Raw genomic sequence first — 55,849 nt, forward strand, 5'->3', positions numbered from 1 at the left:
ATCAGAGCCTGGTCGGAGCAGCATGTGCCCGACATCAAGAATGCGCGCGCGCGGGCGGCGGAACAGCAAGAAGATCTGGGTGCCTGATGCGGGCACCGTTCGGTGCACAGCAATGGCGCTCGAGCGCGACGTGCGTTAAAGCCTTGTTTTCAGCCGATCATGGCGCTGCGGCCGCCGGCTTCCGTGTCGCGAGCCTTGGTGTCGCGCGATTCGAGCATCTCGGCCTTCGAAAGCTCGGCTTCGGCTTCGCTCAGCAGTGATTCGGCGACATTTCGTTGCTGGGCGAGGTCGCTTTGCGAATTTCTGAGGTTGTCGCGGCGCAGGCGTGCCGCCTTGGCGAAGGTCGGATAGGCAAAATGATTGATGTCGGTGATGCCGGCCTTCTTCTCTTCGGCGGCGATCTGAAGTTCCAGCTCGACGGCCATGCGCTCGAATTCGGCGATCATCATGTCGAGCTGCAGCAGCTGCCGCCGCTTCTCGCTCACCTGAAATTGCTTCAGCCGAACGAGGTTTTCACGTGACTTCATGATTCGGTACTCCCGGAAACGCACACCTGCACATATCGTCCAATTCACCCGGCAAGGCCCAGGCTTCACCCGTTTCCACCGGCTTTCCCGGAACTATGGGAAACAAACTCCTAAAGTTTTTTGCCGGCGGTAACCATTCGTTTACGGGCATTGTTAATCATACGGCTCAGGACTTAAGGGCGGGTAAAAATTCTGCGTCTCGTCGCGAAACCCGGCCAACGAGTCCGAAGAGTCACTTAGTCTGGCTTATTAATGTGCCGCATTAACGGTTTGGGTCTGTGATTCGTTATTGGATTCAACAAGGTGTAGAAAGGGGTTAAAAAATCTGATACCGTCACGGACGGGGAATTAGGTTTTATTAACCATTCGATGGCAGCCTCTGCTCAGGGCAATCACTGCTCCGGTCCTGGACGGGTCGTGAAATGGTCCGGCAGCAGAAAAGGGGAATGAAATGCGCGTTCTGCTGATAGAAGACGACAGTGCAACCGCACAAAGCATCGAGCTGATGCTGAAATCAGAAAGTTTCAATGTCTATACGACCGACCTTGGTGAAGAGGGCGTCGATCTAGGCAAGCTTTACGATTACGACATCATTCTCCTCGACCTCAATCTCCCCGACATGTCGGGCTATGAAGTTTTGAGAACACTTCGCCTTTCCAAGGTGAAGACGCCGATCCTCATCCTCTCCGGCATGGCCGGCATCGAGGACAAGGTGCGCGGCCTCGGCTTCGGCGCCGACGATTACATGACCAAGCCCTTCCACAAGGACGAACTGGTCGCCCGCATCCATGCCATCGTGCGGCGTTCCAAGGGCCATGCCCAGTCGGTCATCACCACCGGCGACCTGGTGGTCAATCTCGATGCCAAGACCGTTGAAGTCGGTGGCCAGCGCGTCCATCTGACCGGCAAGGAATATCAGATGCTGGAACTGCTCTCGCTGCGCAAGGGCACCACGCTGACCAAGGAAATGTTCCTCAACCATCTCTATGGCGGCATGGACGAGCCGGAGTTGAAGATCATCGACGTCTTCATCTGCAAGCTCCGCAAGAAGCTCGACGCCGCGTCTGGCGGGCAGAATTACATCGAGACCGTGTGGGGCCGCGGCTATGTGCTGCGTGAGCCTGAAGATATCCGCGTCAGCGCCTGAACCAAGGGCATGATCCCAAAGTGGGCGCCGATTTTTCGGAAAAGAACCTGGTAAAACAACGAGATAGAGCTCATCCGACTTTCATCGGGATGGAACAGGCTCTGATCAGGCGGCAATCTTCAAGGCGCGGAAGCACTCGAGCAGTTGCGGCCGGTTGAACGGCTTCAGCAGGTAGCCCTGGGCGCCGGCGCGCTTTGCCCGCATGATCGCCCCGACGTCGACCTCGACCAGCGAAATCAAAACTTGCGGCAATACCGGGCTTTCCATGGCGCGCACGCGGCGGATGAGATCCTGCGCCTGCATGTCCGGCAAGGCGCCGTCGACGACGATGATATCAGGCATGTCGGCCGCGCACATCTCGATCGCCTCATGGCCGCTGGCGGCTTCGATCACCATCATGCCGGATCCGCCCAGGATGCGCCTTGCAACCTTCCTGATGACGCTCGAATTGTCGACGAACATGCAGCGTTTCATTCCCGGACCCTCTTTGCCATGCGGCGAACCGGCAGCGTCGTGGCATCTGCCGGGGAAAATAGGCCGATCTGGTAAAGAAGCCGAAAAGCCGTTAGGTAAAATTTTCCTGAAGATGTTTTAAGCGAAATCTTCTTTCGCAATGCTTCACGCAATCAATCTGCAAGCCGGTCTCACAGATGTTAAGACGACACCGCAAATATGACTTGGATAAAATACTTTCGCCGCTCTTCCGGAGAACTTCAGGCTGCAGAAAGGACGATCTCGTCGGCGGTTGCATGAATCGATATCGTCATGTTGGCTTCGCGGGCCAGGAGCAGCGTGTAATAGGGCTGCACCGAATGCGCGTCGATCGGCTCTTCCGGCCTGTGGCCGGAATGCAATTCCAGGAATTTGGGCGGCACGCGCAGCATCGGGCCGCTCGCCGCGAGCGCAAAGCGCGGCTCGGTCTCGAGGTTCTCCAGCGTGACCACCAGCCTGCCGCCGCGCGGAATGGCGGCGTTGGCGACGAGGATGAGATTGAGCAGCAGCTTGACCTTGTTCTTGGGCAACAGCGCGCGGGTTCCGTTCCAGATCAGTTCCGGCTTCTCGTTCTTCAGGAAGGCGATGGCCACGGCCTCGGCGTCCCCGGTGTCGATCAGCATGCCGGCGGAACCGGCGGCGCCGAAGGCGATGCGGGCGAACTGCAGGCGGGCGGAAGCGTTTTTGGCGCTTTGGCGGATCAGCTTCATGGCGTCTTCGTCGGCGCCGCCTTCGTCGAGCAGCTCAAGCCCGTTGTTTATGGCGCCGACCGGCGAAATGATGTCGTGGCAGACCCGGCTGCACAGCAGCGCTGCCAGATCGGGTGCGGAAAGGGTGAAAAGCTCGGCCATCGGCAAAAATCCCTGCAAATTTCACAACACAATGACCGGGCGATCATGATCACGCCTGTCCACACGAATCACGCTCTCTCCCAAGCATTCTGAATACACAGCGCTTGTGCGTGCAGCAACAAATCCAAAATCATGATTGTCGAAAATGGCGTGTTCACGCAGCTGGGTGCTGCGCGGGCGATGCGAAAACAGCCTTCGAACCGCCATCTTCATGTGAGAGTTTAATGGTTGAAAAAGGATTACGGCATAGTTTGCCCCTAACAGTCATCCTTAACGGCCGCCAAAGAGCCGTACGGGTGCGAGGCGTCGGCGAAAGTGCTCCCTGACGGAGATTGGAAGCATGGTTTCCCGATTCTACGACCGGACTTTTTTCCGTGTCATCTCAATGACGATCGCCCTGATCGGCCTTGTCGCCTTTTCGGCATCGGCCGCGCGGGCCGACGAATACACCGCACAGGAGATCGTCGATTCCGGTCATAAATTCTTCGGCGCGACATCGGGCGGGCTCGCCACCGTCGTCGAGAAGATTTTCGCCACCTATGGCCTGCCGAACGGCTATCTGCTCGGCGAAGAGGGGTCCGGGGCGCTGATCGGTGGCCTGACCTATGGCGAAGGCACGCTCTACACCAAGAATGCCGGCGATCACAAAGTGTTCTGGCAAGGCCCGTCGCTCGGCTGGGATTTCGGCGGCGAGGGCTCGCGCGTCATGATGCTGGTCTACAATCTCGACGATGTGAGCAGCCTCTATAACCGTTTTGGCGGCGTCGCCGGCTCCGCCTATGTCGTCGCCGGCGTCGGTTTCAACGTGCTGAAGAACAACAATGTGCTGCTTGTGCCGATCCGTACCGGCGTCGGCGCCCGTCTCGGCGTCAATCTCGGCTACCTCAAGCTCACCCAGCGCGCGACCTGGAATCCGTTCTGACCGGCATGACCGAGCCACTGCGATTGGGCCTGTGATCCCGCGGTCCGAGCTTTGCCGCGGCATACTCTTGCCGTGGCGCCGGATTTCCGTCATGCGAAGATGGCAAAGTCGACCTTTGGCGGTTGCCATGCACAACGGATAGTCATCTTGGTCCAGTCGATCCTGTTCTTTGTCCTCGGCTTTCTCTGCGCGGGCTTTCTGGCGCTGATGATTGCCCCGGCCGTGTGGCGGCGGGCGGTGGCGCTGACGCGCAAGCGCGTCGAGGGCTCGATGCCGTTGACGCTTGCCGAGATCCAGGCGGACAAGGATCGCGTTCGCGCCGAGTTCGCCGTTTCGGTGCGCCGGCTTGAAATGACCGTCAAGTCATTGCGCGAGAAGGCCGCCGAACAGCTGGTCGAGATCGGCCGCGACCGCGAAGCTCTGAAGGAATTAGCGGCCGAGCGGCAGGACAAGAACCGGGTCGTCGCCGACCTCACAACCAGGGGCGAAGAGCTTCGCAAGCGCGATGAGCAGCTGCAGCAGCTGTCGGAGCGGCTTGCGGAGACCGAGCGCGCGCTCGAAAAGCGCGGGCTCGAACTGCGGAAACTGGAGCACATGTATGACGACGCCAGTTTTTCGTCCAGCAGCCGGCAGATCGAGCTGGTGGCGCGCGAATCCGAGCTGCAGAAGCTGGCAAGCGACATTTCGCTGCTGCGCGGCCAGCGCAAGGAGGCGGACAGGCGCAGCCAGGAATTGGCAGCCGAAAGCAAGGCTTTGCGGGACGCGCTGAAGGCGAGAAGAAAAGAACCGGCGACCTGGAAAAGAGGGTCGAACGCCTGCTCGCCACGCTGGCCGATCGCGAGGACAGGCTGGAGCGCCGCGAGAAGGAACTGGTGCGCCTTCGCGAAAGGGCGAAAGGCGCTGAAAGGCCGCCTGCGGCGGGTCTTGCCGGCGTGCCAGGCAGTCCGGTCAATGTGGCCGCCAACGGCGACATCGAAAAGACAACCGCCAAGCTCGATGCCGACCGCGAGCGGCTGGAGGCCAGGCTGACATCGCTGGCACGCGAGAACAGACGGCTGAAGACGGATCTTGCTGCCGTCGAAACATCGAGATCGCAGGCCGGAGACGATACCGGCAGCAGCGACGCGGCATTGCGCGAAGAGATGAACGATCTGGCGGCGCAAGTCGTGGCCTTGACGGCAAAGCTCGACGGGCCGGATTCGCCGATCGTCCGGGCGCTTGCAGCGCCTGAGGATACGCGGCCGGGGAGCGGCGGACGCAGCCTTGCCGATCGCGTGCGGGCGCTGCAGAAGGCCGCTTCGACCGACTGAGATTCCGCAAGCGCGAGCGCGGGACGCCCCGGCTCTAAAGCGCGCCGCGTTCGATCGGCCTCATGCGACGCTTTAGGTTCTTGTTTTGATGCATGTCGTTACCGCAAAACCGCTGCACTCTTTTGCGCGACATGCATTAGGCTCCGGAAAAATGATGCAGCGCGATGGCTGACGCGGCGGCGACGTTCAGGCTGTCGAAACCTTGCGCCATACCGATCCGCAGCGTCTGCAGGCGGGCAAGCAGGCTTTCCGGCAGGCCTTCGCCCTCGGTGCCGAGATAGAGCGCCAGCCGCTCGTTTCTCTTGGCATCGCGAATGTCGATCTGCCCGCGCGGCGACAAGGCGAATTGGCTGAAGCCTTGCCGGTCGAGCATCGCGATGCAGCCGGCGGCATAGGCAAAGCAGGCGAAAGGAATTTTCAAGGCGGCGCCGACCGAGACGCGGATAGCCTTGCGGTACAGCGGATCGCAACAGGTCGGATCGAGAAGCACGGCATCCGCGCCAAAGGCGGCGGCATTGCGGAAGATCGAACCCATATTGTCATGATTGGCGATGCCGACCAGCACCACGATCAGCGTGCGGGCGGGCAGTGCGCCAAGCAAGGCCTCAGCGGAGATGGCCGCACCTTTGCGGCCGATCGCCAATATGCCGCGATGCATGTGGAATCCGGCGATCCTGTCGATGATTTCGCCGGATGCGACATAGATCGGAAGCCCGACAGGCGCCTTGCGCAAGATTTCATCGAGGCCGGCCAGCCGGTTCTCGAGTACCAGCACCGATTCTGCCTCGAAGCGCCGAGCGGCAAGCAGCGTGTCGAGCACCACCTTGCCTTCGGCGACGAAACGGCCTTGCCGGCCGGCAAGATCTCGCTCCCGGATGTCGAGATAGGCGGCGACGCGGGGATCCTGCGGGTCGTCTATGCGGATCGGATTCATGGCTTCCTCGGCGGACCATGGCGTCGGTCGCGAATCGGGATTCGGTTTCGGAAGGCACGATGCCGGATCCGAAGCTCGGACCGTATCTCAGCGTCCAAATGGATGCACGCCGTTCGAACGGTCAAGCCCAATCAGGTGTATGCCGGGCTCAGATTGGGCCTGCCTGCCTCTTAGCGACAGGGAAATCTAGGTTCCCGCGGCACGGCTCGTCGGCCAAGCCGTTTCAATGCAGAATTTTCGATAGAGCGAAGGAACCGCACGGGGCCATGCCGCGTCATAGAAGCGGGCTCCTGCTGCAGTCCTGGGAGGACATCGATGATCAGGCTCCTCCTCGTCTTTGCCGCCACGCTTGCCCTCGCATGCGGCGTGGCTTGCGCGGCCAAGCTCGATCCAGCCACCGTCAATCAGGCCCAATTCACTGTCGGCGAACCGAAGGGTGTCGATCCGACGCTGCTGAAGGCGCAGATCCTTCTGGATCGCGCCCGCTTCTCGCCGGGCCTGATCGACGGCCGCCTTTCCCAGAACTTCGCCAAGGCCGTTGCCGCGTTTCAGGCGGCAAACGGACTTCCGCCCGATGGCAAGCTCAGTCCACAAACCTGGAGCAAACTCGTCGCAACCTCCGCCAAGCCGGTGCTGGTGACCTATGAGGTGATGCGCAAGGACGTGCGTGGACCTTTCACCAGGCGTATTCCAGCTCGCTTGGAGAGGATGGCCCGCTTGCGGCGGCTCGGCTACCGCAATGCGGTGGAGAGGTTGGCCGAGCGCTTCCATATCAGCGAACAATTGCTGAGAATGCTCAATCCTGGCACCAGCCTCAGGAAACCAGGCAGGACGTTGGTGGTGCCTGATGTCGGCAGGGGCGACCCTCCCGCCGGCGTTGCCGCCGTCGAGATCGACAAGGGCACTCGCCAGGTGCGTGTGCTCGACCGTGCCGGCAAATGGCTGGCGGTCTACCCCGCCTCGATTGGGAGCGAGAAGAAGCCGGCGCCAAGCGGCACGGCAGAGGTCAGGCGCGTGGTCCACAACCCTACCTACCACTACGATCCGGACTTCGCTTTCAAGGGGGTCAAAACCAAGCGGCCCTTCACCATCGCTGCCGGGCCGAACAATCCCGTAGGATCGGTCTGGATCGATCTCTCCATCGAAAGCTACGGCATTCACGGCACGCCCGAACCAGGCAAGATCGGCACGACCTTTTCGCATGGCTGCATCCGGTTGACCAATTGGGATGCCGAAGACCTTGCCTCCATGGTGCAGCCGGGCACGAAGGTCGAGTTCAAGGACGAGATGGCGCAGACCGCCGACGAGCGCGTTCAGTAGCAAGGTGGACTTGGCAGCAAAGCGGATTTGGCGGGGCGTTCTCCGCCCCGGCCGCTCAGGTCCCGGCGCGACGCAGCCGGTGAGCCATTTGCGACAGTTCACCTTCGCCGAAAATGCCGTCCAGCATATGCAGCAATTCGCGCACCGCCTCGGATTTGCAGGAATAATAGATCATTTGCCGATCGCGGCGGGTCTCGACGAGCTCGGAAGCCCTGAGCTTGGCCAGATGCTGTGACAGGGCGGATTGGCTGAGCGACACTTTCTCGGCTATGGCGCCGACCGACATTTCGCCCTCGGCCAGATAGCTCATGATCAACAAACGTTTTTCGTTGCCCATCAGCGTCAGAAACGCAGCCGCGGTTCCGGCGTTGGCGACTAGTTTGTTCGAGACCATAGATCCCCCATGCCTTCTTGCTCATCCGCCGCTATGGGGGCAATAGCGTCGGATTCCATAGACTTTCCCTATAGATGCACGCCAGCGATTCAGCGTCACTCGCAAAGGTAGAACATTTCGCTCAAATCTCAAGGCTTGCTTTCCATGCAAGCCGATTAACTCTGCGGCTGTGATCAATTTGCCGATCGGGCAGCCTTTGCCATGTCGACCAGGACAGGCCTGAGCTCGCGTGCCGCTCTCAGCGGCTCGGGGAAGAAAACCCGACAGACATTGTCGCCCGATACGAGATCCATCCCGTCGGCGTCGAACCCGGTGACGATCCAGCCGTCACTCTCGGTCCCGCCGAAATGACTTGCGTAGAGGGCAATCGCATCGAGATGGTCGGCGTTCATGTGGTCGAGTGCCGATTGCTCGCCGGCGGCAAGCTCTTCGACGATCGCTCCCGTCGCGACCAGATCGGTGCGGTCGAGCAGATAGGCCTTGCCGAAGCCGCCGTTCAGGCTGGCGCGCTCCGGTTCGAGCCGGAAGATCGAGAAGTCGCCGAGCCCGGCATAGAGCTTCGCCTTGGGATTGCGGTTGAGGTAGCGCCGCTCGGCGCGGGCGTGTTCGTTCGAGCCGCGTTCGAGCCGCACGGCGCGGCAGACGAGCGTCAGTCGCGGATGCGCCAGCGGATCGCCCTTGCCGGGTTCGCCGACGAGCAACGAGCAGCGCGGGTCGGCAAGGATAGCGCCGGTATGGGCGGACAGCATCGACACCAGGATCAACGGCGTGCCGTCGATGTCGGTGGCGACGCCGACCCGGCTGGCCAGCGGCGAACCGGTTCCTGGTTCGAGCACCGCCAGCGCGCCGACACGGGCGCTGCGGATCAGCGTCTTTGCCAGCCTGATCGCCTCGGCGTCGGTCGCGCGGATCACGTCTTTCCTGGGTTCGTCCAAAGCACCACCGTCGCTTTTATTTCGGCGCCATGCGGATGGCGCCATCGAGGCGAATGGTCTCGCCGTTGAGCATCTGGTTCTCGATGATGTGCAAGGCAAGTGCGGCATATTCCGAAGGCTCGCCCAAACGGGAAGGGAAGGGTACTGCGGCGCCGAGCGAATCCTGCACCTCCTGCGGCATGCCGGCCATCATCGGCGTCCTGAAGATGCCGGGCGCGATGGTGCAGACGCGAATGCCGGAGCGGGCGAGATCGCGCGCCACCGGCAGCGTCATGCCGACGACGCCGCCTTTGGACGCGGAATAGGCCGCCTGGCCGATCTGGCCGTCATAGGCCGCGACCGATGCGGTGTTGACGATGACGCCGCGCTCACCGCCCTGCAGTGGCTCGAGCCTGGCGGTTCGGTCGGCGACCAGGCGGATCATGTTGAAGGTGCCGATCAGATTGACCTCGATCACCTTACGGTATTGATCGACCGGATGCGGGCCGTCCTTGCCGATCGTCTTCATGCCGATAACGATGCCGGCGCAATTGACCAGGATGCGCGGTGCGCCGAGCTTCTCAACCACTTCCGCGACAGCAGCGGCACCGCTTTCCGCGTCGCTCACGTCGCATTGGACGGCGATGCCGCCGATGTCGGCCGCCACCTTGGCCGCCCGCTCGATGCCGAGATCGAGGACGGCAACCCTGGCGCCACCGGCGGCAAGCGCGCGCGCCGTCGCCTCGCCAAGGCCGGAGCCGCCACCGGTGACGATCGCAATCTGGCCGTTCGGGTTCATCTCGACGTCCTCCTCCGTGCCCAGACTATGCTGCCAAGCCACCGTGCGACAGCACCGGCATGGTCACGCCATCGCGGCAATGTGCGCGGCAATCCTTGCCTGGTCGGCGTGGCAAACCTCGCCCACCAGCCTTGCCACCGCGCCCGGCACGATCTCGTGCGCCAAAAGCCGGTCGGGATCGACCGGACGCGGCATCGAGATCTGCCCGCGCGCCAGCCTCTTGAAGCCGAGCGGGCCGTAGTAGGGTTCGTCGCCGACCAGCATCACGGCCGGTGCGCCGGCCTTGGCAGCGGCTTCCAGCGCGATTGCCACCAGCTTGCGGCCGATGCCGAGATTTTTGAAGACCGGCCGCACGGCGAGCGGCCCGAGCATCAGCGCGCGGCCGGCACCGGCGGCGATGCGCGTCATCCGTACCGAGGCGACGACGATTGCGCCATCGACGGCCACGAAGGACAAAGCGCGTTCGTGCGGGCCACCTTGGCGGATCTTGTAGGCGGCAAGCACGAAACGGCCCGGCCCGAAGGCCTCGTCGTTGATGGCTTCGATTTCAGGATCATGCGCCGGAGTTTCCGGCAGGTATTTCACGTCGGCAAGGCTCATGGTCTTTGCGTTCCGGTATACGAGGAAAGGTTTGCTGCAAGCGGCAGCATTCGCCAGTCAGCGCTTCATCAAGCGCGGGCGCTCTTTCGTCGTCGGTCGAACCGGATCGCGGCAAAGTCGAACATGCGGATTGTCCGCTAGCACCAATTTTCAGCCGCCGCAATCGGCAGCCGCAATCGACGACGCAGCCGTTGACGATCTGTTCAGCGTCGGGGATTTCCGCGGCGCCGCTTGGTGCCCTACATCGGGTAGGAACGCGAAAGGATATTGCATGGGATTGCTAGTCGAAGGCCAATGGCAGGACCGCTGGTACGATACCGGGGAGAGCGGCGGCAAGTTCGTGCGGGCGCAGTCGCAGTGGCGCGACTGGGTGACCCGCGACGGCACGCCGGCCGACGGGCGAAAACGCGGCTTCAGGGCCGAGCCCGGCCGCTATCACCTCTATGTCTCGCTCGCCTGCCCGTGGGCGCATCGGACGCTGATCTTTCGCGTGCTCAAAAAACTCGAGGACGTGATTTCCATCTCGGTCGTCCATCATTTCATGGGCGCCGACGGCTGGACGTTCCTGGCCGAGGACGGCGCCACGGGCGACACGCTCTACGGCCTCGATTTCCTGCACCAGATCTACACCAGGGCCGATCCGGGCTATTCGGGCCGGGTCACCGTTCCGGTACTGTGGGACAAACGCGAGCAGACCATCGTTTCCAACGAATCCTCCGAGATCATCCGCATGCTCAATTCGGCCTTCGACGAATGGGGCGATGCCAAGCTCGATTTTTATCCGCAACCGTTGCGCAGCGAGATCGATGCGATCAATGCGCTGGTCTATCCCGCGGTCAATAATGGCGTTTACCGTGCCGGCTTCGCTACCACGCAAGCAGCCTACGAGGAGGCGTTCGGCGAATTGTTCTCGGCGCTCGACATGCTGGAGGACCGTCTGTCAAGGCAGCGCTATCTCGTCGGCGGCCGCATTACCGAGGCGGATTGGCGGCTGTTCACGACACTGGTCCGCTTCGACCCGGTCTATGTCGGCCATTTCAAGTGCAATCTGCGCCGCATCGCCGACTATCCGAACCTGTCGAATTACCTGCGCGATCTCTGCCAGGTGCCGGGCGTCGCCGGCACGGTGAATTTGCACCACATCAAGTCGCACTATTACGGCAGCCACGAGACCATCAATCCGACGCGCATCGTGCCAGTCGGGCCGGAGCTCGACTATGGCGCGCCGCATGACCGGGCGCGATTCGGGAAGGCGGCGTGAGACCGGCGACCTAGCGGAAGGTTTCGGAGTCCATCTTTGCCCTTCTAACGAGTTCAGCTTTCGATATGGTATTTCCAAATCGATTGGAGTAGCCGAGCGACGTTGCCAGGAACGCCACGATGCCGCCGATCATGACGGTCTGGACCGACATCTGGAGCGGGATTGCGCGTAATGATCCCGACAGCAGAATCAGAGCCATTCCCAAAACCATTTCTATCAGGGTTGAGAAGCCGACGATTTTCCAGAATTCAGCGCGAGTAAAAAGGCGGGCATGTCGCTTTAAAAAAACGAAATATGTCCCGAATGCCGCAACAAATTGTATTACGAATTGGATGCCTCTTCCAATTCTTTCTAACCTGGATGGATCTACCCCAAGCATCACCGTCAACACTAACGCTGTTGAAAACAATATTATTACATAAATTCCAGTAAAAAGTAAGAGATATAGTACAATTCTAAATCTATCGTTTTGTTTCCATTTTTCCCAACCGATTAGTTATACCTGTCTTGGAGAGCAATGGATGCTGTCATCCTGAATCGAAGCAGCAAGGCTGTTGGAGAGGTGGTCTACCAGTAAGGCGATACCGAATTCCCCTCAAGAACTTCGGCAATCCGCCGCAGCGTCGCCGGTGTCGTGCCTTCCGGCAAGCGGTCGAGCGGGAAGAAGCCGGCTTCGGCGATCTCGCGGTCGGGCAGCTTGGGTGTTGGCTGATCGAACTCCTCGACCAGATAGAGACCGACATGATCGCGCCGGCTGGCGCGGCGGTTGAAATGCAGGGATTTCAGCACCGGCGGTCCAGTCAGCGCGATGTTGCCTTCCTCGAAGACTTCGCGTGTCAGCGCTTCGATCATCGTCTCGCCCAACTCGACGCCACCGCCGGGCAGGTGCCAGCCAGGAACATAGGTGTGGCGGATGAGGAAGACGGAATTGGAGGGGCGGTCGTGGATCAAGCCGCGCACGCCGAGCGTCATCGGCCGCCGCAGCACGAAATACAGGTGAAACAGCCTCGCCCTGAAGCCCGGCCAGCCGGTCTGGCGCAGGGCTTGCTCCGGATCCGGCGCCGTCATCGTCCGCGAAACCGTGAGTGGAAAGCGGGGCGCGCCTCGCCTATGAAGAAAAGATGTTCAGGCTCGCGCATATTTCCGATGTCCATCTGGGGCCGCTTCCCGATGTAACCTATCGCGATCTCGCCTCCAAGCGCGTGGTCGGCTATGTCAACTGGCAGCGCAACCGCCGCCGCCACATGCACGACGCCGTCATCGACACGATCGTCGCCGACATGAAGGCCAGCGGGCCGGACCATCTCGCCATCACCGGCGACCTGGTCAATCTGGCGCTCGACGGTGAGATCGAGATGGCCAAGCACTGGCTGGAGACGCTGGGCTCACCCAACGACGTATCGGTGGTGCCGGGAAACCATGATGCCTATGTGCCGGGCGCCTTCGACAAGACCTGCCGGTCGTGGGCGGCGTGGATGACCGGCGACGGCGTCAATACGCCGGTCGACCGCAACACTTTTCCCTATCTGCGGGTACGCGGCGATGTTGCGTTGATAGGCGTCTCGACGGCGCGCGCCACGGCTCCGTTCATGGCCAACGGCTTCTTTCTCGAAGGCCAGGCGGAACGGCTGCGCGACATGCTCGACGCCTCAGGCAAGCGCGGCCTGTTCCGGGTGATCCTGATCCACCACCCGCCGGTGCGCGGCGCCGTTTCGCAGAACAAGCGGCTGTTCGGCATCTCGCGTTTCCACAAGGTTCTTCACCGGCACGGCGCCGAGCTTGTGCTGCACGGCCATTCGCATGTGCCGTCGCTGTTCTTCATCGGCGCCCGCAAGACCAAAATCCCGGTGATCGGGGCCGCCGCCGCCGGGCAGGCCCCGGGCAGTTCGCATGCGCCGGCGCAATACAATCTGCTCGAAATCGACGGTGAAAAGGACAATTGGCGGATCAGGCTGACCCGCCGCGGCCTGACCGGGCCGGCATTGCCGCCCAGCGACCTGCAGACGCTGGAGCTTGGCGTCGAGGCCGAGGCGTCGATGGCTAGAGCAATTCCAGGAAAAGTGTGAAACGGTTTTCCGTCCGGAATTGCGTGAAAACAAGGAGATAAAGCGGTTCAGCGTTCCCGTGAAACGCTGAACCGCTCTAGAAGCTGATTTTCATCGCGACGATGCGGTCCCAGAACAGCACGAGCGAAATCGCCAGGCCGACCAGGGCGCCGGCGGCGATCAGGCCGAGGCCCGAGAAGAACGCCGACCAGCCATTGCTGCGCGCAGCGATCTGCAGCGGCGGCTCGGCCTCCGCCACCAGGGCGCGTTTCAGGCCGGCGACGGCCTGCTCGATGCCGCCTTCCATCATTCTCTGGCGTTCGACGACGCGCTCGGCGACATAGCGCGTCACCTGGTCGGCAACGACCTTCATGTCGGTCGATTCGGCGAGCACGACGCGGCCGATGCGCGTGTCCTTGAGAAAGCGATAGGTGCGACGGTCGCGTCCCATGGCGACATGGCTGACGGCGTCGATCCACAGCCGTGGTTGCAGGCCGGACGAGACGGCGAAGTCGAAACTGTCCATGTCGGTGGGCACGTCGGCGAAGACCGGCGCGAGTTCGGCGGCAAGCAGATCGAGCCGCATGCGATGCGCTTCGCGCATGTCGACGACGACGTCATCGCGGTCGGCGAAGGCGTTCTTGACGTCGCGAATGGCATCGGACAGTTTTCGCGACTGATCGATCTGGGTGATGTTCTCGCCTGCGTCCTTCATCGGCGTGGCCTCGCGGGGTTTGGTTAACACCGAATTAACACAGCCGCCGGCAAAATGCACTTGCGAGATCGATGGCCGGGCAAGGGTTCGCTGGAGGAGCACCAGCGGCGCCGCCGTGCCTGCGCGAGACCCGATCAGCTCGCCGCCGCGGCTAATCCCGGGCGAAGCCGCCTGCTGCGGCGCCGCATATTGCGACGGACAGCCTCGACGATCAGGCCGGGCGCTTCCTCGACCAGCATATGGCCGGCTTCCAGCACGTGGTGCAGGTGAAAATGCTTCGGCACGCCGTCCGCCTGGCTGACGGGCAGCATCGCGTCGTCGGTTCCCCAAACAACCATCACCGGCATGTTCAGCGTTTCAAGCCGCTCGCTCGGGATGACACCTTGCCGATCATCCCTGGTCATTCCGGCTGCGAGCTCGACAAGTGTCCGCAATTGGCCGGGACGCTGCCGCATCCCGTTGAGGAGATCGATCCTATGCAGCGGCGGCCGGCTTTGCGGTCCCGACATGGCGGCTAGACAGGCGCGAATTTCGTCGGTGCCGGCAGCCGCGGCGTAGCGGCGCAGCAGCGGGCCATTGATCTCAGGACCAAGACCGCCCGGTGCCAGCAGCGTCAGCGACGCCATTCTTTCGGGCTCGCTCAATGCCATCAGGGCGGCTACGGCGCCGCCCATCGAATGGCCGACGAGATGGGCCCGCTTTATTCCGCGAGCGGAAAGATCCGCAAGGACGGCACTGGCTGCGACCCTGGCCGGACCGCCGCGCGGAAAATCGAGCGACAGCCCATGCCCCGGCAGATCATAGGCCAACGTCCGCGCGCCGAGTGCCAGGGACGCGGCCACGTCGCGCCAGTCGTCGTGACAGCCACCGAAGCCATGCAGGAAGGCAATCGTTGTCGGGCCGGTGCCCCGTTCGGCAGCGTAAAGAGATGGGGTCATGCAAACTTTATGGATTGGTGCCGGGATCAGTCAGGATGCCGGGGGCGGTGTATGCGAGGATCAGTCTTTGCGGGAGGTCAGACTTGTGCGGAGATCAGTCTTATGCGGGATCAGACCTATGTGGGGATCAGATTGGCCGGTTCAAACTGTGTCTGAATTGCGCTTTGGCCGTGCGGATGGCCAGTAAAATTTTCGCGATAAGCTGATGTCGTTCACGCGCCGGGAGACGTCAGCTGGCGCCGCCAAGCCCGGCGGCACGCAAGGCCTCCACCAGCCGGTTGGTCAGATCGGCGGGATATCTTCGCTCCACGAAGGTTGCGCGCGGATCGGCTGCGAATTTCGGGAATTTGGCGGTCAGTTCCTGCAGCAGCCTGCTCGCCAGCTTCTCGCGGCCGGCAGCCTTGGCGCCGATCAGCCGCGCCGCCAGATAATGCGATTTCATTTCCGTCGTTCGCAAGCCGTCGCTGGCAAGCGTGGCCTTGTTCATGTCGCCCATCATGAACTCTCCGGCGAACAGCCCGTAATCCCACCATGTCGGATGGGCGCTGGCGATGTCCACGGCGTGAGCAAGGATCGGGGTGCCCTCGCTGTACCTGCCGGCGAAAACCAGCCCGTAGCCATAGGCGGCGGCCATTGCGAGATCGTAGGGATTGAGCTCATAGGCCTTGCGCATCCAGCGAATCGATTCCGCGGAATCGCCCATGCGCGAATTGAGATAACCAAGCGCGCGGTGCGCGTAGGGGCTGGTCGGGCCCATCTGGATGGCGCGATGGGCAAACGTCATCGCTTTGTCGATCGTCGCGTCGGCGGGATAGGGATAGTGGTCGGTGACCGCTTCGAGATGCAAGGACGCGAGTTCCGAATAGACGAGCGACGACTTCGCCTCCCGGTTGGCAAGATCTTCGAGGCAGCGGTAGGCGGCTTCGTGCGTCTGGGCGTTCTGGTCGAGATAATATTTGCCGTTGAGCACCAGACACGCCGTCAGCCCGGTCTGGATGCCGCTCTGCTCGATGTAGTTGTAGATCGTGCCCGAGGCGGGAAGAGCCGAGCTCAAAATGCCGGAGATTTGGTCCTCGATGGCGATGTTCGCGCTGTCGCCGGCGGTCAGGTTGCGTGACAGCAGCACGCGGCCGGTCGCCACGCTCTGCAGCTCGAGCATAATGTCGCCGCTGCGCGGCCCGGGCAGGACATCGAACACGAAGCTGGCGGCGTCGGTAAGTGGATCGGGCGGGCTGTCGGCATCACGGCCGATGAAGTTGATGGTATCGAAGCCGCTAAGGCCGGCGCGCAGCGATGCGGCGACACGGCGAGCCACGTCGCTGTCGGCCTTGATGGCGATGTAGACCTGGGGGAGGGTTTCAACCGGAGGCGCTGCTATGCTGCCGGTCGCCACCGCGGTCTCGACCGCCGTGTCGCCGCCGGTCAGCAATACCACGCTGCCCTGGCGAAGGATCAGCACACCCAGCATGAGGATGACCAGCGCGATCGCCAGCCAGAAGAACTGCAAATGGCGCTGCAGCGAAGGTGCAGCAGGGGCCACGGCTGGAACGCTCAGCAATGCAGCCGGATGTGCCCGGTTGCGGGCATCCTGTGGCGATCCGGGCGGGGCGGTCGCCGCCGCCTCCTCTGTCGCCGGCTGCGGCTTGCCCTCTGCCTCGGCCTCCGCCGGCAAGCGAATGGCGTTGAGTTCGTAGGATGGAACATAGCCGCCGCGCGGAATGGCGATGCGGACCGGTTCGGCAACGCCCTCGTTGGCGAAATACTGCTGCAGCAGGTCGCGCAGCCTGCCGGCCTGCACCCGCACCACCGCATCGGTCGACGGGTCGAAATCGCCGTCCTTGCCGAAGACGTCCATCGCTATGGAGAAGCCCTTGAGCCTATCGGCTTCGCCTGCCTGCTCGCGCTCGACCAGGTAGCGGAGCAGCTTGCGCGCGCGCTCGGATCGTCCGAACGTTTCGCTGGCAAGCAGTCGCTCCAACGTTTCGCGCACTGCGGGGGCGGCAGGCGTGGTATGCTGCAAGTGTCGATCCCTTCGAATTCGGCACAGGTTGAGGTACGATCATATAGCGCTGGCGCCGCCATACAAGCATCTGCTTATGGTGCGATAGCGTACCCACCGGATAAATATCCGGTGGGCTAATGGCGCGAGCCCGGTAGTCTCGGCTAGCCGTCCTTTCGGCCGACGATGCGGTTGGCGGCCGAAACGACGGCTTCGAGCGAGGCGGCGACGATGTTGGTGTTGATGCCGGCGCCGAACAGCTTGCCGCCCGGATGTTCCATCTCGACATAGGAAATGGCCGAGGCATTCGAGCCGCGCTGCATGGAATGCTCGGAATAATCGAGCACCGACATCGGCACCCCGACATGGCGCGACAGCGCATCGACGAAGCCGTCGATCGGGCCGGTGCCGGTGCCTGATATGGTCACCTCCTTGCCTTTGTCGAGGATCACCGCTTCAACCATGCGCCGGCCCTTGACCTCGGTGTCGGGGTAGGTGTGGTGGTCGAGGAACTTCAGCCGCGCGCCGGGCTGGTCGACATAGGTCTCGAGAAAGCGCTCGTAGATGCGCCTGGCCGGCACCTCCTTGCCTTCGGCGTCGGTGATCGCCTGGATGGCCTGGCTGAACTCGATCTGCAGGTTGCGCGGCAGGTTGAGGCCGTAATCCGCATGCAGCACATAAGCGATGCCGCCCTTGCCGGACTGCGAGTTGATGCGGATGATGGCTTCGTAGCTGCGGCCGACATCGGCCGGGTCGATCGGCAGATAGGGCACCTCCCAGTGGGGCGTGTTGGCCTTGCGCAGCGCCTTCATGCCCTTGTTGATGGCGTCCTGGTGCGAGCCGGAAAAGGCGGTGTAGACGAGCTCGCCGACATAGGGATGGCGCTCGGGGATCTTCAGCTGGTTGGAGTATTCGTAAACGTCCTTCATGCGGTTGATGTCGGAGCAATCGAGCCCGGGATCGACGCCTTGCGTGTACATGTTGAGCGCCAGCGTGACGATGTCGACATTGCCGGTGCGCTCGCCGTTGCCGAACAGCGTGCCTTCGACGCGGTCGGCGCCCGCCATCAGGCCGAGCTCGGTGGTGGCGATGCCGGTGCCGCGGTCATTGTGCGGATGCAGCGAGATCAACAGGTTCTCGCGATCGTCGAGATTGCGGCACATCCATTCGATGCGGTCGGCATAGATGTTGGGCGTCGACATCTCGACCGTGGAGGGCAGGTTGATGATCAGCTTGTTCTCCGCCGTCGGCTTGACGATCTCGGTGACGGCGTTGCAGATCTCCAGCGCCACTTCGAGCTCGGTGCCGGTAAAGCTCTCCGGCGAATATTCGAAACGGTAGCCGCCGCCGGCCTTCGCCGCCATGTCGGTGATCATCTTGGCCGCATCGGTGGCGATGCGCTTGATCCCGGCGACGTCCTTCTCGAAGACGACGCGGCGCTGCAGCTCGCTGGTCGAGTTATAGAAATGGACGATCGGATTGGTGGCACCCTTGAGCGCCTCGAAAGTGCGGGTGATCAGTTCCGGCCGGCACTGCACCAGCACCTGCAGCGAGACGTCGGCGGGCACGTTGCCCTGTTCGATGCACCAGCGGGCGAAATCGAAGTCGGTCTGCGAGGCCGACGGAAAGCCGATCTCGATCTCCTTGAAGCCCATCTCGAGCAGCAGGGCGAACATGCGCGCCTTGCGTTCCTGGCCCATCGGATCGATCAGCGCCTGGTTGCCGTCGCGCAGGTCGACCGAGCACCAGATCGGCGCCTTGTCGATCACTTTCGAAGGCCAGGTGCGATCGGCAAGGCCGACGGTCGGATAGGGCTGGTATTTGCGGGCGGCGTCCGGCATGCCCCTCGCGGGCTTGGCGGTTTCCTCTACATTCAGACGGATATCTTCTCGTGCGTTCATCGTCGTTTCTCCCGGCGGCTCGCGGATCCAGCTTCAGGCGGATTGGTGGCGAGCGGCGCCTTTACCAGAATTTCGTTCGCTTGATGTGACGTGCCAATTTTGTAACTGGCCAAGGAGCGTGCGCGTGAGCGGCGAATTCGACCGCCGGGCGCTCCTTCAGCGAACCCGGCGATCGCCGATAAGGCCGAGAAGCAGCAGGGTGGAGGCGAGCGCGCGGACGGTCTGGCCGGCAATGCCGGTCGGACGGGACGCAAAAGAGGTGGCGCGCGGGCTCATGGCGGTTTTCATACAGGAGCGGGCAAAGCGAGGCAAGTGGGAGCATTGGAGGTGGGTGAAGCTGCCGATCCAGCCTCAAGACCTGGGTTCCTCGCCCCCGCGAAGCGGGGGAGAGGTGGCCGCAAAGCGGCCGGAGAGGGGGCCTTCGTAGGGCGCAGTCCCCTCTCCGTCTCGGCTTCGCCGAGCCACCTCTCCTCACTTTCGTGGGGCGAGGAACCCAAGCTGGAATGAAGGCGCGGCGCCGACATGAAGCGATTTTTCCTGATTATAGCAACTTTGTTCTTGCTTTGTGCCGGCAGCTATGCTACTAATTTGGGTATGGTGCTGATTGGCGCCGAGGACCCGCCGTTGAGGCGGGTTTTTTATTTCACGGTTTTGGCGTCACCTTTCGCGGACCCAGCCGCTCACCTGATCCAGTTGCTCTTCCCCGAGCCCGGCAAATGCGCCAGAGTCGATTGTCGGCGGGGTGCGATGGCTCGCCGCCGGGAGGGATCGTCCATGAACTTCGTGTTCTTCTCGCCGCATTTTCCAGCCAACGGCGCCGATTTCTGCGACCGGCTGAAGAAGGCCGGCGCCACCGTGCTCGGCATTGGCGATGCGCCGTTCGATGCGCTGGACGGCAAATTGAAGGCAGCCCTTTCGGAATATTACCGCATCGAGGACATGGAGGAGTACGAGCCGGTGTTCCGGGCGATCGGCCATTTCATCCACAAATGGGGCCGCGTCGACCGGTTCGAATCGCTCAACGAGCATTGGCTGGAGCTGGAAGCCAATATCCGCACCGACTTCAACATCTTCGGCACCAAGCTCGACTTCGTGAAGAATTTGAAACGCAAGAGCCGCATGCGGGCGTTCTTCCGCAAGAGCGGCGTCGAAACCATCCCGCAACGCAAATGCTCCGACCGCGCCGGCGCCATGACCTTCATCCGCCGCGTCGGCTATCCCGTGGTGGTGAAACCGGATTCCGGCTCCGGCGCCTCGAACACCTTCAAAATCTCCAACGCCGGCGAACTCGACCGGTTCTTCAGGGACAAGCCGGAAGGCGTCAGCTTCGTCATGGAGCAATTCATCGAAGGGCTGGTGGTGACCTATGACGGGCTGGTCAACCGCGACGGCGAGGTGGTGCTGGCCGCCAGCCACCGCTACGACCAGAGCGTCATGGACGTGGTCAACCGCGACCGCCATATGAGCTATGTCTGTTTTCCCGAGATCAGCCCGGCGGTCGAGGAGGCCGGCAGGAAAATCCTTAAGGCGTTCGACGTGCGCGAGCGCTTCTTCCACATCGAACTGTTCGAAACCAGGGATGACCGGGTCATCGCGCTGGAGGTCAACATGCGGCCGCCCGGCGCCTGGATGACCGATGCCATCAATTACACCTTCGATATCGATGTCTATGCCGCCTGGGCCGACATGGTGGTCAAGGACGCCGCCGGCGGCCCTTACAGGGGCAAGTATTTCACCGCCTATGCCAGCCGCAAGCGGCACCTCAACTATGTGCACAGCCATGCCGACGTGCTAGCCGCCCATGGCGACATGATCGTCCATCATCACGCCATCGAGGAGGTTTTCAGCCGCGCCATGGGAAACTACGCCTATCAGCTGCGCTCCACGGACCCGAAGGCGCTGCGCCGGGCGGTCGACTACATCCATGCGGAAAAGGCGTGAGGCGATGGACGTTTCCTACCACAAGGGTTTTGGCCGCAACCTCGGCCGCGACATGGAATACAAGCGCTACGGCCATGCCGGCCGGCCCGTGGTTGTGTTCCCGACTTCGCAAGGGCGGTTCTACCAGTTCGAGGATTCCGGCGCCGTCTCGGCCCTCGCCGAGTTCGTCGACACCGGTCGCATCCAGTTGTTCACGCTGGACGGCATCGATGCGGAATCCTTCTTCGACCGCCATGCCGAGCCGGCCCATCGCATCGCCCGGCATGAAGCGTATTTCCGCTATGTGCGCGAGGAGGCACTGCCGGAACTCCTGTCTGTCGCAGCCGACGCCAATGGCGGGCGTACGCTGAAGCCGCTGTTTTGCGGCTGCTCGATGGGCGGCTACCATTCGTCGAATTTCGTCTTCCGCTTTCCGGAACTGGCCAGCGGCGTCATTGCGCTGTCGGGGGTTTACTCGACCCACGATTTCTTCGGCAGCGCGCTCGACGGACAGATTTTCTTCAACTCGCCGCTCGACTACCTGCCGGGTATCGTCGACCCGGGACTGCTTGGCCGGCTGAAGACGCTGCGGCTGATCTTCTGTTGCGGACAAGGCGCCTGGGAGGAACGGATGCTGGCCGATACGCAGGCGCTGGAACAGATCCTGCGCAACAAGTCGATCCCGGCCTGGGTCGACTATTGGGGCGGCGATGTCGCCCATGACTGGCCGTGGTGGCACAAGCAACTGGTCTATTTCTTCGCCCGCTGGCTGGACGACGACCTGATGCACCGGCTGGATTAGGCCACCTGGAGGAAGGAAATGACCACGCCCGATGCCATCCGCCGCTTTGTCGAAGCTACCAATGCCGGCGACACCAAAGCTTTCCTCGAGACGTTCACGGCCGATGCCTTTCTGAGCGACTGGGGCAGGTCGTTCCAGGGCCGCGACCAGATTGCGCGCTGGAACCAGTCGGACAATATCGGCGTGCAGTCCAGGCTCCGCATCCTCGGCATCGCAGCAGCGGACGGCACCTGCCGCGTTCGCATCGCCGTCGAAGGCAACGGTTTCAACGGCGAGGGCGATATGGTTTCACGCTGGACGGCGAGCGTATATCGAGCCTGGTGATCAGCTGACGCGCTGCCGGCTGGTCTTTACTCCCGCAGGCTTCTCGCCACCAGCCGCGCCACGCTTGGGCCGACCAGAAGCACGATCAGGAAGCGTGCCGATTGCAGCGCCATGACGAAGGATAGGTCGACATGCTGCGCGGCGGCGGCGATGATGGCGACGCTGTCCATGCCGCCGGGGCTGGTTGCCAGATAGGCGGTCAGCGGATCGATGCCGAGCAGGCGGCTGATCAGGAAGGCGAGGCCGCCGCAAAAGACGATCAGGGCAATGATCGAGCCGACGATCTGCGGCAGCGCGCGGGCCGCGTGGCGCAAAATGGCCCTGGTGAAATTCAGGCCGATGCTCCAGCCGATCATCGTATAGCTCAAGGCGAGCAGCCAGGGTGGCAACTGCATGGTCACGCCGAGCCCGAGATGGATTACGGTGCCGAAAATGAAGGTGCCGAGGAAGAACGGCGACGGCAGCCGGAAAAGCTTTCCGGCGAGGCCGCCGACCAGCGCCACGCCGAATGTTGCGGCCAAGCCTTGCGTGTCGACCGGTGGGAACCAGACGATGGCCGGCACCTCGATGCCTGAGGTGTCGACCGAAAGCTTGGCCACCAGGGCTGCCGTCATCGAGACGCAGATGACGCGCAGATATAGCATGAAGGCGACGAGGCGCTGGTCGGCGCCGAAGGCACCGGCCATCAGCACCATGGCGGTGGCGGCGCCCGGCGACGAGCCCCAGACCGCGGTGGTGCCGGGCAGGATGCGCCAGCGGCTGATTAGCCAGCCGAGCAGGCTGGATGCCGCGACCGTGGCCATCACGACGCCGAGGAACAGCGGCCATTCCTTGTAGAAGACGGGAAAGATATCGGCCGAGATCGAACTGGCGACAAGGCAGCCGACGACCGCCTGGGCTGAGCCGAACAGAACCCGCGGCACGCGCACCGTGGCGCCGTTGGTGCCGGCGGCGATGGCAGCCAGCATCGGTCCGATCAAGAGCGCGGCGGGCAGGGCGGCGAGTTCCAGCGCGCCGGCAAACAGCACCGAGACCACCACCAGGACCGGCCACTGCCAAGCCTTGTGGATCCGCGCCAGGTGCTCGATGGCCGGCGGGTTCGGGGAAGAATCCATAGATCGGCTCTTAGACCGGTCGCAGAAAAATGCGAACTTTTTTTGCGGGGGAAAGTGGCGGTGGGTGGTAATGGCACCAACCATCCGTAGCGATCCTTCGCGCCCCCCTCTGTCCTGCCGGACATCTCCCCCTCTAGTGGGGAGATTGGCAGCTTCACCGACAGCGCTCTTCTTTGGAGGTTTGGCGAAGGCCGAAATGACATTCAATCTCCCCACTTGAGGGGGAGATGGCCGGCAGGCCAGAGGGGGGCGCTGTCCCGCCGGCCTCTCCCTCTATCCCGCCTTCACCGCCGGCAAGCCGAACCCGCCAACAGGATGCGTTTCCACCTGGAACTCGAAGCCGGCGATGATCGGCCGTGCCTTGGCGATTGCCGCCTGGACTTCGGGCAGCTGCAGCGAAGCCTTGTGGCTTTCGGCGTCGGTCCACACTTCGGTCACCCAGATCGCGTCGGCATCGGCCGGGTCGGTGGCGATGATGTAGTTCAGGCAGCCGGGCATGGCGCCGGTGCTGGCGAGCAGGATATCCATCATTGCGTCACGCTGGCCGCGCATCGCCCGCATCTTGCCGATCAGTCCATACATTCGCTTTGCTCCGTTGAGATGACGCAACCAGGAGTATGCAGTTCGTCGCCTACGGCATCAACTGGCCGCCATTGACCTCGATCACCTGGCCGATGATGTAGCCGCTCAGCAGATCGGAGGAGAGGAACAGATAGGCGCCGACGCAGTCCTCGGCGGTGCCGGCGCGGCCCTGCGGGATGGTGGCGATCATGCCTTTCATCTGGTCGTCGGTCGAGTAGCGCTCGTGGAAAGGTGTCGCGATCGTGCCGGGCGCCACCGCGTTGACGCGGATGTTGAAACCGATCAGCTCCTTGGCCATGCCGCGCGTGACGTTGGAGACGAAGGCCTTGGCCGAGCCGTAAAGGCCGGCGCCGCCACCGGCGCCGTTGCGCGCGGCGATCGAGGAGGTGTTGACGATGAAGCCGCCCTGCCGCTTCAGCCATGGGATCGCCTTGCGCGAGGCTGTCAGCACGGAACGCGCGTTGAGGTCCATCACCGCGTCGTAATGCGCCTCGGTCTGCTCGGCGTAGGGCACGCGGCCGAGCATGCCACCGGCATTGTTGACGAGGCCGTCGAGCCGGCCGAAATGTTGCGCACTGTCCTCGACGACCCGCTCGACATCGGCGGGGATCGAGAAATCGCCTTGGACAAGGAATACGTCGCCGCCCCCGTTGCGAATGGTCGCGGCCAGGTTTTCGGCAGCCGCGCGGCTCGAATTGTAGTGCAGCGCGACGCGGCATTTCTGCGCGGCGTAGCCAAGTGCAAGCGCTGCGCCGATGCCGGTCGAGGCGCCGGTGACCAGCACCGCCTTTCCGGCAAGGTCGGGGATGACCAGAGAGGGGCTGACAAGGGTGGTGGTGGCTGGCACGTCTGTTCCTCCGGGGACTCTGCCTGCTCTTCGTAGGCCCTCGCAGTCCTCGCGTTCAAGTCCGTAAAAGCCTATGGCCTGAGATAGACGTAGCCCTGGCGTTGCAATTCGGCGAGCTTGACGACGCCGCCTCTGTCGGCTGCATGGAAGCCGTCGAGCAGGTCGGCCAGGCCGATATCCATCCCGTGCATGGTGTTGGCGCAAGCGTGCGGGCTGAGCCCGTCCTGGACAAGGCCGGCGAACCGCCCGGAAATGGCGGCGGATATGCCCTTCGACTTGAAGGCGGCAAGTGCTGGCCCGTGCACGACAAGCGCGATGTCGACCTTGCCATCGGTGCCTTCGAAGTGGTTCTTAATGTTGCCGAGCACGAAATTGACCTTGTCGAGGTCGCTGAGGTGATAGGCGACCTTTTGCCTTTCCTCTTCGGCAGCCACCGGCTTGACTTCATTAGCTGCGGCCTTGATGGGGCGCAGCCCGAAAAGCCCGGCGGCCCCGGCAAGACCGACGCGGAAAATATCGCGGCGTCGCATGGCTTCATCTCCCATTTATCCGGCCGGCGCAAATTGCGTGGCCTCGGCCTCGATCCTAACATAAGTTGACGCCACGTCTTGTCGGGGCAGGGGGAGCCAGCATGATATCAAGGACCGTGATGGGCGCCGGAGTTGGGGTTGCCTTGCTTGCCGCCGTCGCCGGCGCTGCTTTCGCCGATGACACGCTCAAACTCACCGAGCTCAGCCCCGACGGCAAGGACGCCTGCTTCGGCCGCGTCTACGACGCCGCGCATCTCAAGTCGCATCCGCACCAGAAGGTGGCGCGCATCTTCTTCTATTACGGCCGCGATCCGGTCAGCCGGCCAAACGAGGAGCCAAGCACCGGCATCGATTCTTTCTACAATGGCTTCATGGCGACGACGGTACGCGGCGCCAAGGCGCCGGAATGGCTCGGCGGCTGGTGCAGCCATGAATCGGAGGACGGCAAAACCGCTCCGATCCGCTGCGGCATGGACTGCGATCGCACCATGGCTTCGCTGAAGGTCGACGACAAAGGCCGGCTGATCGTCTCGGACGTGCAGCCCGATCTCTATCTCGACGCTGGATCGGAAGACGAGCTCGGCAAGGCGGAGTACGAAAGGCAGGCGCTGGGCAAGGACGACGACGGCTTCAGGCTCGACCCGATGCCGGCCGCCACCTGCAAGGCGGAGTTCGCGCGCATCGACCCGATCGACCCGGCCCTTGGCCCGCCATTGCGCGAGCGGCTGAAGCCGGACCAGGCCTTCTGCTACGGACGCGACTACGATGCCGCGCATCTCGGCTCGCATCCCGATCAGCTGACCCAGTCGATCAGGGTTTTCCGCGGACCGGTCGAGCTGGCGTCTTTCGCCAAGGAGGGCGATCCGGCCAATTGGCCAAGCGGCGCCGATATCGCCGTTTCGGTTACCACGCGGCAGAAATCGGCCAAGGTCACGCAGGTCTACAACTGCCAGGGCGAGGGCGACCAATGGCGCTGCGCGGCGAGCACGAAGACGGGTGCTGCCTCCTGCGACATCGCGCAAAAGGAGGTCTTCCTTCGCCGCGGGGCCAACGGCACGATGATGCTGGCCAACCCGAACAGCGGCCTGCCGATCGTCGATCTGTGCTCGAAGGCGGCGGAAGGCGACACCAGCTCCGACGACAAGGTCTACCGGCTGGAGCCGATGCCGCAGGCCGCCTGCGGGCTATAGCAACCGCAATGCTGGAGGGACGGCGCCCCCCTCTGTCCTGCCGGACATCTCCCCACTTGGCGGGAGATCGGCCGTCACCGCCGCGCCAATCACCATCGTCGCAGGAGTGAGCGGCGCGCTGAAGCTGCCAATCTCCCCACTTGTGGGGGAGATGTCCGGCAGGACAGAGGGGGGCGCGAAGGATCACCACTGAGCGATTTTTCTCCGCGACGCCACCTCACGCAAACGGCACGGCCGTCGTGCCCTTGGGCAGTTTCGCCTCGTCGTCGGGCTCGACATGGATGATGACGCGGACGGAAGGGATCTCTGCCTTCAGCGCGTCCTCGATGCGGTCGCAGATGACGTGGCTGGCGCCGACCGACATGTCGGCGTCGACGACCAGGTGGAACTCGATGAAGGTGGCGCGGCCGGCGATGCGCGTCTTCAGGTCGTGGACCTCGAGCGCGCCCTTGCAATTGGCCGAGATGATGTCGCGGATACGGATATGTTCCTGGGTGTCGACGGCGCGGTCCATCAGCCCGTTCATCGACGAGCCGATGACGTGCCAGCCCTGCCACAGAATGTTCAGCGCCACGATCACCGCAAGAGCCGGATCGAGAATCTGCCAGCCGGTAAGCACGGCGCCGACCAGGCCGATGAACACACCGACCGAGGTCGCCACGTCGGTCATGATGTGCCTGCCGTCGGCGACGAGAGCCGGCGATTTTTCGCTTCGGCCGGTGCGGATCAGCGTCAAGGCCCAGACGGCGTTGATGACTGTTGCGACGCCATTTACGGCAAGGCCGGTCCATGGCTGTTCGAGCGGGGCCGGATGCTGCCATGACCACCAGACCTCGTTGAGGATGAGCAGGGCGGCAAGCACGATCAGCACGCCTTCCAGGACGGCCGAGAAATACTCGGCCTTGTGGTGGCCGAACGGATGGTCCTGGTCGGCCGGCTTGTAGCTGACCTGGATCGCCCAATAGGCGGCGGCCGAGGCAATGACGTTGACGATCGATTCCAGCGCGTCCGAATAAAGCGCAACCGAACCGGTGACGTACCAGGCCACCAGCTTCAGGCCGAGCACGACGCAGGCGACAATGATCGACCAGAAGGCGAGGCTGGCGACCTTCTGCCTGGCGGCGGCCTTGATTTCTGCCGCGGTCACTGGGGAAAAGATCCCAACACTGAGCCCTCGAATTAAGCGGCCTTTTCCTTGGCCTTGCGCGGCAGGTGCGCGACGATGTTCTCGATGATGCGCATGCCGGCATTGTGGCCGAGCGTCATGATCGATTCCGGGTGGAACTGCACAGCGGCGATCGGCTCCTTGCGGTGCTCGAAGGCCATGATGATGCCGTCTTCGGTCTCGGCGGTGACGACAAAACCATCGGGCAGCCGCACCGGATCGGCGAAGATCGAATGGTAGCGGCCGACCGTCACCTCCTTGGGCAAGCCGGAGAAGATGATGCCCGGCTTCGACACGCGGATGCGCGACGGCTTACCATGCATGGGGATGTGCAGTTGGCGCAGCTCGCCGCCATAGGCTTCGGCCAGCGCCTGCAGCCCGAGGCAGACGCCGAAGATCGGCAGATCGCGCGCACGGGCCCGCTTGATGGTAGCGGCGCAGTCGAAATCCTTCGGCGTGCCGGGGCCGGGCGACAGCACGACCAGGTTTGGCTTCAGCCGGTCGAAGATCTCGTCCGGCACCGGTGTGCGAACCGTCGAGACATTGGCGCCGGTCTGGCGGAAATAGTTGGCGAGCGTATGGACGAAACTGTCCTCGTGATCGACCAGGAGGATGTTAACGCCGTCGCCGACACGCGCGGTGCTGCGTTCGGTGCTGGCGGCATTGCCTAATTTGGCGTCGCGGATGGCGGAGAGCATGGCGGAGGCCTTCAGTTCGGTTTCGGCTTCTTCTTCCTCGGGAATGCTGTCGAAGAGCAGCGTGGCGCCGGCGCGCACCTCGGCGATGCCGTCCTTGATGCGGATGGTGCGAAGCGTCAGGCCGGTGTTCATGTCACCGTTGAAGTTGACCATGCCGATCGCCCCGCCATACCAGGCGCGCGGGCTCTTCTCGTTCTGCTCGATGAAGCGCATGGCCCATAATTTCGGCGCGCCGGTAACGGTGACCGCCCAGGCATGCGACAGGAAGGCGTCGAAAGCGTCCATGCCTTCGCGCAGCCGTCCCTCAATGTGGTCGACGGTGTGGATCAGGCGCGAATACATCTCGATCTGGCGGCGGCCGATGACGCGCACCGAGCCCGGCTCGCAGACCCTCGACTTGTCGTTGCGGTCGACGTCCGAGCACATGGTGAGTTCGGATTCGTCCTTCTTCGAATTGAGCAGCTTCAGGATCTGCTCGCTGTCGGAGATGGCATCGTCGCCGCGCTTGATGGTACCGGAGATCGGGCAGGTCTCGACGCGGCGGCCGCTGACGCGCACGAACATTTCCGGCGAGGCGCCGATCAGATATTCGCCCTCGCCGAGATTGATGAAGAAGGAATAGGGCGAAGGGTTGATGCTCTTCAGCTTGCGGGAAATCTCGGAGGGCTGGGTTTCGCAGCGTTCGTAGAACATCTGCCCCGGCACCACTTCGAACAAGTCGCCGCGCTCAAAGCTCTTCATCGCCTTGCGCACCAGCTTGGCGTATTCGCCCGGCTCGTGGTCACCGCGCGGCGGGATGCGGTCGGCGGTCCTGAACGGCTCGACGATTTCGTCGCGCGGCAGGCCTTCGGTCGAGAAGCCATCGCCGGAATAGTCGTAGCGGTCGGTCCAGGCCTTGGTCGAATAATGGTCGACGACGAGGATCTCGTCGGGCAGGAACAGCACGAGGTCGCGCTGGCTCTGCTTGCGCTCGAGCTTGTAGTCGACCGGATCGAACTGGAAGGCGAGGTCGTAGCCGAAGGCGCCATAGAGGCCGAGATTGGCGTCTTCCTCGGTCTTGAACAAAGCGGTGATGGCGCGCAGCACGGTGAAGACGGAGGGAACGCGGCTGCGTTCCTCTTCGGTGAAGACACGGCCGGGCTTGGCGACCTCGAGGCGGATGAGTTTGTTGGACGTCTCGGCGATCGTGACATCGTCAAGGCCGGAAAGCACCGTGCCGATCACCGGCAAAAGCACCTCGCCGCGGCGGTTCAGCGCCTCGATGCGCATGGCGCGGCCGCGTGCCGAGATCACCAGCGGCGGATCGATAATGGCGGTGTCCCAGCGCGTATAGCGGCCGGGATATTCGTAATTCGAGGAAAACACAGCGCCGCGACGCGAATTCAGGCCATCGACATATCCGTCGATCGCCCCTTCATATGGCCGGTCATGGCGCTGGCGGGTAATCGCCACGCCACCCGCGGTGACGAAGCGCTCGGCGCCATTCTCCAGAATTTTCGTCGTCATTGCCGTCTCCATCAGCGTCTTTGGGGCAACGGACCCGGGAATGGCTTGAAAAAACAAATGGCCGCCCGGACATTCCGCTGCGGCCACCCTCTCTTGTCACGCGAACGCGTTCGAACAGGCCGCTGTCAGCGAGCCCACCACCAAATGGTCTTGATCGAACGCATATTCATGGCGATTCCCATAGCGGCGATTGGGCGGCCGCGCAACTGGATTCAAATGAAGACCCTCAGTCCTCCAGCGTCCCCGACCTTGCATCGGCGCTCTTCCTGTCGCCGACCAGCTTCAAGAGGTCTTCGCCGGCACGGATGATGCGGCGGGAACGCCGTGTCAGGATGAGGCCGGCCTGCGGCGCCAACACTTCCGTGCGGCCGTCGGGCTCGCCGGGCGCGTGGACGATGGTGGCAAGGCGCGCACCCTTGGCTACCCGGTCGCCCGGCTTCACGTCGTAGAGGATCGCGCCCGAGCGGGGCGCCGGCATCATCTCGATGTTTTCGATCGGCGCGACGAGCCCTACGAAGCTGCCAGGCGCGGGCAGCGCCTGATCCCGGATGATGCCGCGCGCCACCAGCAGCCGGTAGAGCCCTTCGGCATCGGCGCAGGCGAGGGCGCCGTCGACATCGAGTATGCCGCGATATTCGACCGTGGTGGCGACGCGCCGGTCCAGGCGCGCCACGTCGGCCGGGACATTCTGATACGGCATGATCGAGGCGCCTTCGAAGGTGCCGTCGGGATCTTCGTCCCACAGCATCACCGCAACGACGCCCATGGCCGCCGCACAGTCCGCCATGGCCGGCCACAGGCTGGTGTGGACGTAGAGATAGGCGAGGCCTTCATCGTCGCAATGCAGGTCGAGCACGATGTCGTGGCCGATCGAGAGCTGCAGCAACCGGACCTTAAGCCGCTGATCGGCCGTGCCAAGCGTGGTGTCCGGCAACAGCATCATGTCCGGCGCGGCCAGCAGCGGAAAGCCGCGGTTGAAGTTGGTGCGCGTGCCCAAGTGAAAACGGCCCTGGTGCTCGCCGAAATGATACTGGGCGCGGCCGATGGGATTGGCTTGGGGCACGACGGTGATATTGCCTTTGATGCGGCCTTCCGCTTCGGCTTTTCCGAGCATCGGCATCAGCGCGTCGATGGCGACGACACCTGGCAGTTCGCCGGCATGCAGAGCCGCCTGCAGATAGGCTGAGGGTGCTGCCTTGTCACTGCCGTCAAAGCGGAAGACCGAGAATTCGTAGGAAACGCCCTCGCTGTCGCCGGCGATGCGTTCGATGGATTTCTGCATAGGATGGCTCCGGGAGAAGAGGCGGAACACATGCCCTTTTGCCGCTGGGCTGTCGATTGGTCCAGCTTTTCACGCTATGGGCGCAAGACTCTACTCGGCCGGCTCCCGAAGGGGCGCGGTGGACACTACTGGTTCCAAACGCCTGCCCGGCCTATGCCAGCGGCTTCAATTCCTGGGCAATGGTGGGCAGAAGCTCCGAGACGTTCGGGTGGATGTGCACGGCGCGCGCCAGCGTGCTGACCGGCGCCTTGGCATACATCAGGTCGAGCACGCAGTGCACCGCTTCATCGCCGCCCGGGCCGAGCACCGAACAGCCGAGGATCTCCTTGGTGTCGGCATCGACCAGGATCTTCATGAAACCTTGCGTCTCACCTTTTTCGACGGCACGGCTGACACGGGTCATTGGCCGCTGGCCGACCAGGGCGCGGCGACCGGATTTCCTAACCGCGGCTTCGGTCATGCCGCAGCGGCCGAGTGGCGGGTCGATATAGAGAGCATAGGCCTCGATGCGGTCGCTGACCTTGCGCGGATCGTTGTCAAGCAGGTTGGCGGCGACAATCTCGTAGTCGTTGTACGAGGTGTGGGTGAAGGCGCCCTTGCCGTTGCAGTCGCCCATCGCCCAGATGCCGGGCACGCTGGTGCGCAGCTGGTCGTCGACGACGATGAAGCCGCGTTGGTCGACCTCGACGCCGGCTTTGTCGAGGTCGAGATCGTCGGTGTTTGGCGTGCGGCCCAGCGCCAGCAGCACATGCGAGCCGACCGCAGCCGCCTTGCCTGGCGAGAAGGTCACGGCGATTTCGTTGCCTCGCCTGGCGAAGCGGATGTCGTCGGCGCCGAGATGGACGGCAATGGCTTCGTTTTCGAGGATCGACAAAATGGCGTCCGCGACATCCTCGTCCTCGCGGCCGATCAGACGCGGGCTCTTTTCGATGACCGTGACTTCGGAACCGAAGCGACGGAACATCTGCGCGAATTCGAGCGAGACATAGCTGCCGCCGACAACGATGAGATGGCGCGGCAGCACGTCGAGATCCATCATCGACGAGTTGGTGAGGTAGGATACGTCGTTGACGCCGGGCAGGTCGGGCACCGAGGCGCGGCCACCGGTGTTGAGGAATATCCTTTCGGCGCTCAGCAGATCGTCGCCGACGCGCACCGTATTGGCGGTCACGAAGCGCGCATGGCCGCGATAGAGCGTGCATTTGTCCATGCCGGCAATCCAGTCTTCGAGATTGCCGCGGGCGTCGTTCGAGACCTTGTCCTTGCGCGCCTTGATCGCCTTGTAGTTGACGCCGACGGGACCGGAGAGCGTCACGCCGTAATCCGCGGCGGAGCGGGCGAGATGCGCGGCATAGGCGCTTGCCACCATCGTTTTGGTCGGCGTGCAGCCGGTGTTGACGCACGTGCCGCCGACCAGCTTTCGCTCGATCAGCGCCACGCTCATGCCGGCCGCATTCAGCCGGCCGGCGAGCGGTGGGCCGGCCTGCCCGGCACCGATGATGATGGCGTCGAATGTCTTTGCCGTCATGCCGCCGCCGCCACGATCAGAAGCCCGCCGACGATCGCCACCGCGTCCTCGATGAAGGCGGCGGGCGGGTCCTTGCCGAAGGCAGTGGCCAAGCGTTTACGCGCCTCGGCGCCGCCCAGCGTGCCGATCACCGCGCCGACGGCGCCGGCGATCAGGCCGCCGATAGTGGCGCCGCCGGTCGCTCCGATCACCGCGCCGGTGAAAGCGCCCAGGACGATGCGCGTCCCGAATTGCTGCGGCACCTTGCGGCTCGGCGCCGATGGCAGCTGGTCAGTGACCAGTTCGGCGATGGCCAGGATGGTGAAGATGCCGACGGCGATCCAGTGGCCCATGAAGCTCGCCCAGGTGCCGGCGACCGGCAACCAGCCAAGCCAGGCGCCCCAGGCGACCGCGGCGGGCGCAGTCATGGCGCGAAGCCCGGCAACGATGCCAATCAGGAGTGCAAGAGTATACAGCATGATTGATCCCCTCGATGGCCGGCCTGGGACAGGTCCGAGAGGGCAGGCTACCATAGGTCCGATATTTGACCAGAGGTGGTGTCGCCGCCGGCGCTTCCGTATTTTCACCATTTGTGCTTTGGCAAAGATTGAGACTGGAGTTGCGGCCATGACGGGGAGCGAACGCACGAAAATGGCGGCGGGCGAGTGGTATTGCTGCCTCGATCCGGAACTGGAGGCGCTGCGCATCACGGCGCGCGACGCGGTGTTCGAGCACAACAGCCTGCCACCCCGGCAGCGTGGCGATATCGGGCCTGGATTGCGGGCGCTGCTCGGCGCTGCGGGCGAGGGCGCCCGGATCGAAGCGCCGTTCCACTGTGCCTATGGCTTCAACATCTTCCTCGGCGACCGCGTTTTTCTCAATGCCGGCTGCACCATTCTCGATACGGCGCCAGTCCGCATCGGCAAGGGAACGCTGCTCGGCCCCAATGTGCAGATCTATTGCGCCGAGCACCACAAGGAGGCTGCCGGGCGGCAGGCAGGGCTGGAGATCGCCAAGCCGGTCGAGATCGGCAAACACGCCTGGATCGGCGGCAGTGCCGTCATCCTCGGCGGGGTCAGGATCGGCGATGGCGCCGTCGTCGGCGCCGGTGCCGTGGTGACGCGCTACGTCGCGGCGAACACCACGGTGGTTGGTAATCCGGCACGGATAATCAGAAACGGCTGAGCACCGTGCTTCTGTCGCCGGTCATGTCCTCGTTCTGATGGATATGGGCGGCTGTGTCACTTGGCCGGAGGTGGATGCAAGCGTGTGTCGAGCGCAAACGCCTCCTGGGTCTTCATGGCGTATGCCCCTCTGGCGAGGCTCGCGTCGAAGATCAGGTTCCAGCTGTGCTGCGATACGGCGCTCGGAATCACAACGAACCGGTGCCGTTGCAGAAGATCGTCGCCAAACGCCTGTTGTCCGGAGCTCGGAATGCCCGGGCGCAACCAGTTGGGGTTGGGCACGGCGGCGCGGTCGACGATATGCAGATCCGCGATATCGCTGACGATTGCTGCCGTCATGACATGCGCTATCGTGTCGAGCGCCCTGAAGCCCTTATGGACCGCAACTTCGAGGATCGCAGTCGACGGATCGATTGAGCAGTAGACGGCGCGCACGCCCTTGCTGTTCCAGCGTCCGCCCACCCTGTATGCGCCCTCGCCACTATCCCATGTAGGCGCAAATGCGGCTTGATCGAGGCGCCATCCGATGAGCTCGGAGCCACCCAGCGCCGCCGGCAGCGGCGTCATGCATAAACGCCATATTCAAGCCGTTCCAGATAGTCTTCTACAAGCTCGATTCCCGCCGGCGTCGCCAGAAGGTCGATTGGACGACGCTGGTCGAGCCCAATCGCCGGGCGCTCCAGCCATTGCTCTGCCTCCGCCTGCGAACCGAACACGTCGGTAGCTTTCGACAGGATCTCCGCGAACTTCCAGGTTCGTCCGCTCTGGTCCTGACTGAGAGGCTTGGAAGGAGCATCCTTGCGGCGCTGGTAGGTGCGCAGGCTCATGCCGACGGCCTTCTCCAGCGAATCGGTCTTCTGGATGAAGACGAGTTGCCCGATAAGATGGTCCAGCGCTGAAGCCGGCAGGCCGTGCAGAAGCAGCTCGTGGGCATCCAAAGCGCTGCTAAGGCGCCTTGCCAGAATGCGGCTGCCGCCTAGCAATCTCGCCACCTTCTGCAGTTCATTGTTTTTTGCTGCTGGCGCAGCCTTTTCCAATGCTATCGCCACGGCAGGCCTTCTTCGCGTCATCTGTCGCTTTAATATATGACAGATGACGCAGAGCCTTTCAAGGACGACAGGATCGAGAGCAGGCAATCGCTTCGAGAAAAAAGATAGCCTATAATTCAGGCCAGATGCCAGTTCGACGTCGGCGCCGCCCCTCATCTGCCTGCCGGCATCTTCTCCCCGTATAGTGACGGGGAGAAGGGGCTGGCCGCAACCTCCGCACCCTTTCTGTAACGCTGGTGATTGGCGAAATCCTTTGCGAATGCGACTTTCTCCCCGTCTCTATACGGGGAGAAATGCCCGGCAGGGCAATGAGGGGCGGCGCAAACCTGAAGCGATTGCCCTGGTATCGAGCGCGAGCCGAATTTCACCTCGGCATGTGCGCCACGCGCTCCTCCTGAGCACTCTTCGAGAATTCGCGCCGGTACTGCGCCGGCGAGGTCCTGAGCCGCGCCGCGAAATGCTGGCGCAGTGAGGTAGCGCTGCCGAAGCCAGCCTCGAAGGCAACCGTGTCCATTGATTTTTCCGTTGCTTCCAGCAGCCGCTGCGCCAGCTGGACGCGCTGGTCGGTCAGCCAGTCACCGAAACTGGTGCCGATCGTTTTCTGGAAACGGCGCGTGAACGTCCGGCGGGTGAGGCCGGCGTGACCGGCAACGCTGTCCAGACTGTGCGGCTCACCCAACGTTTTGCGCACCGTTTCGAGAGCCTGGGTAAAGCGGTCCGCATTGCCGGTCCTGGCGATGGGACGTTCGATGAATTGAGCCTGCCCGCCCTGCCTGTGCGGAGAAAGCACGATCTGCCTGGCAAGGCGAAGTGCCGCCTCCGCGCCGTAACGAGCCCGTACGACGTGCAAGCAGCAGTCGAGCCCAGCGGCGACGCCGGCGGATGTCACGACATCGCCATTGTCGATGTAGAGCACTTCCGGTTCGACGAGAATGTCGGGATAGAGTTCCTGCAGCTGATCCGCGTAGGCCCAGTGCGTCGCCGCTCGCCGCCCTGAAAGCAGTCCGGTCGCCGCGACAGCGAACGTTCCCAAGCACAGTCCGACGATCAGCGCGCCGCGCCGATGCGCGCCAAGCAACGCGTCGATCAAGGCCGCTGGAGGTGAGCTCCCGAGATCCTTCCAGCTTGGCACGATGACGATGTCGGCGTCATCGAGCGCGGAAAGCCCGTGCGGGACGCTGATGGTCAGCCCGGCATCGGTGCGGATCGGCCCGTTCTCAATCGCGCAGACCCGGAAGTCGAAGCGCGGCAGGCCGAGCGTCGTGCGATCCGCGCCGAACACGAGACACGGCACGGAGAGATGAAACGGGCTGATGCCATCGAAGGCGATGGCGGCAACGGCAGGATCGGTCATGGCAGCACCAGCAGGAGTAACAGCTAATTGTCCCAATTCTTTCGAATAATGTCAATCGGGACACTTTTTGCCATCCGGTGCCGAGCCTATCGTCCACCCATCAATGTCCAACGGGAAAGGAAAACCCATGTCGCAACCAGCCAAAGGCAAAACTCCACGCCGCGCCCTCATCGTCATCGACGTTCAGAATGACTATGATGGCGGCAACCTCGCCATCCAGCATCCGCCCTTCCGCGACAGCGTCGTCAATGTAGCGCGAGCGATGGACGCGGCCACCGAGGCAGGCGTCAAGGTGGTGGTCATCAAACAGTTGGCGCCGGAAACCTCACCGGTCTTCGCCAAGGGCAGCCATGGCGCCGAGTTGCACCCGGAAATCGCCGGGCGAAACCGCGACCACTACATCGAAAAGAACTTGCCCAGCGCCTTCACCGGCACAGACCTCGAGGAGTGGCTGCGCGCCAACTCTATCGATACGATCACGGTCATTGGCTACATGACGCATAATTGCGATCTGTCGACGGTCATCCACGCCGTGCATATGGGCTTTGAGGTGGAGTTCCTGTCGGACGCAACGGGGTCATTGCCGTACGCCAACAGCGCCGGTTACGCTTCGGGGGAGGAAATCCATCGCGTGGTGACGATCGTCCTGCAGTCGCGCTTCGCGGCCGTTCTCAAAACCGCCGAGTGGATCGATTGCCTGAAGACCGGCGTTGTGCCCCAGCACGACACACCCTATGCCTCCAACCAGCGCGCGCTGGCGCGAAGCGCGGCTTAGGAGACTATTGCGAACAGGCAGAAGGGCGCCGCAGCGTTGCGGCGCCCTTTGCCGTTCAAGCTTTGATTATCCCTAGAACAGGCCTTCGATCTGGCCCATTTCGTTCAGGAAAATCTTTTCCGAGGATGGCGCTTTGGGCAGGCCGGGCATGGTCATCACCTCGCCGCAGATGATGACGACGAAGCCGGCGCCGGCAGACAGCCTGACCTCGCGCACCGGCACGGTGTGGCCGGTCGGCGCGCCGCGCAGATTCGGATCGGTGGAGAAGGAATATTGCGTCTTGGCCATGCAGACCGGCAAATGACCGTAGCCGGCGTGCTCCCAGGCGTGGAGTTGGTCGCGCACCGATTTGTCGGCGATCGCTTCGGAACCGCGATAGATGCGCTGGACGATGGTGTTGATCTTCTCGAACAGCGGCATGGCGTCGGGATAGAGCGGGGCGAATTGCGACGCGCCGGATTCGGCCAACGCCACGACTCTTTTGGCCAGTTCCTCGATGCCGGCCGATCCCTGAGCCCAGTGCTTGCACAGGATCGCTTCTTCGCCCATCGAGGCGACATAGTCCTTCATCGCCTGGATCTCTGCGTCGGTGTCGGAGTAGAAATGGTTGATGGCGACCACGGCCGGCACACCGAACTGGCGGATGTTCTCGATATGACGGCCGAGATTGGCGCAGCCCTTCTTGACCGCCTCGACGTTCTCCTTGCCTAGGTCCTCCTTCTTGACGCCGCCATTCATCTTCATGGCGCGAACCGTGGCGACGATGACCGCGGCGGCGGGCCTTAGGCCGGCCTTGCGGCATTTGATGTCGAAGAACTTTTCGGCACCGAGATCGGCGCCGAAACCGGCTTCGGTGACGACGTAATCGGCAAGCTTCAGCGCCGTCGTGGTGGCAACGACGGAGTTGCAGCCATGCGCGATGTTGGCGAAGGGGCCGCCATGGACGAAAGCCGGGTTGTTCTCCAGCGTCTGTACGAGATTGGGCTGCATGGCGTCCTTCAAGAGTACGGCCATCGCGCCGTCGGCCTTGAGGTCGCGGGCATAGACGGCCGACTTGTCGCGGCGATAGGCGACGATGATGTCGCCGAGGCGCTTTTCCAGGTCCTTCAGGTCCGTCGACAGGCACAGAATGGCCATGACTTCCGAGGCGACTGTGATGTCGAAACCGGCCTCGCGCGGGAAACCGTTGGCGACGCCGCCGAGCGAACAGATGATCTCGCGCAGCGACCGGTCGTTCATGTCCATGACGCGGCGCCAGACGACGCGGCGGGTATCGATGCCGAGCTCGTTGCCCCAGTAGATGTGGTTGTCGATCAGCGCCGACAGCAGATTGTGAGCGGTGGTGATGGCATGGAAATCGCCGGTGAAGTGGAGATTCATGTCCTCCATCGGCACGACCTGCGCGTAGCCGCCGCCAGCGGCACCGCCCTTGACGCCGAAATTCGGTCCGAGCGAAGCCTCGCGGATGCAGACGATGGCCTTCTTGCCGATGCGGTTGAGGCCGTCGCCCAAGCCCACCGTCGTCGTCGTCTTGCCTTCGCCGGCCGGTGTCGGGTTGATGGCGGTAACGAGGATCAGCTTGCCGTCCTTGTTGCCCTTCACCGACTTGATGAACTCGGCCGAGATCTTCGCCTTGTCGTGGCCGTAGGGCAAAAGATGTTCGCTCGGAATGCCGATCTTCTGGCCGATCTCCTGGATCTGCTTCTTCCTGGCGCCGCGCGCGATCTCGATGTCGGACTTCACTTCGGCCATGGACGGCTTCCCTCTGAATTGGACGGATTTGACTAGTATGGTCGCAAGAACAGCCCGGCATTGCAGGCGCAGGCATGTTCTACCTCTGTCGCTGCCGCGGCGTCAACTTTCATGCAACTATGTTTCCTGCGAAGAAAATATCTCTGCGCCCGGCTGCGCTGCTACAGGTTCTTTTTGCGCCGGTTGCAGCGCCGTATAGAAGCCAGAGCAGGCGCGGTTCCGCCGTCTCAAAACAGCCGCCTAATACGCGAAAAGCGACAGAAGCAACGGCGCAAATTCACCAGCGCCGGCTGTGCGGCACGATCCGCTACTGCGTCAGCACGTTGCTGATCTCGACCATGTTCGAGCGCACCCTCAGTATGTAAAAACCCATCGTCGTCAGGTGTGTCGGCAACAGCCAGCCGTCCTCGCGGCCATTGGCGATGATGAAGGGCTGGATGCGCAGCGCCGAGACGAATTGCGCGTCCATCGTATCCCACAGGTTCTGCAGGTGCTTTTCCTTGATGACGTCCTCGAAGTCGGCCTGTGCGCCCTTCATCAGCCCGTAATAGGCATAGAGCTGGCCATAGGCGAACCAGAAGCGGTCGTCGGCGCGAGTGTCGAACCAGCCATTATTGTGGTTTTCGGCACGCTCCTTGAGGATCGCCGAGGTCGAACCGATATCGGACGAAATGCGGTCGATATACTGCTTGAGATTGTCGGCGCGGGCATCGAACGTCGCCTGGCAGGCTGCGAGGCGGGCGTTGAAGGAACGCAGCTTGCGCACCGCGTCGCGATAATAGCTCGGCGTCGGCGTCTTGGGCCCGAACGGGTTCAAGCCGAAATACCAGGTTTCCTCATCGAACTGCAGATTGCCGCGGGCGTCCTGCAGGTCGGCGTCGATCTGCGAGGTGGTGCGGACGCGGCCGAGATTATCGGCAAGCTCGGTCGCCGTGCGCCGCACCGCTTGGTTGATGCCGCGCTGGAACGAAGCCTTGTTGTCCATGAACGGCGTGTGGTCCCAGTCGATGCCGAACAGACCGAGCTTGTAGAGGATCATCGACGACACCCAGGCATTCTGGTTGACGTTGAAGTCGGTCAGGTCGGCAGCAACCTGGGCAATGGCTGAATTTCCGCAGGTCTTGGCCGTGTCGGTGCCGGCGCCGGCGGAAACCTGTTCACCGGCGGAGCTGTTGCGTTTTTCGAACGTGTATTTGTCGACGTAATTCGGGTCGAAATTGTTCCACCACTGGGTGGCGTAGAAGAAATTGACGTAGAGGCCGATCAGCATGAGGACAGCCAGGCCGAGCACCGCCTTCAGGATCCAGCCGCGTTGCGTGTACCAGCGCCCCGCCCACAGGAACGGCCACAGGATCGCACCGATGAGCAGGCCGATGCCGCGGCCAATCCACTGGAAAATCCGGGTGAAGAAATTCACAATCGGATCAAGCATGGCGATGTCACCCCCTCAGTCAGTCAAGCCGTAGAGGCGTGTGCGAAACGCCACCTTGTCCTTCAAATATGTGGTTTTCAGAACGTCCACAACATGCGATCGCCAAGCGTCGCTGAAGCCGTCATAATCCGTGTAGAAGCCCGGCTTGTTGAAGACGTAACGCGAAACGAAGTCCTGCGGCACGAAGTCCGAGATCAGCTGGTTGGTCAGCCAGGCGTCGGGATGGTCCGGCTTGGCGCGGATGACCAGGAAGCGCTGCTGCGGAAACACATCCTCGATCTTGAGATGGCCGAGTTGGGCGATCTCGCGCTTGGCGGCGTTGAGGAAGGGAAAATTGCCGTCCCTGGTGATCAGATCGGCGTGGCCGTGGATCCAGGTCTGCAGCCAGACCTTATCGACGTCGGTCAGATTGCGGTCGGGCTCGGCGTCGCGGATCAGCGCGCGCACCACCATTTCGGCGCGATGCTCGAGATAACCTGAGGTTTCGATCCATGAGGCGCGCGGCAACTCGATGCGGCCGGTCGAGGCGAGGAACTTGAATACCTTGTCGGCGTCGTGGATCGAAAGGTAGCTCACCTGCCAGGGCCGCGAACGGCGGAAACCCGGCGCTGCCGGGTCGCTGATCACCGTCGTCACGTCCGGATCGACGAACACATAGAGACCGCCGAAATGGCTGGTCCAGTAGGCGTTGTGGCGGAAGATCACCTGGTCCGGCACCAGCGCATTCTCGCGGATGTCGCCGCAGATCTTCGCTAGCTCGACCATGTGGGCCAGCATGGCGTTGTCGCGCCAGGCATCCGGCTCCTGCTTCAGCCGGTCGACCAGCTTGCCGAGTTCGGCGGCCTTGCCGAGCACATCCTCGGCCGACAGCACCTTGAATTCGACCTGGTTGATCGACAGCAGGTCCTCGATGTCGTCGACCTTGGGAACCGAATCCTCGATCTCGCCGTAGATGACGTCCTTGATCGTCAGCGCATCGATGGCGCGCTGGTTCTTGGACATGAATTCGTACATCAGCAGCGAGGTGTTGGAGAAAGCCGTGTGCACCACCGGCAGGTCGATCTGCGACGGCGTCAGGATGATAAAGCGGCGGTTGACCTCGTTAGGATCGAGGTAGCTGTAGTCGCCGCATTCCTCGGCGACCTGCGGCGAGAAGCCAGTGCGATCGATCTCGAAGCTTTTCAACTTGGTCGGCTTCAAGCCGAACGCGACCATCGCCTTGTTGTAGCGCTGGATCAGGTGCGGCTCGTCGATCGTCAGCAGCCGGCCGTAGATCAGCTCGTTGTCGCGCAGCAGATCGGGCTTCTTGGCGGGGCTCATGCGCGTAGTCCCAACGGATCTTGCGCTGGATGACCGAGCTCCAACGCTGACGCCCCCCTCTCCCCGTTCTTCACGGGGAGAGGGTAAGGGTGAGGGGCAGCGCAAACGGTCAAGGACATGTCTCTCCATAGCCTTTGGCGGCGATAAATCGAAGATCATGCGTTTCGATATGGCGTTCGAGGCGCCCTTCAATCGCAGCCACTACTGTTTCAAGGACGGCTTCCCGCTCCTTCAATACGTCTACATTCCAAAAGCGAAGGATGGACCAGCCATCGGAGACAATGAAGCGATCCCGGATTCGATCATATTGGCTGCCGACATGCTGATTGCAATCGACTTCGACGACGAGCTGGCAGTCTCTGCAGGCGAAATCGACGAAGTAAGAGCCTATCGGCAATTGCCGTACGAATTTATGGCCGTTCAGCCTGCGGTCGCGGAACTCCATCCAGAGCGCGGTTTCTGCATCGTTGTCGGATTGACGCAGGCGCCTTGCGCGCTTGGTTGTGTCTATTTCTGGCCCACGCATGCGCTGCCCCTCACCCTTACCCTCTCCCCGTGAAGAACGGGGAGAGGGGGGCGTCAGCGTTTGAGCCACGTCTTCCAGCGTTGCTGTGGGAGCTTATGCATCGCACCGGAAACAGTGTTATCCGGCGAGAAGGAAGATCACGCATTCCACAGCCCTTTCTTCTTCATCTCCTCGATCTCACGCACCGCACGCTCCCGCAGACGGGTGTCGCGGATCATCTTGGTCACCGCCGCATCGTCGGACTTGTCGGAATAGCGGAATTCGGAATCCGCGTAGCGGTTGATCTCCTGCATGACCATGTCCATCGAGAATGGCCCGCGCAGTTCCTCGATCATGGCTTTCTTGTCGTCGTAACCCTTGTGCATGAAGGCTTCCGGCTTTTCGAACCATTCGTCGGGCAATTCGATGTCCATGGCGCGCATCTTGATGGCGTCGGTGACGTTCTTGATGGCGCGGCCGGTAAAGCGCGGCTCGGCATCCTTGATCATGTGCAGATAAGTGCCGATGTCGGCCATCGTCTTCGGCGCGCCGTTTTCCTTCATGTAGCGCTCATAGACCTTCATCAACCCGTCCTCCTGCGGCTTCTCATGCTCCTCGTAAGCTTCCATCACGGCGCGCTGGATCTCTTGCGCCGCATAGAGCTTGTGGTCGCCGAGCGGGATCTTGTGGTTCTTGCCGGCGAGCAGGACGAAGATGTCGATGTAGTCGTCGCGGCTCTGCGGGCCGTCGACCAGCCAGCGGGCACCGGCGCGCTGGCGCAGCGCGTCGTCGACATTTGCGGGATAGTTGGAGAACATGCCGAAGGAGCAGTTGCCGCGCACCACGGTCGCTGCACCTCCAAAGGCGTCCATAAGCACACCGGTGATTTCCTGCTGGCCGGCCGAGGCGCGATCGTCGGAGCGACGTGCCGCCACCTGGTCGATATCGTCGATGGTGCCGAAGCCGATGACGCGCGGGTTCAGCACATTGTTGATGAACTGGCGGCAGTTCTGGCCGGACTTGCCCTGGTAGGAGGAGATCTGGTCGACGCCGAAATTCTCGTAGGCGAAGGGATAGCCGGCGACCTGGCAGTAGCCGTTGAGGAGGCCGGCGATCATCTGGATCAAGGTTGTCTTGCCGGTGCCGGGCGCGCCGTCGCCGATGAAAGTAAACAGGAAGCCGCCGAGCTCGACGAACGGGTTCAGCTCGCGTTCGAAATCGTAGGCCATCAGCATCTTGGCAAGCTTGACCGACTGGTACTTGGCGATGTGGTTGCCGACGACCTCTTCCGGTTTTTTGAAGGTCATCACCAGCGGCTTTGCCCGCTTACCCGGCGCGACGTCGAAACCGTCAAGGGTAAAATCGTCGACGTCGATGCGGATATGCGCGTTCTCGAACGGACCGATGCCGTCGAAGCGGCCCTTTCGCGCCAACAGCCCGTCGATGGCGACGCGGGCAAAGGCGCGGGCGCGGGTCATCAGGTCGGCATCGTCCTTCGAACCTGCTATCGCCCTGTCGAGCCCGGCCACGATCGACTTGACCGCATCCTGTGGCGTGTCGAACAGAAAGTCCGGCTCGGGCGTGTCGTTCGGCGCCTCGCCGTCGCTGTCGATCAGCTGGAACAAATAGGAGGCAAGGCTGAAGGCGGAGATGTAGGCAGAGGCCGACAGCAGCTTCTTGAAGGTGGCAGCTTCATCGCCTTCGAGCGGCGCGCGGGCGTTTTTCGCCTGCAGGCTTTCGAGGTCCGAGCCCTCGGCGAAGACATCCGATATGGCCAGCGCTATCGCTGTGCCGCGCCGGGTGCGAAACAACAGCGTGTGCTGCGGGATGGTCAGCAACTGGTCGTCGGAATGGACGGCGGCGACGGTTTTGGCGAGCTCGACCTCGCGCGTGCGGCGCACCGAGCCGACCGAGACGGTCGAGACGAAGCGGCGGTTGGTGCCGGCAAGCGCGGTGCCGGACTCGCGCGACGGGTCTTCCAGCACGACGATGCGGGTGATGAAGCTCTGCGCAGTGGCGCGGTGCTTTTCAATTGCCGCTTCCGGGATGGTGGTCAGGCCGGTGTCCATGGAGGATGCTCCGCGATTTGACGTCAGACGTCGCTGATGACCTGCCCTTTGGACAGGATGTGGACCTTGTAGCCCGAAAAGATCTTCTGCGCCTCGCCGGCGGCATAGAGCGCCTGATAGGCCTCGTGCGGGATCAGCGCATGGTTCTCATAGCTCGACACGCCTTGCCGCGCGGCCTCGAGATCGTCGGTATTGATGAAGAATTCCTGCGTCGTCTTTTCGCTCGAAAACAGCCCCTTGCGGCCTGGCTTTTCGGCCTTGGAAAAGACCTCCTGGATGGTCCAGGTCAGCAGCCAGGCGTTTTCCGGCTTGCGGACCTTGGCCAGCACTTCGCTCACCGTCGAATTGTTGTCGGTAATCCCTGCAGAATAGAACGGGCCGAGCACGACGCGACGCAGCTGCTTGGGATGCAGCGGCTCGAAATCCTTGTCGAGGTTGACCGCGATGGTCGCCGGCGACAGCGCGTAGGCGGAATTCTTCTCAGTAAAATCGTCAAAACGGTGGGCAAGCTCGGGATTGAGCAAGCCGTCGACCGGCAGCGGAATGTCGACCCTCTCATTAAGTTTGCCGCTGGAGTCGACAAGCTGCCGGATCATGTCGTCCGAGGAATCCTCGACCGTCACCATATAGACAAGCGGCAGGTTGGCGCTGCCGTCGAAGCAGGCCCAGTGGACCAGATAATAGGGCCGCAACGTCTTCGGATTGACCGATACCTTGACCGTCTGGGCCAGCGTGAACGGGCCGAAGGTGGTCTCGCTCTTGACATCCTCGAGGTAAAGCCGCTCGGCCATCGACTTCTGCAGCGCTTCGGGGAATTCCTTGTGGCGCAGGATGAAGTCCGCCATTTCCTCGCGCAGCTCGACGGCCAGCGGGAGATTGGCGAGGCGCGCATCGGCCTGGAGCCGGTCGTTCTCCAACTCGAGCAGGTTCTGGAAGACCGGGAAACCGCTTTCGGCGCGCGAGATGCGGAACGTCTCGGTGAAGCCCAGCCGGTTGCGCCAGCACGAGAACGACTTGTCGAGCCGCGCAATATATTCGGCGACGACCTTGGCGACGATGCCGTGCCGGTAGAGCGGCGAGCGATCGTCGCGCATGAACACTTCGAGGCCGCCAAGTGCCGCCGCGATCGCCGAGAAATAGCGCGCCGCGGCTTCGTTTTCGGGGGTCATGCTGCCAGCCCTTGGGAGCAGTGCACGTGCAGCAATTACGACTGAACGTAATTTGCCGAATTGTGCTTCTTCATCACATCGTCGAAGCGGCGGGCGAAGGCATCGTCCGCGAGCTTCTTGCGGCGCTGGATGTCGGCGGTGGCGACCATGTTCTTCTCGTGCATTTCAAGCAGATCGCCAATGTGCTTCTGCGAGGCAGCACCAATGCCGGCCATGGTCTCTTCGGCGGTGTTATCGACCTGGCTGCCCAGCGTGTTGATCTTGTGGGCGACATCCTGTTGGGCGGCGGTCTTCAGCGAATCTTCCAAGGCCTTGTAGAGCACGATGCGCTGCTCGGTATCGATGGTCAGTTTGTTGATCAGCGTCGATTGCGCCGCGATCTGGTTGTTGAGCGAATCGACGAAGGTCTGGAACATCGAGGTGTAGCGCTCCAGCGTCTGGCTTTCGGCCAGCAATTCTTGTTCCTTGGCCTGCTTCTCGTTGTATTCCGTGGCCAGTTTCGAGCGTTCGCCCTCAAGCTGCGTGCGCTCCTTCTGGCTGGTCGAGGCGGCGATCTTGTTCTCGATGTCGAGCAGCATCGGGTTGAGTTCCTCGATGCGCTTCTGCACGGTCTCGAGATTGGACATGGTGGTCTTGCGGCGCTCGATCACCTGCGACAGGCTGGCCTCGGAAGTCTTGTAACGCGTGTCGAGGACCTGCTTCTGTGCCTTGAGGATGCCGACGATGGTGTCGGATTTCGCCAGCAGCTCCTGCAAATTGCCGGCCAGCGACATGTTGCGGACGCGGTCGGTGCGCATGCGCTGCTTGCGCTGGCTGGAGAAGACGCCGACGAAACTTTCCCAGCCGGTGTAGTTCTTCATGCTCTCGAATTCGGCGCCGAAGACGTTGGTGGCGTCCTCGAGGCCGATGATCAGGTCGGCGATATTGCCTTCCATCACCTTCTGCTGCTTCAGCACATCCTCGATGCGGGCATTCTCGATATCGAAATTGGCGTCGCCGATCTTCTTGTCGGCGGTGGCGAGCGTGTCGAGCACGGTACCGGACTGCTCGATCTTGGTGCGCATGTCCTCCACGACCTGCTTGGTCTTGGCAATCTCGGCATCGAAATTCTGCAATGTCGCCATTGGGGCCTCCCGCTTCGGCATCCGTTTCGTTTCGCAAACCGCCGCGAATATATGTGCCGGGTTTGGCGAATGAAAGACGGAAGACATGGGATTACAGGAAAACAAAAGAATTTCAGGAGGCCGACCGCAGGATAGTCAGGCAATGATTACGGTGTAACTGCCGTCCGGTCAGACACCGCTTCAACCGCGGCTGGACTTTAGCTCGGGAGCGACGCTCAGGGCTTGGGATCGGCCTTGAGATAGGCGATGACGTTGGCGATGTCGTCGTCGCTGGTCAGGCCCGAGAAGGCCATTTTGTTGCCGGTGACCTTCTGCCGCGGCGCGCGCAGGTATTCGGCAAGGTTTGCTTCGTCCCAGACCAGGCCGGCGGCGCCGGCGTCCTTCATCCCCTGCGAGTAGCGGCTGAGATAACTGTCCGCGGTGCCGGCGGTGCGGCCGACGACACCCAGCAGATGCGGGCCGACCTTGTCGCGGTCGCTCGTTGCCTCGTGACAGGCCATGCATCTGTTGAAGACTTTCTTGCCGAGAGCGGCATCGCCGTCGGCATGCGCGGCAAGAGCGCCGGCGATGAGGAAAGCAGCGGCAGACGAAATGGCTCGAAGCATAAGAACTCCCCGACGGCTCTGGCTGCGGATCAAAATAGGCGGCACGCTTAACAAAGGCCGCATGATGGCGGAAACGATTGCTGTTTCAAGCTGTTCGGCGTGCGCCAAATCAAGGCCGGATGAAACAAATAGCGCTGGTCAGGTTTTGGTGAAGCCGATGAAATCGTCGGGCACGGCGCGGCCCATTTCTTCTTCCCAATGGCGGCGGCAGAGCGAGACATAGACGTCCTTGCCGATCGCCACCTGTTCGCCCTGTTTCGCCACTTTGCCGTCGGCGCCGAGGCGTACCACCATCGTCGCCTTGCGGCCGCAACGGCAGATGGTGCGCACCTCGCGCAGGTCGTCGGCGATCGCCAGCAGGGCGCGCGAGCCGGAAAACAGCTTGCCTTGGAAATCGGTGCGCAGGCCGTAGCACATGACAGGGATGTTCAGCCGGTCGGCGATGCGGGCGAGTTGCCAGACTTGCTCCTCTTCTAGGAATTGCGCCTCGTCGACGAAGACGCAATGGACCGTGGCGTGGTCGTGATGCTCGGCGACCCGGGCAAACAGATCGTCGCCGTCGCGGAACATCTCGGCTTCCGTCTCCAGGCCGATGCGCGACGAGATCAGCCCGGTATCGCCCTTGCGGTAGTGGCCGGCGATGAACAGCATCGTCGTCATGCCGCGCTCGCGGTAATTGTACGAGGCCTGCAACAGCATCGTCGTCTTGCCGGCATTCATCGTCGCATAGTGGAAGTACAGTTTGGCCATGCCGTCCTTTTAAGCCGAGTTGCAACAAAGCGGGGAGGGGGAGCGCCTACATTCCACCGGGGAAAAGGCGACTTCCATCCGGAAAGCGGCGGGCGTGTCGCTGATCGGCCAGCCTGCGCCGTTGTTCGTGATTGCCTTAGTGCTTGAAACCGCAGCAGAATGATGTTTGGCTGACGTGACAAGGCGGAGATAAAACCGTCGCTTCACTTCACCGAGAACTGAAATGGGAGAATTTTCATGTCGCGTATGAGTTCATTCGTCGCCGGCCTCGGCCTGGCGGCTTTTCTATCCACGACTGGGGCCTTCGCCGGCGATCCGGAAAGCTGCAAGACGGTGCGTCTCTCCGATGTCGGCTGGACCGACATCCAGGCGACCACCGGCGTCGCCTCGGTGCTGCTCACGGCGCTCGGCTACGAGCCGCAGGTGATCCAGCTTTCGGTGCCGGTGACCTATGCGTCCCTGAAGAACAAAGATCTCGACGTGTTCCTCGGAAACTGGATGCCGTCGATGACCAACGACATCAAGGACTATGCCGCCGAAGGCTCGGTCGAGACCGTCAGCGAAAATCTCAGCGGTGCCGGCTACGGTATCGTCGTTCCGACCTATGTCGCCGATGCCGGTGTCAAGACGCTGACCGATCTCGGCAAGTTCAAGGACAAGTTCGACGGCAAGATCTACGGTATCGAGGCCGGCAATGACGGCAACCGCATCATCCTCGACATGATCAAGGATCCGAAGACCAATCTCGAAGGCTTCGAACTGGTCGAATCTTCCGAGGCCGGCATGCTCACCCAGGCCGAGCAGTCGATGAAGAACAATGAATGGATTGCCTTCCTCGGCTGGACGCCGCATCCGGTGATGGGCGCCATGAAGATCACCTATCTCGAGGGGATGGGAGATAGCGGCTTTGGCGCTGCCACCGTGCATACCAATGTACGCAAGGGCTATATGAGCGAATGCCCCAATGCCGGCAAGTTCATCGCCAACCTGAAGTTCAACCTGGACATGGAAGGCGAGATGATGGACGCGATCCTGAAGGGCGGCGACGCCAATACGGTCGCGACCGACTGGCTGAAGAAACACCCGGACGCGGTCGCTCCCTGGATCGCCGGCGTCACCACCTTCGACGGCGGCGATGCGGCGGCTGCGGTGAAAACGGCGCTCGGAAGCTGACCCGACCATCTGGCATGACGAGACAAGGGGCAGCCACGGTGGAAATGGCTGCCCTTTTTCATATCCTGTGACAAGATGACCGTCCGGCAAAGGACGGCGCCGGCAGAAGAGGGGCTAGATGGATCCGATCTCCAAATTCCTGGTCAGTTACAAGATTCCCATTGGGGCATGGGGGAAGGCGTTTTTCGGCTTTCTCACCGACAATTTCGACACCGTCTTCAGGGCTTTTTCCAACAGCCTCAACTTCCTGCTCGACGGCATCGTCGACGGGCTGCTGCTGCTGCCGCCGGTTCTGCTGATCGCCCTGATCGCTTTGCTCGCCTATTTCCTGCAGCGCTCGAAAGGCCTGGCCCTGGCGGTGTTCATCGGTTTGCTGTTCATCCTCAACCAGAATCTGTGGAAGCAGACGGTGGAGACGCTGGTGCTGGTGGTTGCCGCCGCCGCCGTGTCGATGGCCATCGGCGTGCCGCTCGGCATCTGGGCCGCGCACAAACCGAAGATCTATCGCGTCATGCTACCGGTACTTGACCTGATGCAGACGCTGCCGACCTTCGTCTACCTGATCCCCGTGCTGACCCTGTTCGGCCTCGGCAACGCGCCCGGCCTGATCGTCACCATCATCTTTGTCATCCCGACCTCGGTCCGGCTCACCCATCTAGGCGTCACCTCGGTGCCGAAATCGATCGTCGAGGCGGGCGAAGCTTTCGGCGCCACCAAGCGCCAGCTGCTGTGGAAGGTCGAGCTGCCTTCGGCACTGCCGACCATCATGGCTGGGCTGACCCAATCGATCATGCTGTCGCTGTCGATGGTGGTGTTCGCCGCCCTGATCGGCGCCGGCGGCCTCGGCACCGAGATCAACCGAGCGCTCGGTTCGCGCAGGATCGACCTCGGGCTTGAGGCAGGGCTGGCGATCGTCGTGCTCGCCATCGTGCTCGACCGGATGACGCGCATCGGCGTGGGAGGCAAGAAATGACCGTCGCCGTCGATTTCAGAAATGTCGACATCGTCTTCGGCGCCGACCAGGCAGGCTCGCTGGCGCTGATCGACAGCGGCGCCACCCGCGCCGAGATCCTCGAACAGACGGGCAACGTGCTGGGCTGCGCCGGCGCCAGCCTCACCGTGAACGAAGGCGAGATCTCGGTGCTGATGGGGCTTTCCGGCTCCGGCAAATCGACGCTGCTCAGAGCCGTCAACCGGCTGAACGTCGTCTCGCGCGGTCAGGTGCTGGTCAAGGACGGCGACGGTACGGTCGACGTCGTCACCTGCGACGAGGCGACGCTTCGGCGGCTCCGGCAGAAACAGGTGGCAATGGTGTTCCAGCAGTTTGGCCTGCTGCCGTGGCGCACGGTGGAGGAGAATGTCGGCCTCGGCCTCGAACTCGCCGGGGTGCCCGAAGCCGAGCGCAAGGAGCGGGTGAACAGGCAGCTGAGGCTGGTCCATCTCGACCAGTGGTCGAAGAAATACGCGCATGAGCTTTCCGGCGGCATGCAGCAGCGCGTCGGCCTGGCGCGCGCCTTTGCCACCGAAGCGCCGATCCTGCTGATGGACGAGCCGTTCTCGGCACTCGATCCGCTGATCCGGACCAAGCTGCAGGACGAGTTGCTGCAGCTTCAGGCCGAGCTAAAGAAGACCATTATCTTCGTCAGCCACGACCTCGAGGAGGCGCTGAAGATCGGCACCCACATCACCATCATGGAGGGCGGGCGCATCGTGCAGACCGGCGCGCCGGAAGACATCGTGCTGCGGCCTGCCAACGACTATGTCCGCGACTTCATCGCCAATGTGAACCCGCTTTCGGTGCTGACCGCCTGGAACGTCATGCGCGACCGTCGCGACCTCGAGCATGGCGAGGACGGCTGGGTGTGGCTCGACCGGCGCAAGACGACGCGCTTCAAGATCGACGAGCACGGGCTGGTGGCGGCGGCCGAGCGCGACGGCAAGCCGGCGGTATGGGTGTCCTGCGCCGATGTCGAAGCCCAGCCGGAGGAGACGGCGCAGGTGTTCTGGGCCAATCCCGGCACCTCGCTAAAGACCGTGATGCTGGCCATGCATCGGTCGCAGACCGCACCGGTGGCTCTGTTCGACGACCAGTCGCGCTTCGTCGGCGCCATCGGCGTCAGGGATGTGCTGAGCGCGGTGCTGCGAAGGTAGTTGTTTTCCTCTGGAAGAACGAAACGGCTCGTAGCGTTTCTTCGCGCCCTGCGGTCCTGCCGGACATCTCCTCACAGTTGGGGAGGCTGGCAGTTTTACCGACCGCTCTCTACACCGCCAGCGGCAGGCGCAACTCCGACAGCAGGCCGCCGCCGGGGTGATTGGACAGGCTGACTTCGCCGCCGGCGCCGCGGGCGATATTGCGGGCGATGGTCAGGCCGAGGCCGAGGCCGCCGGTTTGGCGGTTGCGCGACTGTTCCAGGCGCACGAACGAGCCGAACACGGCGTCGAGCTCGGCCTGCGGTATGCCCGGACCCTCGTCGCGGATCGCCAGCGTGATGCTCCTGTCCGATTGACGCAGGCTGAGATGCGCCCTCTTGCCATAGGTCACAGCGTTCTGGACGAGGTTGGTGACGCAGCGCCGGAGCGCGACCGGCCGCGCGACGCAGATCAGGCCGCGCGAGCGCGTGTACTCATTGTCGAAGGAGACCTCCTCGAAGCCGTCTGCGATCGATTCCACCAGCGACCAGAAATCGATCCTCTCGCTCTTTTCCTCTGTCACTTCGAAGGTGGCGAAGTCGATGACCGAGCTGGCAATGCCTTCGATGTCGGCGAGGTCGTGCGCCAGCGCGGTGCGGACGATGGAATTCCTGAGCAATTCGAGGCGCAGCCGCATCCTGGTCAGCGGCGTGCGCAGGTCGTGCGCCAGTGCGGCAGCAAGATGCTCACGGTCCTCGACATAGGCGCGCAGCCTTGCCTGCATGGCATTGACCGCCTTTGCCGCGGTGCGCACCTCGCGGCTGCCGCTCTCGGCGATCGGCGGGCTCTTCAGATCCTCGCCGATCCGCTTCACCGCCGTTTCCATCATGCGATAGGGAGCCGTCAGCCGCCGCAGCGACCAGATCGAGCTCGCCACCACCAGCCCGGCGATCAAGGCATAGAGCGGCAGGCTCTCGAAGCTCAGTATCGGCCCGGCCGGTGTGTTCGGTTCGGTGAAGTTCAGCCATTGGCCGTCGGCAAAGCGAAGCGAAGCGGTCAGCTTGTCGCTCTGGGCGAAATCGGCGGCCAGCACCAGCAGGTCGCGCTCGACCTGGCCGATATCGGGACCGGCGACCGTCCCACCGGGAGCGTCGGCTTCGTGCGTTGCCGGGTCGCGGCGGACCCGCGCGTCGGTGATGCCGAACTTCGATAGCCGGCCGACCAATATGTCCTCCAATTCGGCCAGCTCGTCGTCGCCGGCTATCGAGGAAGTAACAGCTGGCGTGCTGGAAACGGTGAGCGCGTAAGTGGCGTTGAACAGGCCGGAGGCCGTCCCCTTGCGCTGTTCGGGGGTGGCGTCATGCATCAGCTGTACCAGCGAGAAGGCGCGGTCGTTGAGCCGATAGAGATCTACGACGTCATTGGCGGCGACACGGTCGCGCGAAACGATGTAGAGGGTCGCGATCTGGCTGATCAGCAGGCCGGCGATGACGATAAGCAGCACCCAGACCGGCAGCGTTTGCGGCAGAATGCGTCTCATTCGGAGGTCGTCTCAGGCAGGAACTGGTAGCCGCCGCTGCGCACGGTCAGGATCAGCTTCGGCGTTTTCGGGTCGTCCTCCATCTTGCGCCGCAGCCGGCTGACCAGAATGTCGACGCTGCGGTCGAAGCTGTAGCCGCTGTCGCCGCCGGACAGCTCAATGAGCTGCTCGCGGCTCAGCACGCGCTGCGCGCTCTTGACGAAGGTCTGCAGCAGATTGAATTCGGCCATCGTCAGCTCGATCCTGACGTCGCCGGGCGCCATCAGCCGGCGGCGCGAACAGTCCATCGTCCAGCCGGCGAAATGGTAGATCTGCCGCGAGGCGGCGCGTCGCGGTTCGGCGGCGCCATTGCGTCTCAAGACGGCCCGGATGCGTGCGAGCAGCTCGCGCGGATCGAAGGGTTTCGGCACGTAGTCGTCGGCGCCCATCTCCAGGCCGACGACGCGGTCGGTGGTCTCGGTGACCGCGGTCAGCATGATGATCGGTGTCGAATAATTGGCGCGCAACTCGCGGCAGAGCTCCAGCCCGCTCCTGCCGGGCAGCATGACGTCCAGAACGATCAGGTCGACCTGGGCGCGGCGCAGCACGGTCTCCATCTCGGTGCCGTCGGCGGCGACCGATGTATGCAGCCCTCGCTTCTGGAAGAATTCCTGAAGCAGGTCGCGAATGCCCTCGTCGTCGTCGACGATCAGTATGTGGGGGTCGGATTTCACAGGGAACCTGTCATTTGTGGATCGCCCAAGCCGTGCTTCGGCCGTCAGCCAGACGATAGAATTCAGGCCATAAGTTGGCCAGTGGAGATCGGCGGCTCGATCCGGGCTGCCCAGAAACAATCCAGAAACAAAATTCTACAATCCGGAAAAACTACCGAAAAAAATCAAAGGCATAAGTGGTGCCGTGGCGGTCAGGTCATCGGCTGCGACACGCGTTACGGGATTACGGACAGACCAATGCAAAGGTTCTCGATCAGTCTGATGGGTGCGTTGCTTTCCATTTCGCTCGTCACGGCCGCGGTTGAACAAGCCGACGCAAAACTGGCCGATGCGAAGGTGGCCAATGCAAAGGCGGCCGATGCAAAGGTGGCGACCACCCGCAGCGAGCGTTGCATCGATCTGAACCGCCAGTTTGACGAAGCCCTCGAAACCCATGCCGCGGCAACGCAGGTCACCGCGGCGAAAGCACTTCAAAGAAAGGGAAACCGGTTCTGCGCCAACAAGAAACAGGCACAGGGAATCCGGATGCTCGCGAACGCTTTGAAGCTGCTTGGAGTGAGACCGATCGATCCCGTTCAGTGACACTCAATCCGATCTGCACAAAAAGGAAGTGAAGCCATGAAAAAGTCCCTGCTCTCCGCCCTCGGTCTCGCTATCGCGCTGGCCTTCTCGATGCCGGTTCTCGGTGCCAGCAGCGCCAATGCCGCGACCACCACCCCGGCTGCGACGACAACGACGACCGCTGCGCCGGCCAAGGCCGTGAAGAAGGTCGCTGCCAAGAAGACCGTCAAGAAGCACAAGAAGCACGCGGTCAAGGCAGCTCCGAAGGCCTGATCAAGCGACATCTTTCTACCCTATGAGAAGACCGCTCCAGTTGCGATTTGCCTGGAGCGGTCGTCTTTTTGTTGCGTGCAGACAATAGGGCCAGTCCCGGCCCACACCCTCCGTTGAACGCCAGACGGCAGTTCCCACATAGGCACGGACTTTTGAACTGCGCCCGCCGGGAAGCCGATCGCGCGCGGTTGAATGGACGACCGCTTTTGCCCATGTCAAAATGACCGCAAAGCTGTCGTACGCAATTGCCGGTCCAATGCCTGAAATCACGACAAAACCCCGTACCAGCACGAAGCCGAAGGTCGAACGGCCGAAGCTCTACAAGGTCATCCTGGTCAATGACGATTTCACGCCGCGCGAGTTCGTCGTGACGGTGCTGAAGGCCGAGTTCAAGCTCAGTGAAGACCAGGCGCATAGGATAATGATCACTGCGCACCGGCGAGGCGTCTGCGTTGTCGCCGTCTTCACCAGGGATGTCGCCGAGACCAAGGCGGCGCGGGCAACCGATGCCGGCAAGGCCAAGGGCTACCCGCTGATGTTCACGACGGAGCCGGAGGAGTAGGGCTCCTCCCTCGCCCCGTTTGCAGGGAGAGAGAAGGGAACTACCGCCCTTCGCGGTACCACATCGAGCCCATCGCCAGAAGCAGCAGGCCGAGGCCGAGGAAGCCGCCGAACAGCGGCACGCGCGAGACGGCCTTGAGCACGCTATCGTCAGTGGTGCGCAGGCCGATCCAGTCATTGCCGGAAGCTGCACCCGAGGAACGGACTGGGACGACGGAGGGCAGCGTGACCGTGCTGGTGAGAGTGCCAAGTGTCGAGGCCGGCGCCAGCCGGCGAACGCTGCCGCCAGTTGCCTCAGCCGGTGGTTTCAGCCGGTTTTCGGTGGAGACGACGTCGGTGAATTCCGGCGCGTTGACCGGCCCGACATGGGCCAATGCCGTCAGGTCGCCATTGCCGACCTGATAGAGACCGATTTCGCTGGTCTCGACGCTGCCGAGGAAGACGCCTGGCTCGGACTTCTCAAGCCTGACGATCAGTGCCTTGCCGGACGGCGTGATGACTTGCGCCGGGCCGGGATCGTCACTCATCGTCTGGCGGCGGATCTCCAGCACCATGCCGCGGCCGTCGGCGGTCAGCCGCTCCTCCTCGAGTTCGGGCTCCTTCATCAGCCAGTGGGCGATGCGCCGGTAGAGTTGGACATGCGGCCCGCCGCCCTCGAAGCCGCGCGCCCACAGCCAGCCCTGGTCGGACAGAAGCATGCCGACGCGGCCTTCGCCCTTGCGGTCGAGCAGCAGCAGCGGCCGGTTGTCGGCGCCCTTCATCACCACCTCGCCCTCGGGGTTCTCGACGCCGATGGTGCGGAACCAGCGGCTCCAGTGCGGCGGCTCGGTCGCCGAGCCATCAAGCCCGCGCGTTACTGGATGACGCTGGCCGGTATCGGTGAGGCGCGGATAGAAGGCCTTGTCGATGACCTCGCCGGTCGGCATTGCCGGCAGCGCCGACATCAGCGGCGTGCGGGCGATCGAGCTTTCGCCGGCGTATTCGGGGCCCGCCGCGATTAGCAGCGCGCCGCCTTTTTCGACATATTCGGAGATGTAGTCGTAATAGAGGATCGGCAGCACGTCGCGGTGCTGATAGCGGTCGAAGATAATCAGGTCGAAATCCTTGATCTTCTCGACGAACAACTCGCGCGTCGGGAAGGCGATCAGCGACAATTCGTTGATCGGCGTACCGTCCTGCTTTTCCGGTGGGCGCAGGATGGTGAAGTGCACGAGGTCGACCGAAGCGTCGGATTTCAGCAAATTGCGCCAGGTGCGCTCGCCTGCATGCGGTT

General features: G+C 62.6%; 56 protein-coding genes and 1 pseudogene (2 of these 57 cut by a window edge). 19 read left to right on the top strand and 38 right to left on the bottom strand.

The window, feature by feature from the left end; genetic code table 11:
• Nucleotides 1-87: the 3' end of a helix-turn-helix domain-containing protein gene (locus RQ479_RS30215; RefSeq protein ID WP_292659975.1), read on the top strand. It extends 309 nt beyond the left edge of the window; 87 of the gene's 396 nt are visible here — the last part of the coding sequence; its start codon lies beyond the left edge, outside the window; its stop codon occupies nt 85-87.
• Nucleotides 88-149: 62 nt separating this feature from the next.
• On the opposite strand, the gene RQ479_RS30220 is transcribed toward RQ479_RS30215, so the two are convergent.
• Nucleotides 150-527, bottom strand: a complete 378-nt coding sequence (locus RQ479_RS30220; protein ID WP_023719275.1) for a flagellar export protein FliJ — start codon at nt 525-527, stop codon at nt 150-152.
• Nucleotides 528-978: 451 nt separating this feature from the next.
• Between RQ479_RS30220 and ctrA the strand changes: the two genes are divergently transcribed.
• Nucleotides 979-1,674, top strand: a complete 696-nt coding sequence (ctrA, locus tag RQ479_RS30225; protein ID WP_006203583.1) for a response regulator transcription factor CtrA — start codon at nt 979-981, stop codon at nt 1,672-1,674.
• 105 nt (nt 1,675-1,779) lie between these two features.
• Here ctrA and RQ479_RS30230 read toward each other — a convergent pair whose 3' ends face one another.
• Together RQ479_RS30230 and chpT are read right to left on the bottom strand one after the other, a co-directional pair.
• A complete protein-coding gene (locus RQ479_RS30230; RefSeq protein ID WP_352466765.1) occupies nt 1,780-2,148 on the bottom strand; it encodes a response regulator in 369 nt (122 codons plus the stop codon).
• A gap of 239 nt (nt 2,149-2,387) precedes the next feature.
• Nucleotides 2,388-3,017, bottom strand: a complete 630-nt coding sequence (chpT, locus tag RQ479_RS30235; protein ID WP_352452917.1) for a histidine phosphotransferase ChpT — start codon at nt 3,015-3,017, stop codon at nt 2,388-2,390.
• 385 nt (nt 3,018-3,402) lie between these two features.
• On the opposite strand from chpT, the gene RQ479_RS30240 reads away from it, so the two are divergent.
• Together RQ479_RS30240 and RQ479_RS30245 are read left to right on the top strand one after the other, a co-directional pair.
• The gene (locus tag RQ479_RS30240) at nt 3,403-3,939 is read left to right on the top strand and encodes a DUF1134 domain-containing protein (protein ID WP_292660010.1); all 537 of its coding nucleotides are present in this window, start codon (nt 3,403-3,405) and stop codon (nt 3,937-3,939) included.
• Between the two features lie 147 nt (nt 3,940-4,086).
• Nucleotides 4,087-5,249: pseudogene (locus RQ479_RS30245) on the top strand (hypothetical protein).
• A gap of 136 nt (nt 5,250-5,385) precedes the next feature.
• On the opposite strand, the gene RQ479_RS30250 reads toward RQ479_RS30245, so the two are convergent.
• Complete coding sequence (locus RQ479_RS30250; RefSeq protein ID WP_352466767.1) at nt 5,386-6,183, bottom strand: RNA methyltransferase; 798 nt, start codon at nt 6,181-6,183, stop codon at nt 5,386-5,388.
• 315 nt (nt 6,184-6,498) lie between these two features.
• Here RQ479_RS30250 and RQ479_RS30255 point away from each other — a divergent pair, with 315 nt between their 5' ends.
• A complete protein-coding gene (locus RQ479_RS30255) occupies nt 6,499-7,503 on the top strand; it encodes a L,D-transpeptidase (RefSeq protein WP_376703442.1) in 1,005 nt (334 codons plus the stop codon).
• 55 nt (nt 7,504-7,558) lie between these two features.
• Here RQ479_RS30255 and RQ479_RS30260 read toward each other — a convergent pair whose 3' ends face one another.
• The 4 genes from RQ479_RS30260 to RQ479_RS30275 form a co-directional block, all read right to left on the bottom strand.
• Entirely contained in the window at nt 7,559-7,897 is a 339-nt protein-coding gene (locus RQ479_RS30260) for a metalloregulator ArsR/SmtB family transcription factor (protein WP_352466769.1), read from the bottom strand.
• A 173-nt stretch (nt 7,898-8,070) separates the two neighbouring features.
• Nucleotides 8,071-8,877 (bottom strand): HugZ family protein, encoded by an 807-nt coding sequence (locus RQ479_RS30265; RefSeq protein WP_376703443.1) that lies wholly within the window; start codon nt 8,875-8,877, stop codon nt 8,071-8,073.
• Nucleotides 8,849-9,610: a 3-hydroxyacyl-CoA dehydrogenase gene (locus RQ479_RS30270; RefSeq protein ID WP_376703444.1), complete on the bottom strand. Its 762-nt coding sequence runs from the start codon at nt 9,608-9,610 to the stop codon at nt 8,849-8,851. The genes RQ479_RS30265 and RQ479_RS30270 overlap by 29 nt, the downstream gene beginning before the upstream one ends.
• A gap of 63 nt (nt 9,611-9,673) precedes the next feature.
• Complete coding sequence (locus tag RQ479_RS30275; protein ID WP_376703445.1) at nt 9,674-10,210, bottom strand: GNAT family N-acetyltransferase; 537 nt, start codon at nt 10,208-10,210, stop codon at nt 9,674-9,676.
• 271 nt (nt 10,211-10,481) lie between these two features.
• Between RQ479_RS30275 and RQ479_RS30280 the strand changes: the two genes are divergently transcribed.
• Nucleotides 10,482-11,471: a glutathione S-transferase family protein gene (locus RQ479_RS30280; protein WP_376703446.1), complete on the top strand. Its 990-nt coding sequence runs from the start codon at nt 10,482-10,484 to the stop codon at nt 11,469-11,471.
• A gap of 10 nt (nt 11,472-11,481) precedes the next feature.
• Here the strand turns inward: RQ479_RS30280 and RQ479_RS30285 are convergent, their stop codons facing one another.
• Nucleotides 11,482-11,862 (bottom strand): ABZJ_00895 family protein, encoded by a 381-nt coding sequence (locus RQ479_RS30285; RefSeq protein WP_376706047.1) that lies wholly within the window; start codon nt 11,860-11,862, stop codon nt 11,482-11,484.
• Nucleotides 11,863-12,038: 176 nt separating this feature from the next.
• Nucleotides 12,039-12,539, bottom strand: coding sequence for an NUDIX domain-containing protein (locus RQ479_RS30290; protein WP_376703447.1), 501 nt, complete (start codon nt 12,537-12,539; stop codon nt 12,039-12,041).
• A gap of 53 nt (nt 12,540-12,592) precedes the next feature.
• Here RQ479_RS30290 and RQ479_RS30295 point away from each other — a divergent pair, with 53 nt between their 5' ends.
• Nucleotides 12,593-13,537: a metallophosphoesterase family protein gene (locus RQ479_RS30295; protein WP_376706048.1), complete on the top strand. Its 945-nt coding sequence runs from the start codon at nt 12,593-12,595 to the stop codon at nt 13,535-13,537.
• A gap of 76 nt (nt 13,538-13,613) precedes the next feature.
• Here RQ479_RS30295 and RQ479_RS30300 read toward each other — a convergent pair whose 3' ends face one another.
• From RQ479_RS30300 to leuA, 4 genes are all read right to left on the bottom strand, one after another.
• Complete coding sequence (locus RQ479_RS30300; protein ID WP_352466777.1) at nt 13,614-14,231, bottom strand: hypothetical protein; 618 nt, start codon at nt 14,229-14,231, stop codon at nt 13,614-13,616.
• Nucleotides 14,232-14,365: 134 nt separating this feature from the next.
• Nucleotides 14,366-15,169, bottom strand: a complete 804-nt coding sequence (locus RQ479_RS30305) for an alpha/beta fold hydrolase (RefSeq protein WP_376703448.1) — start codon at nt 15,167-15,169, stop codon at nt 14,366-14,368.
• Between the two features lie 229 nt (nt 15,170-15,398).
• Nucleotides 15,399-17,189, bottom strand: a complete 1,791-nt coding sequence (locus RQ479_RS30310) for a hypothetical protein (RefSeq protein ID WP_352466779.1) — start codon at nt 17,187-17,189, stop codon at nt 15,399-15,401.
• Nucleotides 17,190-17,332: 143 nt separating this feature from the next.
• Complete coding sequence (leuA, locus tag RQ479_RS30315) at nt 17,333-19,069, bottom strand: 2-isopropylmalate synthase (protein WP_376703449.1); 1,737 nt, start codon at nt 19,067-19,069, stop codon at nt 17,333-17,335.
• A 774-nt stretch (nt 19,070-19,843) separates the two neighbouring features.
• Between leuA and RQ479_RS30320 the strand changes: the two genes are divergently transcribed.
• From RQ479_RS30320 to RQ479_RS30330, 3 genes are read left to right on the top strand one after another with little or no spacing between them, the layout of a single operon-like run.
• Complete coding sequence (locus RQ479_RS30320; protein WP_376703450.1) at nt 19,844-21,010, top strand: acetyl-CoA carboxylase biotin carboxylase subunit family protein; 1,167 nt, start codon at nt 19,844-19,846, stop codon at nt 21,008-21,010.
• Between the two features lie 4 nt (nt 21,011-21,014).
• Nucleotides 21,015-21,791 (top strand): esterase family protein, encoded by a 777-nt coding sequence (locus tag RQ479_RS30325; RefSeq protein ID WP_376703451.1) that lies wholly within the window; start codon nt 21,015-21,017, stop codon nt 21,789-21,791.
• A gap of 18 nt (nt 21,792-21,809) precedes the next feature.
• Entirely contained in the window at nt 21,810-22,115 is a 306-nt protein-coding gene (locus tag RQ479_RS30330) for a nuclear transport factor 2 family protein (RefSeq protein ID WP_376703452.1), read from the top strand.
• Between the two features lie 26 nt (nt 22,116-22,141).
• Here the strand turns inward: RQ479_RS30330 and RQ479_RS30335 are convergent, their stop codons facing one another.
• From RQ479_RS30335 to RQ479_RS30350, 4 genes are all read right to left on the bottom strand, one after another.
• Nucleotides 22,142-23,230, bottom strand: coding sequence for an AbrB family transcriptional regulator (locus RQ479_RS30335; RefSeq protein WP_376703453.1), 1,089 nt, complete (start codon nt 23,228-23,230; stop codon nt 22,142-22,144).
• 273 nt (nt 23,231-23,503) lie between these two features.
• Nucleotides 23,504-23,812 (bottom strand): putative quinol monooxygenase, encoded by a 309-nt coding sequence (locus RQ479_RS30340; protein ID WP_352450553.1) that lies wholly within the window; start codon nt 23,810-23,812, stop codon nt 23,504-23,506.
• A 49-nt stretch (nt 23,813-23,861) separates the two neighbouring features.
• Nucleotides 23,862-24,659, bottom strand: a complete 798-nt coding sequence (locus RQ479_RS30345; RefSeq protein ID WP_376703454.1) for an SDR family NAD(P)-dependent oxidoreductase — start codon at nt 24,657-24,659, stop codon at nt 23,862-23,864.
• Between the two features lie 71 nt (nt 24,660-24,730).
• Entirely contained in the window at nt 24,731-25,189 is a 459-nt protein-coding gene (locus RQ479_RS30350) for a hypothetical protein (protein ID WP_376703455.1), read from the bottom strand.
• Between the two features lie 101 nt (nt 25,190-25,290).
• Here RQ479_RS30350 and RQ479_RS30355 point away from each other — a divergent pair, with 101 nt between their 5' ends.
• Entirely contained in the window at nt 25,291-26,379 is a 1,089-nt protein-coding gene (locus tag RQ479_RS30355) for a hypothetical protein (RefSeq protein WP_376703456.1), read from the top strand.
• Nucleotides 26,380-26,596: 217 nt separating this feature from the next.
• Here the strand turns inward: RQ479_RS30355 and RQ479_RS30360 are convergent, their stop codons facing one another.
• The 5 genes from RQ479_RS30360 to RQ479_RS30380 form a co-directional block, all read right to left on the bottom strand.
• On the bottom strand, nt 26,597-27,526 hold the full coding sequence (locus tag RQ479_RS30360; protein ID WP_376703457.1) for a cation diffusion facilitator family transporter: 930 nt from the start codon (nt 27,524-27,526) through the stop codon (nt 26,597-26,599).
• A 32-nt stretch (nt 27,527-27,558) separates the two neighbouring features.
• Complete coding sequence (locus RQ479_RS30365) at nt 27,559-29,748, bottom strand: anthranilate synthase (RefSeq protein ID WP_376703458.1); 2,190 nt, start codon at nt 29,746-29,748, stop codon at nt 27,559-27,561.
• Between the two features lie 226 nt (nt 29,749-29,974).
• Nucleotides 29,975-31,030, bottom strand: coding sequence for a succinylglutamate desuccinylase/aspartoacylase family protein (locus RQ479_RS30370; RefSeq protein ID WP_376703459.1), 1,056 nt, complete (start codon nt 31,028-31,030; stop codon nt 29,975-29,977).
• Nucleotides 31,031-31,181: 151 nt separating this feature from the next.
• Nucleotides 31,182-32,558: an FAD-containing oxidoreductase gene (locus RQ479_RS30375; RefSeq protein WP_376703460.1), complete on the bottom strand. Its 1,377-nt coding sequence runs from the start codon at nt 32,556-32,558 to the stop codon at nt 31,182-31,184.
• Nucleotides 32,555-33,016, bottom strand: a complete 462-nt coding sequence (locus RQ479_RS30380; RefSeq protein WP_376703461.1) for a DUF4126 domain-containing protein — start codon at nt 33,014-33,016, stop codon at nt 32,555-32,557. Before RQ479_RS30380 ends, RQ479_RS30375 begins: the two co-directional genes overlap by 4 nt.
• 148 nt (nt 33,017-33,164) lie before the next feature.
• Between RQ479_RS30380 and RQ479_RS30385 the strand changes: the two genes are divergently transcribed.
• The gene (locus tag RQ479_RS30385; RefSeq protein ID WP_376703462.1) at nt 33,165-33,722 is read left to right on the top strand and encodes a sugar O-acetyltransferase; all 558 of its coding nucleotides are present in this window, start codon (nt 33,165-33,167) and stop codon (nt 33,720-33,722) included.
• Nucleotides 33,723-33,778: 56 nt separating this feature from the next.
• On the opposite strand, the gene RQ479_RS30390 is transcribed toward RQ479_RS30385, so the two are convergent.
• The 3 genes from RQ479_RS30390 to RQ479_RS30400 form a co-directional block, all read right to left on the bottom strand.
• Nucleotides 33,779-34,288, bottom strand: coding sequence for an RES family NAD+ phosphorylase (locus tag RQ479_RS30390; RefSeq protein WP_376703463.1), 510 nt, complete (start codon nt 34,286-34,288; stop codon nt 33,779-33,781).
• On the bottom strand, nt 34,285-34,770 hold the full coding sequence (locus tag RQ479_RS30395; RefSeq protein ID WP_352466799.1) for an antitoxin Xre/MbcA/ParS toxin-binding domain-containing protein: 486 nt from the start codon (nt 34,768-34,770) through the stop codon (nt 34,285-34,287). Before RQ479_RS30395 ends, RQ479_RS30390 begins: the two co-directional genes overlap by 4 nt.
• A 364-nt stretch (nt 34,771-35,134) precedes the next feature.
• The gene (locus RQ479_RS30400; protein ID WP_376703464.1) at nt 35,135-36,124 is read right to left on the bottom strand and encodes a helix-turn-helix domain-containing protein; all 990 of its coding nucleotides are present in this window, start codon (nt 36,122-36,124) and stop codon (nt 35,135-35,137) included.
• 127 nt (nt 36,125-36,251) lie between these two features.
• Here RQ479_RS30400 and RQ479_RS30405 point away from each other — a divergent pair, with 127 nt between their 5' ends.
• Nucleotides 36,252-36,899 carry a cysteine hydrolase family protein gene (locus tag RQ479_RS30405; protein ID WP_376703465.1) on the top strand — a complete coding sequence of 216 codons (648 nt, stop codon included), beginning with the start codon at nt 36,252-36,254 and terminating at the stop codon, nt 36,897-36,899.
• A gap of 72 nt (nt 36,900-36,971) precedes the next feature.
• Here RQ479_RS30405 and RQ479_RS30410 read toward each other — a convergent pair whose 3' ends face one another.
• The 9 genes from RQ479_RS30410 to RQ479_RS30450 form a co-directional block, all read right to left on the bottom strand.
• Nucleotides 36,972-38,651 (bottom strand): formate--tetrahydrofolate ligase, encoded by a 1,680-nt coding sequence (locus tag RQ479_RS30410; RefSeq protein WP_292660714.1) that lies wholly within the window; start codon nt 38,649-38,651, stop codon nt 36,972-36,974.
• 307 nt (nt 38,652-38,958) lie between these two features.
• Nucleotides 38,959-40,083, bottom strand: coding sequence for a DUF2333 family protein (locus RQ479_RS30415; protein WP_352517009.1), 1,125 nt, complete (start codon nt 40,081-40,083; stop codon nt 38,959-38,961).
• 15 nt (nt 40,084-40,098) lie between these two features.
• Nucleotides 40,099-41,403, bottom strand: coding sequence for a DUF6638 family protein (locus tag RQ479_RS30420; RefSeq protein WP_376703466.1), 1,305 nt, complete (start codon nt 41,401-41,403; stop codon nt 40,099-40,101).
• Between the two features lie 109 nt (nt 41,404-41,512).
• Nucleotides 41,513-41,929, bottom strand: a complete 417-nt coding sequence (locus RQ479_RS30425; protein WP_376703467.1) for an endonuclease domain-containing protein — start codon at nt 41,927-41,929, stop codon at nt 41,513-41,515.
• Between the two features lie 137 nt (nt 41,930-42,066).
• Nucleotides 42,067-43,977 (bottom strand): AAA family ATPase, encoded by a 1,911-nt coding sequence (locus tag RQ479_RS30430; protein WP_376703468.1) that lies wholly within the window; start codon nt 43,975-43,977, stop codon nt 42,067-42,069.
• A gap of 23 nt (nt 43,978-44,000) precedes the next feature.
• Nucleotides 44,001-45,146, bottom strand: coding sequence for a hypothetical protein (locus RQ479_RS30435; RefSeq protein WP_352517010.1), 1,146 nt, complete (start codon nt 45,144-45,146; stop codon nt 44,001-44,003).
• 35 nt (nt 45,147-45,181) lie between these two features.
• On the bottom strand, nt 45,182-46,270 hold the full coding sequence (locus tag RQ479_RS30440) for a hypothetical protein (protein WP_376703469.1): 1,089 nt from the start codon (nt 46,268-46,270) through the stop codon (nt 45,182-45,184).
• A 215-nt stretch (nt 46,271-46,485) separates the two neighbouring features.
• Nucleotides 46,486-46,875, bottom strand: coding sequence for a c-type cytochrome (locus tag RQ479_RS30445; RefSeq protein ID WP_376703470.1), 390 nt, complete (start codon nt 46,873-46,875; stop codon nt 46,486-46,488).
• Nucleotides 46,876-47,013: 138 nt separating this feature from the next.
• Nucleotides 47,014-47,625 carry a thymidine kinase gene (locus RQ479_RS30450; RefSeq protein ID WP_352466807.1) on the bottom strand — a complete coding sequence of 204 codons (612 nt, stop codon included), beginning with the start codon at nt 47,623-47,625 and terminating at the stop codon, nt 47,014-47,016.
• Nucleotides 47,626-47,862: 237 nt separating this feature from the next.
• Between RQ479_RS30450 and RQ479_RS30455 the strand changes: the two genes are divergently transcribed.
• The 3 genes from RQ479_RS30455 to choV all read left to right on the top strand — a co-directional run bounded on the left by RQ479_RS30455 (nt 47,863) and on the right by choV (nt 50,949).
• On the top strand, nt 47,863-48,798 hold the full coding sequence (locus RQ479_RS30455; RefSeq protein WP_292660734.1) for a choline ABC transporter substrate-binding protein: 936 nt from the start codon (nt 47,863-47,865) through the stop codon (nt 48,796-48,798).
• Between the two features lie 118 nt (nt 48,799-48,916).
• Nucleotides 48,917-49,771: a choline ABC transporter permease subunit gene (gene choW / locus RQ479_RS30460; protein ID WP_023719230.1), complete on the top strand. Its 855-nt coding sequence runs from the start codon at nt 48,917-48,919 to the stop codon at nt 49,769-49,771.
• Nucleotides 49,768-50,949: a choline ABC transporter ATP-binding protein gene (gene choV / locus RQ479_RS30465; protein ID WP_352713211.1), complete on the top strand. Its 1,182-nt coding sequence runs from the start codon at nt 49,768-49,770 to the stop codon at nt 50,947-50,949. Before choW ends, choV begins: the two co-directional genes overlap by 4 nt.
• Before the next feature lie 109 nt (nt 50,950-51,058).
• On the opposite strand, the gene RQ479_RS30470 is transcribed toward choV, so the two are convergent.
• Entirely contained in the window at nt 51,059-52,468 is a 1,410-nt protein-coding gene (locus tag RQ479_RS30470) for an ATP-binding protein (RefSeq protein WP_376703471.1), read from the bottom strand.
• Nucleotides 52,465-53,181 (bottom strand): response regulator, encoded by a 717-nt coding sequence (locus tag RQ479_RS30475; protein WP_376703472.1) that lies wholly within the window; start codon nt 53,179-53,181, stop codon nt 52,465-52,467. Before RQ479_RS30475 ends, RQ479_RS30470 begins: the two co-directional genes overlap by 4 nt.
• Nucleotides 53,182-53,418: 237 nt before the next feature.
• Between RQ479_RS30475 and RQ479_RS30480 the strand changes: the two genes are divergently transcribed.
• The 3 genes from RQ479_RS30480 (at nt 53,419) to clpS (ending at nt 54,577) form a co-directional block, all read left to right on the top strand.
• Nucleotides 53,419-53,763, top strand: a complete 345-nt coding sequence (locus tag RQ479_RS30480; RefSeq protein WP_376706049.1) for a hypothetical protein — start codon at nt 53,419-53,421, stop codon at nt 53,761-53,763.
• A gap of 36 nt (nt 53,764-53,799) precedes the next feature.
• Nucleotides 53,800-54,015 (top strand): hypothetical protein, encoded by a 216-nt coding sequence (locus tag RQ479_RS30485; protein WP_352713203.1) that lies wholly within the window; start codon nt 53,800-53,802, stop codon nt 54,013-54,015.
• A gap of 256 nt (nt 54,016-54,271) precedes the next feature.
• Nucleotides 54,272-54,577, top strand: a complete 306-nt coding sequence (gene clpS / locus RQ479_RS30490) for an ATP-dependent Clp protease adapter ClpS (RefSeq protein WP_023679498.1) — start codon at nt 54,272-54,274, stop codon at nt 54,575-54,577.
• 40 nt (nt 54,578-54,617) lie between these two features.
• On the opposite strand, the gene RQ479_RS30495 is transcribed toward clpS, so the two are convergent.
• Nucleotides 54,618-55,849, bottom strand: partial view of a hypothetical protein gene (locus RQ479_RS30495; protein WP_376703473.1) — the 3' portion only. Its footprint extends 856 nt past the window's final position; only the last 1,232 of its 2,088 coding nucleotides appear in the window; its start codon lies off the right edge, out of view; the stop codon is at nt 54,618-54,620.

Origin of the sequence: Mesorhizobium sp. ISC25, from assembly GCF_042295465.1 — a bacterium.
Lineage (GTDB): Bacteria > Pseudomonadota > Alphaproteobacteria > Rhizobiales > Rhizobiaceae > Mesorhizobium.

Coding starts and splice junctions, on each gene's coding strand:
- RQ479_RS30220 (WP_023719275.1), bottom strand. CDS start 527: ATGAAGTCACGTGAAAACCTCGTTCGGCTGAAGCAATTTCAGGTGAGC.
- ctrA (WP_006203583.1), top strand. CDS start 979: ATGCGCGTTCTGCTGATAGAAGACGACAGTGCAACCGCACAAAGCATC.
- RQ479_RS30230 (WP_352466765.1), bottom strand. CDS start 2,148: ATGAAACGCTGCATGTTCGTCGACAATTCGAGCGTCATCAGGAAGGTT.
- chpT (WP_352452917.1), bottom strand. CDS start 3,017: ATGGCCGAGCTTTTCACCCTTTCCGCACCCGATCTGGCAGCGCTGCTG.
- RQ479_RS30240 (WP_292660010.1), top strand. CDS start 3,403: ATGACGATCGCCCTGATCGGCCTTGTCGCCTTTTCGGCATCGGCCGCG.
- RQ479_RS30250 (WP_352466767.1), bottom strand. CDS start 6,183: ATGAATCCGATCCGCATAGACGACCCGCAGGATCCCCGCGTCGCCGCC.
- RQ479_RS30255 (WP_376703442.1), top strand. CDS start 6,499: ATGATCAGGCTCCTCCTCGTCTTTGCCGCCACGCTTGCCCTCGCATGC.
- RQ479_RS30260 (WP_352466769.1), bottom strand. CDS start 7,897: ATGGTCTCGAACAAACTAGTCGCCAACGCCGGAACCGCGGCTGCGTTT.
- RQ479_RS30265 (WP_376703443.1), bottom strand. CDS start 8,877: ATGGCGCCATCCGCATGGCGCCGAAATAAAAGCGACGGTGGTGCTTTG.
- RQ479_RS30270 (WP_376703444.1), bottom strand. CDS start 9,610: ATGAACCCGAACGGCCAGATTGCGATCGTCACCGGTGGCGGCTCCGGC.
- RQ479_RS30275 (WP_376703445.1), bottom strand. CDS start 10,210: ATGAGCCTTGCCGACGTGAAATACCTGCCGGAAACTCCGGCGCATGAT.
- RQ479_RS30280 (WP_376703446.1), top strand. CDS start 10,482: ATGGGATTGCTAGTCGAAGGCCAATGGCAGGACCGCTGGTACGATACC.
- RQ479_RS30290 (WP_376703447.1), bottom strand. CDS start 12,539: ATGACGGCGCCGGATCCGGAGCAAGCCCTGCGCCAGACCGGCTGGCCG.
- RQ479_RS30295 (WP_376706048.1), top strand. CDS start 12,593: ATGTTCAGGCTCGCGCATATTTCCGATGTCCATCTGGGGCCGCTTCCC.
- RQ479_RS30300 (WP_352466777.1), bottom strand. CDS start 14,231: ATGAAGGACGCAGGCGAGAACATCACCCAGATCGATCAGTCGCGAAAA.
- RQ479_RS30305 (WP_376703448.1), bottom strand. CDS start 15,169: ATGACCCCATCTCTTTACGCTGCCGAACGGGGCACCGGCCCGACAACG.
- leuA (WP_376703449.1), bottom strand. CDS start 19,069: ATGAACGCACGAGAAGATATCCGTCTGAATGTAGAGGAAACCGCCAAG.
- RQ479_RS30320 (WP_376703450.1), top strand. CDS start 19,844: ATGAACTTCGTGTTCTTCTCGCCGCATTTTCCAGCCAACGGCGCCGAT.
- RQ479_RS30325 (WP_376703451.1), top strand. CDS start 21,015: ATGGACGTTTCCTACCACAAGGGTTTTGGCCGCAACCTCGGCCGCGAC.
- RQ479_RS30330 (WP_376703452.1), top strand. CDS start 21,810: ATGACCACGCCCGATGCCATCCGCCGCTTTGTCGAAGCTACCAATGCC.
- RQ479_RS30335 (WP_376703453.1), bottom strand. CDS start 23,230: ATGGATTCTTCCCCGAACCCGCCGGCCATCGAGCACCTGGCGCGGATC.
- RQ479_RS30340 (WP_352450553.1), bottom strand. CDS start 23,812: ATGTATGGACTGATCGGCAAGATGCGGGCGATGCGCGGCCAGCGTGAC.
- RQ479_RS30350 (WP_376703455.1), bottom strand. CDS start 25,189: ATGCGACGCCGCGATATTTTCCGCGTCGGTCTTGCCGGGGCCGCCGGG.
- RQ479_RS30355 (WP_376703456.1), top strand. CDS start 25,291: ATGATATCAAGGACCGTGATGGGCGCCGGAGTTGGGGTTGCCTTGCTT.
- RQ479_RS30365 (WP_376703458.1), bottom strand. CDS start 29,748: ATGACGACGAAAATTCTGGAGAATGGCGCCGAGCGCTTCGTCACCGCG.
- RQ479_RS30370 (WP_376703459.1), bottom strand. CDS start 31,030: ATGCAGAAATCCATCGAACGCATCGCCGGCGACAGCGAGGGCGTTTCC.
- RQ479_RS30375 (WP_376703460.1), bottom strand. CDS start 32,558: ATGACGGCAAAGACATTCGACGCCATCATCATCGGTGCCGGGCAGGCC.
- RQ479_RS30380 (WP_376703461.1), bottom strand. CDS start 33,016: ATGCTGTATACTCTTGCACTCCTGATTGGCATCGTTGCCGGGCTTCGC.
- RQ479_RS30385 (WP_376703462.1), top strand. CDS start 33,165: ATGACGGGGAGCGAACGCACGAAAATGGCGGCGGGCGAGTGGTATTGC.
- RQ479_RS30390 (WP_376703463.1), bottom strand. CDS start 34,288: ATGACGCCGCTGCCGGCGGCGCTGGGTGGCTCCGAGCTCATCGGATGG.
- RQ479_RS30400 (WP_376703464.1), bottom strand. CDS start 36,124: ATGACCGATCCTGCCGTTGCCGCCATCGCCTTCGATGGCATCAGCCCG.
- RQ479_RS30405 (WP_376703465.1), top strand. CDS start 36,252: ATGTCGCAACCAGCCAAAGGCAAAACTCCACGCCGCGCCCTCATCGTC.
- RQ479_RS30410 (WP_292660714.1), bottom strand. CDS start 38,651: ATGGCCGAAGTGAAGTCCGACATCGAGATCGCGCGCGGCGCCAGGAAG.
- RQ479_RS30415 (WP_352517009.1), bottom strand. CDS start 40,083: ATGCTTGATCCGATTGTGAATTTCTTCACCCGGATTTTCCAGTGGATT.
- RQ479_RS30420 (WP_376703466.1), bottom strand. CDS start 41,403: ATGAGCCCCGCCAAGAAGCCCGATCTGCTGCGCGACAACGAGCTGATC.
- RQ479_RS30425 (WP_376703467.1), bottom strand. CDS start 41,929: ATGCGTGGGCCAGAAATAGACACAACCAAGCGCGCAAGGCGCCTGCGT.
- RQ479_RS30430 (WP_376703468.1), bottom strand. CDS start 43,977: ATGGACACCGGCCTGACCACCATCCCGGAAGCGGCAATTGAAAAGCAC.
- RQ479_RS30435 (WP_352517010.1), bottom strand. CDS start 45,146: ATGACCCCCGAAAACGAAGCCGCGGCGCGCTATTTCTCGGCGATCGCG.
- RQ479_RS30440 (WP_376703469.1), bottom strand. CDS start 46,270: ATGGCGACATTGCAGAATTTCGATGCCGAGATTGCCAAGACCAAGCAG.
- RQ479_RS30445 (WP_376703470.1), bottom strand. CDS start 46,875: ATGCTTCGAGCCATTTCGTCTGCCGCTGCTTTCCTCATCGCCGGCGCT.
- RQ479_RS30450 (WP_352466807.1), bottom strand. CDS start 47,625: ATGGCCAAACTGTACTTCCACTATGCGACGATGAATGCCGGCAAGACG.
- RQ479_RS30455 (WP_292660734.1), top strand. CDS start 47,863: ATGTCGCGTATGAGTTCATTCGTCGCCGGCCTCGGCCTGGCGGCTTTT.
- choW (WP_023719230.1), top strand. CDS start 48,917: ATGGATCCGATCTCCAAATTCCTGGTCAGTTACAAGATTCCCATTGGG.
- choV (WP_352713211.1), top strand. CDS start 49,768: ATGACCGTCGCCGTCGATTTCAGAAATGTCGACATCGTCTTCGGCGCC.
- RQ479_RS30470 (WP_376703471.1), bottom strand. CDS start 52,468: ATGAGACGCATTCTGCCGCAAACGCTGCCGGTCTGGGTGCTGCTTATC.
- RQ479_RS30480 (WP_376706049.1), top strand. CDS start 53,419: ATGCAAAGGTTCTCGATCAGTCTGATGGGTGCGTTGCTTTCCATTTCG.
- RQ479_RS30485 (WP_352713203.1), top strand. CDS start 53,800: ATGAAAAAGTCCCTGCTCTCCGCCCTCGGTCTCGCTATCGCGCTGGCC.
- clpS (WP_023679498.1), top strand. CDS start 54,272: ATGCCTGAAATCACGACAAAACCCCGTACCAGCACGAAGCCGAAGGTC.